At 71.1% G+C, this 57,671-nt stretch carries 48 protein-coding genes (2 of these 48 cut by a window edge); 27 read left to right on the top strand and 21 right to left on the bottom strand.

The window, feature by feature from the left end:
• Positions 1 to 418, bottom strand: the 5' portion of a protein-coding gene (locus ABZ855_RS30920; protein WP_360812422.1) for a DsbA family protein. 239 nt of this gene lie to the left of the window's left edge; the window shows 418 of its 657 coding nt (coding positions 1-418); the start codon lies at positions 416 to 418; its stop codon lies off the left edge, out of view.
• A gap of 138 nt (positions 419 to 556) precedes the next feature.
• Here ABZ855_RS30920 and pepN (ABZ855_RS30925) point away from each other — a divergent pair, with 138 nt between their 5' ends.
• Entirely contained in the window at positions 557 to 3,148 is a 2,592-nt protein-coding gene (gene pepN, locus ABZ855_RS30925; RefSeq protein ID WP_360812424.1) for an aminopeptidase N, read from the top strand.
• Between the two features lie 352 nt (positions 3,149 to 3,500).
• A complete protein-coding gene (locus ABZ855_RS30930) occupies positions 3,501 to 4,571 on the top strand; it encodes a hypothetical protein (RefSeq protein ID WP_360812426.1) in 1,071 nt (356 codons plus the stop codon).
• 70 nt (positions 4,572 to 4,641) lie between these two features.
• On the opposite strand, the gene ABZ855_RS30935 is transcribed toward ABZ855_RS30930, so the two are convergent.
• Both ABZ855_RS30935 and ABZ855_RS30940 read right to left on the bottom strand, forming a co-directional pair.
• Complete coding sequence (locus ABZ855_RS30935; protein ID WP_360812575.1) at positions 4,642 to 5,772, bottom strand: serine hydrolase domain-containing protein; 1,131 nt, start codon at positions 5,770 to 5,772, stop codon at positions 4,642 to 4,644.
• Positions 5,773 to 5,906: 134 nt separating this feature from the next.
• The gene (locus ABZ855_RS30940; RefSeq protein ID WP_360812428.1) at positions 5,907 to 6,317 is read right to left on the bottom strand and encodes an ATP-binding protein; all 411 of its coding nucleotides are present in this window, start codon (positions 6,315 to 6,317) and stop codon (positions 5,907 to 5,909) included.
• Between the two features lie 202 nt (positions 6,318 to 6,519).
• Here ABZ855_RS30940 and ABZ855_RS30945 point away from each other — a divergent pair, with 202 nt between their 5' ends.
• On the top strand, positions 6,520 to 7,401 hold the full coding sequence (locus ABZ855_RS30945; protein ID WP_360812430.1) for a helix-turn-helix transcriptional regulator: 882 nt from the start codon (positions 6,520 to 6,522) through the stop codon (positions 7,399 to 7,401).
• A 3-nt stretch (positions 7,402 to 7,404) separates the two neighbouring features.
• On the top strand, positions 7,405 to 7,626 hold the full coding sequence (locus tag ABZ855_RS30950) for a DUF397 domain-containing protein (protein WP_360812432.1): 222 nt from the start codon (positions 7,405 to 7,407) through the stop codon (positions 7,624 to 7,626).
• A gap of 3 nt (positions 7,627 to 7,629) precedes the next feature.
• Here the strand turns inward: ABZ855_RS30950 and ABZ855_RS30955 are convergent, their stop codons facing one another.
• Positions 7,630 to 9,399: a TIGR03767 family metallophosphoesterase gene (locus ABZ855_RS30955; RefSeq protein WP_360812434.1), complete on the bottom strand. Its 1,770-nt coding sequence runs from the start codon at positions 9,397 to 9,399 to the stop codon at positions 7,630 to 7,632.
• Positions 9,400 to 9,599: 200 nt separating this feature from the next.
• Positions 9,600 to 10,067, bottom strand: a complete 468-nt coding sequence (locus ABZ855_RS30960) for an NUDIX hydrolase (protein WP_360812436.1) — start codon at positions 10,065 to 10,067, stop codon at positions 9,600 to 9,602.
• Positions 10,068 to 10,367: 300 nt separating this feature from the next.
• Here ABZ855_RS30960 and ABZ855_RS30965 point away from each other — a divergent pair, with 300 nt between their 5' ends.
• A complete protein-coding gene (locus ABZ855_RS30965) occupies positions 10,368 to 13,688 on the top strand; it encodes a S8 family serine peptidase (RefSeq protein WP_360812438.1) in 3,321 nt (1,106 codons plus the stop codon).
• 63 nt (positions 13,689 to 13,751) lie between these two features.
• On the opposite strand, the gene ABZ855_RS30970 is transcribed toward ABZ855_RS30965, so the two are convergent.
• Positions 13,752 to 14,555: a hypothetical protein gene (locus ABZ855_RS30970; protein WP_360812440.1), complete on the bottom strand. Its 804-nt coding sequence runs from the start codon at positions 14,553 to 14,555 to the stop codon at positions 13,752 to 13,754.
• Between the two features lies 1 nt (position 14,556).
• On the bottom strand, positions 14,557 to 15,087 hold the full coding sequence (locus ABZ855_RS30975) for a sigma-70 family RNA polymerase sigma factor (protein WP_360812442.1): 531 nt from the start codon (positions 15,085 to 15,087) through the stop codon (positions 14,557 to 14,559).
• A gap of 367 nt (positions 15,088 to 15,454) precedes the next feature.
• Between ABZ855_RS30975 and ABZ855_RS30980 the strand changes: the two genes are divergently transcribed.
• Together ABZ855_RS30980 and pepN (ABZ855_RS30985) are read left to right on the top strand one after the other, a co-directional pair.
• Positions 15,455 to 16,474, top strand: a complete 1,020-nt coding sequence (locus tag ABZ855_RS30980) for an aspartate-semialdehyde dehydrogenase (RefSeq protein ID WP_360812444.1) — start codon at positions 15,455 to 15,457, stop codon at positions 16,472 to 16,474.
• Between the two features lie 353 nt (positions 16,475 to 16,827).
• The gene (gene pepN / locus ABZ855_RS30985) at positions 16,828 to 19,410 is read left to right on the top strand and encodes an aminopeptidase N (RefSeq protein ID WP_360812446.1); all 2,583 of its coding nucleotides are present in this window, start codon (positions 16,828 to 16,830) and stop codon (positions 19,408 to 19,410) included.
• A 105-nt stretch (positions 19,411 to 19,515) separates the two neighbouring features.
• On the opposite strand, the gene ABZ855_RS30990 is transcribed toward pepN (ABZ855_RS30985), so the two are convergent.
• Positions 19,516 to 19,941: a DUF6083 domain-containing protein gene (locus tag ABZ855_RS30990; RefSeq protein WP_360812448.1), complete on the bottom strand. Its 426-nt coding sequence runs from the start codon at positions 19,939 to 19,941 to the stop codon at positions 19,516 to 19,518.
• A gap of 89 nt (positions 19,942 to 20,030) precedes the next feature.
• Complete coding sequence (locus tag ABZ855_RS30995) at positions 20,031 to 20,996, bottom strand: EamA family transporter (RefSeq protein ID WP_360812450.1); 966 nt, start codon at positions 20,994 to 20,996, stop codon at positions 20,031 to 20,033.
• A gap of 127 nt (positions 20,997 to 21,123) precedes the next feature.
• Between ABZ855_RS30995 and ABZ855_RS31000 the strand changes: the two genes are divergently transcribed.
• On the top strand, positions 21,124 to 21,642 hold the full coding sequence (locus ABZ855_RS31000; RefSeq protein ID WP_360812452.1) for a MarR family transcriptional regulator: 519 nt from the start codon (positions 21,124 to 21,126) through the stop codon (positions 21,640 to 21,642).
• A gap of 184 nt (positions 21,643 to 21,826) precedes the next feature.
• Here ABZ855_RS31000 and ABZ855_RS31005 read toward each other — a convergent pair whose 3' ends face one another.
• The 3 genes from ABZ855_RS31005 to ABZ855_RS31015 all read right to left on the bottom strand — a co-directional run bounded on the left by ABZ855_RS31005 (position 21,827) and on the right by ABZ855_RS31015 (position 24,558).
• Positions 21,827 to 22,090, bottom strand: coding sequence for a hypothetical protein (locus ABZ855_RS31005; RefSeq protein WP_360812454.1), 264 nt, complete (start codon positions 22,088 to 22,090; stop codon positions 21,827 to 21,829).
• An 89-nt stretch (positions 22,091 to 22,179) separates the two neighbouring features.
• Entirely contained in the window at positions 22,180 to 24,342 is a 2,163-nt protein-coding gene (malQ, locus tag ABZ855_RS31010; RefSeq protein ID WP_360812456.1) for a 4-alpha-glucanotransferase, read from the bottom strand.
• Positions 24,343 to 24,558 (bottom strand): hypothetical protein, encoded by a 216-nt coding sequence (locus tag ABZ855_RS31015; RefSeq protein WP_360812458.1) that lies wholly within the window; start codon positions 24,556 to 24,558, stop codon positions 24,343 to 24,345. It abuts the gene before it with no gap.
• Positions 24,559 to 24,802: 244 nt separating this feature from the next.
• Between ABZ855_RS31015 and ABZ855_RS31020 the strand changes: the two genes are divergently transcribed.
• Genes ABZ855_RS31020 through ABZ855_RS31035 form a run of 4 tightly spaced genes read left to right on the top strand, consistent with a single transcriptional unit; the run spans position 24,803 to position 27,916 of the window.
• Complete coding sequence (locus ABZ855_RS31020; protein ID WP_360812460.1) at positions 24,803 to 25,336, top strand: PadR family transcriptional regulator; 534 nt, start codon at positions 24,803 to 24,805, stop codon at positions 25,334 to 25,336.
• On the top strand, positions 25,333 to 26,067 hold the full coding sequence (locus ABZ855_RS31025; protein WP_360812462.1) for an ABC transporter ATP-binding protein: 735 nt from the start codon (positions 25,333 to 25,335) through the stop codon (positions 26,065 to 26,067). Before ABZ855_RS31020 ends, ABZ855_RS31025 begins: the two co-directional genes overlap by 4 nt.
• Positions 26,064 to 26,522 (top strand): hypothetical protein, encoded by a 459-nt coding sequence (locus ABZ855_RS31030; protein ID WP_360812464.1) that lies wholly within the window; start codon positions 26,064 to 26,066, stop codon positions 26,520 to 26,522. Before ABZ855_RS31025 ends, ABZ855_RS31030 begins: the two co-directional genes overlap by 4 nt.
• On the top strand, positions 26,519 to 27,916 hold the full coding sequence (locus ABZ855_RS31035; RefSeq protein WP_360812466.1) for an FtsX-like permease family protein: 1,398 nt from the start codon (positions 26,519 to 26,521) through the stop codon (positions 27,914 to 27,916). Before ABZ855_RS31030 ends, ABZ855_RS31035 begins: the two co-directional genes overlap by 4 nt.
• Before the next feature lie 97 nt (positions 27,917 to 28,013).
• Here ABZ855_RS31035 and ABZ855_RS31040 read toward each other — a convergent pair whose 3' ends face one another.
• Positions 28,014 to 28,550 carry an HNH endonuclease gene (locus ABZ855_RS31040; protein ID WP_360812468.1) on the bottom strand — a complete coding sequence of 179 codons (537 nt, stop codon included), beginning with the start codon at positions 28,548 to 28,550 and terminating at the stop codon, positions 28,014 to 28,016.
• A 336-nt stretch (positions 28,551 to 28,886) separates the two neighbouring features.
• Between ABZ855_RS31040 and ABZ855_RS31045 the strand changes: the two genes are divergently transcribed.
• The 14 genes from ABZ855_RS31045 (at position 28,887) to ABZ855_RS31110 (ending at position 47,888) form a co-directional block, all read left to right on the top strand.
• A complete protein-coding gene (locus tag ABZ855_RS31045) occupies positions 28,887 to 29,993 on the top strand; it encodes a mechanosensitive ion channel family protein (protein ID WP_360812470.1) in 1,107 nt (368 codons plus the stop codon).
• Between the two features lie 198 nt (positions 29,994 to 30,191).
• A complete protein-coding gene (locus tag ABZ855_RS31050; protein ID WP_360812472.1) occupies positions 30,192 to 31,403 on the top strand; it encodes an ROK family transcriptional regulator in 1,212 nt (403 codons plus the stop codon).
• A 94-nt stretch (positions 31,404 to 31,497) separates the two neighbouring features.
• Positions 31,498 to 32,835 carry an ABC transporter substrate-binding protein gene (locus ABZ855_RS31055; protein ID WP_360812474.1) on the top strand — a complete coding sequence of 446 codons (1,338 nt, stop codon included), beginning with the start codon at positions 31,498 to 31,500 and terminating at the stop codon, positions 32,833 to 32,835.
• 2 nt (positions 32,836 to 32,837) lie between these two features.
• Positions 32,838 to 33,782, top strand: coding sequence for a sugar ABC transporter permease (locus tag ABZ855_RS31060; protein ID WP_360812476.1), 945 nt, complete (start codon positions 32,838 to 32,840; stop codon positions 33,780 to 33,782).
• A 1-nt stretch (position 33,783) separates the two neighbouring features.
• Positions 33,784 to 34,680: a carbohydrate ABC transporter permease gene (locus tag ABZ855_RS31065; protein ID WP_360812478.1), complete on the top strand. Its 897-nt coding sequence runs from the start codon at positions 33,784 to 33,786 to the stop codon at positions 34,678 to 34,680.
• Between the two features lie 7 nt (positions 34,681 to 34,687).
• Complete coding sequence (locus ABZ855_RS31070) at positions 34,688 to 35,953, top strand: 6-phospho-beta-glucosidase (RefSeq protein WP_360812479.1); 1,266 nt, start codon at positions 34,688 to 34,690, stop codon at positions 35,951 to 35,953.
• On the top strand, positions 35,944 to 36,915 hold the full coding sequence (locus ABZ855_RS31075; RefSeq protein ID WP_360812481.1) for a BadF/BadG/BcrA/BcrD ATPase family protein: 972 nt from the start codon (positions 35,944 to 35,946) through the stop codon (positions 36,913 to 36,915). The genes ABZ855_RS31070 and ABZ855_RS31075 overlap by 10 nt, the downstream gene beginning before the upstream one ends.
• 228 nt (positions 36,916 to 37,143) lie before the next feature.
• Positions 37,144 to 38,634: a hypothetical protein gene (locus tag ABZ855_RS31080; RefSeq protein ID WP_360812483.1), complete on the top strand. Its 1,491-nt coding sequence runs from the start codon at positions 37,144 to 37,146 to the stop codon at positions 38,632 to 38,634.
• 67 nt (positions 38,635 to 38,701) lie between these two features.
• Entirely contained in the window at positions 38,702 to 39,763 is a 1,062-nt protein-coding gene (locus ABZ855_RS31085) for a glutamate ABC transporter substrate-binding protein (RefSeq protein WP_360812577.1), read from the top strand.
• A gap of 62 nt (positions 39,764 to 39,825) precedes the next feature.
• A complete protein-coding gene (locus tag ABZ855_RS31090) occupies positions 39,826 to 41,154 on the top strand; it encodes a hypothetical protein (protein ID WP_360812485.1) in 1,329 nt (442 codons plus the stop codon).
• A complete protein-coding gene (locus ABZ855_RS31095) occupies positions 41,151 to 43,655 on the top strand; it encodes a tetratricopeptide repeat protein (protein WP_360812487.1) in 2,505 nt (834 codons plus the stop codon). Before ABZ855_RS31090 ends, ABZ855_RS31095 begins: the two co-directional genes overlap by 4 nt.
• Positions 43,656 to 45,044: a protein phosphatase 2C domain-containing protein gene (locus ABZ855_RS31100; protein WP_360812489.1), complete on the top strand. Its 1,389-nt coding sequence runs from the start codon at positions 43,656 to 43,658 to the stop codon at positions 45,042 to 45,044.
• Between the two features lie 103 nt (positions 45,045 to 45,147).
• Positions 45,148 to 46,494 (top strand): VWA domain-containing protein, encoded by a 1,347-nt coding sequence (locus ABZ855_RS31105; protein WP_360812491.1) that lies wholly within the window; start codon positions 45,148 to 45,150, stop codon positions 46,492 to 46,494.
• A gap of 41 nt (positions 46,495 to 46,535) precedes the next feature.
• Entirely contained in the window at positions 46,536 to 47,888 is a 1,353-nt protein-coding gene (locus tag ABZ855_RS31110) for an FHA domain-containing protein (protein WP_360812493.1), read from the top strand.
• A gap of 25 nt (positions 47,889 to 47,913) precedes the next feature.
• On the opposite strand, the gene ABZ855_RS31115 is transcribed toward ABZ855_RS31110, so the two are convergent.
• Complete coding sequence (locus tag ABZ855_RS31115; protein ID WP_360812495.1) at positions 47,914 to 48,927, bottom strand: methyltransferase domain-containing protein; 1,014 nt, start codon at positions 48,925 to 48,927, stop codon at positions 47,914 to 47,916.
• A 96-nt stretch (positions 48,928 to 49,023) separates the two neighbouring features.
• Between ABZ855_RS31115 and ABZ855_RS31120 the strand changes: the two genes are divergently transcribed.
• Complete coding sequence (locus ABZ855_RS31120) at positions 49,024 to 49,428, top strand: globin (protein WP_319204249.1); 405 nt, start codon at positions 49,024 to 49,026, stop codon at positions 49,426 to 49,428.
• A 55-nt stretch (positions 49,429 to 49,483) separates the two neighbouring features.
• Here the strand turns inward: ABZ855_RS31120 and ABZ855_RS31125 are convergent, their stop codons facing one another.
• The 7 genes from ABZ855_RS31125 to ABZ855_RS31155 form a co-directional block, all read right to left on the bottom strand.
• Entirely contained in the window at positions 49,484 to 50,209 is a 726-nt protein-coding gene (locus ABZ855_RS31125; RefSeq protein ID WP_360812497.1) for a hypothetical protein, read from the bottom strand.
• Positions 50,206 to 50,637 (bottom strand): thioesterase family protein, encoded by a 432-nt coding sequence (locus tag ABZ855_RS31130; RefSeq protein ID WP_360812499.1) that lies wholly within the window; start codon positions 50,635 to 50,637, stop codon positions 50,206 to 50,208. Before ABZ855_RS31130 ends, ABZ855_RS31125 begins: the two co-directional genes overlap by 4 nt.
• A gap of 2 nt (positions 50,638 to 50,639) precedes the next feature.
• Complete coding sequence (gene ettA, locus ABZ855_RS31135) at positions 50,640 to 52,304, bottom strand: energy-dependent translational throttle protein EttA (protein WP_360812501.1); 1,665 nt, start codon at positions 52,302 to 52,304, stop codon at positions 50,640 to 50,642.
• A gap of 192 nt (positions 52,305 to 52,496) precedes the next feature.
• A complete protein-coding gene (locus tag ABZ855_RS31140; RefSeq protein ID WP_360812503.1) occupies positions 52,497 to 53,918 on the bottom strand; it encodes a TQXA domain-containing protein in 1,422 nt (473 codons plus the stop codon).
• Between the two features lie 231 nt (positions 53,919 to 54,149).
• Complete coding sequence (locus ABZ855_RS31145) at positions 54,150 to 54,644, bottom strand: single-stranded DNA-binding protein (protein ID WP_360812505.1); 495 nt, start codon at positions 54,642 to 54,644, stop codon at positions 54,150 to 54,152.
• A gap of 345 nt (positions 54,645 to 54,989) precedes the next feature.
• Positions 54,990 to 57,080: a YfjP family GTPase gene (locus tag ABZ855_RS31150; RefSeq protein ID WP_360812507.1), complete on the bottom strand. Its 2,091-nt coding sequence runs from the start codon at positions 57,078 to 57,080 to the stop codon at positions 54,990 to 54,992.
• A 5-nt stretch (positions 57,081 to 57,085) separates the two neighbouring features.
• On the bottom strand, positions 57,086 to 57,671 hold the 3' end of the coding sequence (locus ABZ855_RS31155) for a dynamin family protein (RefSeq protein ID WP_360812509.1). 1,034 nt of this gene lie beyond the right edge of the window; only the last 586 of its 1,620 coding nucleotides appear in the window; its start codon lies beyond the right edge, outside the window; its stop codon occupies positions 57,086 to 57,088.

The raw sequence follows: 57,671 nt of genomic DNA on the forward strand, positions 1-57,671 counted from the left end.
GCTCGGCGTCGAACTCGAAGTCCTCCTGCTCGGCGTAGTCGATCAGGTCGGCGGGCAGGCCGACGTCCGCGAGGGCGCCGGCTATCGACTCGAGGGTCACTTCCTCGCCCTTGTTGTGCACGCGCGTGCCGAGGGCCGTGTAGAGCGGGCCGAGGACGTCGGCGCCGTGCTTCTGCGCGGCCGCCGTCACGACCTTCACGCCCAGCCAGGCTTTCACCTTGAGCATGTCCTGGTACTCCTCGGGCAGCTCGTCGAGCTTGTCCTCGTTGAGCACCGCCAGGCTCATGACGTGCCAGCGCACCTCGATGTCCCGGACCTTCTCCACCTCGAGGACCCACCGGGAGGTCATCCAGGCCCAGGGGCAGAGGGGGTCGAACCAGAAGTCGACGGGGGTCTTGGTCGAGGTCGTCTCGGACATGGGTCTCCTAAGGACAGAGCGCGCTTTCAACGGGGAACGTATCCGCGCCACCATCGCATTCCCGGGTGCCCGGTGTCAGTGGTGCGTGGCAGGATCGGTGCTGGTCGGCCGTACTGATGACAATCGAGGGAGTGCTCCGTGCCCGGTGAGAACCTGTCCCGCGACGAGGCCCGGGAGCGGGCCGCGCTGCTGTCCGTCGACGGGTACGAGGTGTTCCTCGACGTGCGGTCCGCCGTGGGCGAACCGGAGAGCGGGAGTGGTGGGGGCGAGCCTCGGACCTTTCGGTCCGTGACCACCGTCCGGTTCCGGTGTGCCGAGCCCGGTGCCGCCAGTTTCGCGGATCTGATCGCGCCCAGTGTGACCGCCGTCTCACTCAACGGGCGGGATCTCGACCCGGGGGCCGTCTTCGACGGCACGCGCATCCTGCTGGAGGATCTCGCCGCGGACAACGAGCTGGTCGTCGACGCCCAGTGCGCCTACTCCCGCACGGGCGAGGGCCTGCACCGCTTCGTCGACCCCGAGGACGGCGAGGTGTACCTGTACACGCAGTACGAGCCCGCCGACTCGCGCCGTGTCTTCGCCAACTTCGAGCAGCCCGATCTGAAGGCGCCCTTCCGCTTCGAGGTGCGGGCGCCCGAGGAATGGGTCGCGTGGAGCAACGGGATCGGGGAACTCTCGGACGGGGTGTGGCGGTTCGCCGAGACCAAGCCCATCTCGACCTACATCACCACCATCCTCGCGGGCCCCTACCACTACGTCACCGATTCGTACTCGCGTACGTTCGCCGACGGTACGACGCTCGAGATCCCCCTCGGCGCCATGTGCCGCAAGGGCCTCGCCCCCTACTTCGACTCCGACGACGTCTTCCTCGTCACCAAGCAGGGGCTGGACTTCTTCCACGACCACTTCGACTACCCGTACCCCTTCGGGAAGTACGACCAGGCCTTCGTGCCCGAGTACAACCTCGGTGCGATGGAGAACCCGGGGCTGGTCACGTTCCGCGAGGAGTTCATCTTCCGCGGGAAGGTGACGCAGGCGGCGTACGAGCGGCGGGCCAACGTCGTCCTGCACGAGATGGCCCACATGTGGTTCGGCGACCTCGTCACCATGGAGTGGTGGGACGACCTGTGGCTCAAGGAGTCCTTCGCCGACTTCATGGGCGCGTTCTCGCTCGTCGAGGCGACCCGTTTCACCAACGGCTGGGTCACCTTCGCCAACAACCGCAAGGCCTGGGCCTACCGCGCCGACCAGCTTCCCTCCACCCACCCCGTCACGGCCGACATCCGCGACCTGGAGGACGCCAAGCTCAACTTCGACGGCATCACGTACGCCAAGGGCGCCTCCGTGCTCAAGCAACTCGTCGCGTACGTGGGCCCGGAGGCGTTCCTCGAGGGCGCGCGGCGCTACTTCAAGCGGCACGCGTACGGCAACACGCGCCTGGGCGATCTGCTGTCGGTGCTGGAGGAGACCAGCGGGCGGGACATGGCGTCCTGGTCGCGGGCGTGGCTGCAGACCGCCGGGGTCAACTCCCTCACCCCGGCTGTGCTGTTGAGCGCGGACGGGCTGATCACCGAGCTCGCCGTGATCCAGGAAGCCGCCGAGTCGCACCCCGAGCTGCGGCCGCACCGGGTTGCCGTCGGTCTCTACCGGCGTTCGCCGGGCGGGGAGTTGGAGCGGTACGCGCGTGCCGAGGTCGATGTCGACGGGCCCCGCACGGTCGTCGGTGAGCTGGTCGGAAGCGAGGCCCCGGACCTCGTTCTCGTCAACGACGACGACCTGACGTACTGCAAGATCCGGTTCGACGAGGGCTCGTTGGCGACACTGCGGGCGCACCTCGGTGAGATCACCGACCCGCTCGCCCGCGCGCTGTGCTGGTCCGCGCTGTGGAACCTCACACGGGACGCGCTGATGCCCGCCCGGGATTTCGTAGACCTTGTACTCCGGTTCGCGGGGCGCGAGTCGGACATCGGTGTCCTCCAGATGCTGCACGCCTGGGCCGGTACCGCGCTCACCCATTACGCGGCCCCCGACTGGCGGGCGACCGGTGAACGCCTGCTCGCCGAGGGCGCGTTGAAGGAACTGCGGCTCGCCGAACCGGGCAGCCAGCACCAGCTGACGTGGGCCCGCTTCCTCGCGGCCGTGGCGTCCAGCGAGGCCGATCTCCAGCTGCTCCAGGGGCTGTTGGAGGGCACCGCGAAGATCGACGGGCTCGAGGTCGACCAGGAGCTGCGGTGGGCGTTCCTGGAACCGCTGACCTCGCACGGCGTCGCCGACGAGAAGGCCCTCGCCGCGGAACTCGCCCGCGACGACACGGCGTCCGGCAAGCGCCACCAGGTCCGCTGCCTCGCCGCCCGCCCCTCGGCCGCCGTCAAGGCACAGGCGTGGGCCCAGGTCGTCGAGTCGGACGCGCTGTCCAACGCCCTTGTGGAGGCGACCATCTCGGGCTTCGTCCAGGGCTCGCAGCGGGAGCTTCTCGCGCCGTACGCGGACAAGTACTTCGCGGTGATCGAACGGATCTGGGCCGACCGCTCGATCCAGATCGGCATGGACGTCGTACGGGGGCTGTTCCCGTCGCTCCAGGACTCACCGGAGACGCTGGCGGCGACCGACGCATGGCTGACGGCCCACGCGGACGCGGCGCCGGCTCTGCGGCGCCTGGTCCTGGAGTCCCGGGACGACCTGGCCCGGGCGCTGCGGGCGCAGGCCTGCGACGGGGCGGCGGCGCGGTAAGGGAGGGCGGGGGGCGCGTTGTCGGGTGCGGGCGCGGTGGGGGCTGGTCGCGCAGTTCCCCGCGCCCCTGAAAAGCAGGGGCTGCGCCCCATGCTTTTCGGGCCTTCGGGCCGCAGGCCCGTGCCCTTGTCTTTTAGGGGCGCGGGGAACTGCGCGACCAGCCCCCACCGGGCCGCACCCGACCATGAACCGCACACCGTTACCGAACCCTGGCACCCCACGCCGTAACCCCCGGAGGGACCAGCGGGTTTCGGCATTCGAACGCTTGCACTTTAGGGCGAGCTTGTCCTGAATTGTCGACGGGCTTGTAACGGCGGTTAGGGGGCGGATCGGACACGGGAAAGTCGGAGTCATGACCCACAACACCCCGCTCTCCCCGAGCACCCGCCCCCTCCGTCACCTGTCGCACGTACGACGCCGGGTACTGACCACCGCGCAACTGCGCGCGCACGGCATCGCGGCCGCCGAGGCCGGTGAGCAGTGCCGGCCCGGCGGGCCCTGGCAGCAGATCCTGCCGGGCGTGTTCCTGCTGCACCCGGGGCCGCCCACCAGCGAGGAGCGGCTGCACGCGGCCCTGCTCTACACGGCGAAGGAGCGGACGGCGACCGGAGTTCCGGCCCAGCCCGACTCCGAGGAGCCGTACCGGGAGCGAGGCCGGCCGGTCTACGCCGAGGCCATGATCACCGGCCTCGCCGCACTCGCCCTGCACGGGTTCGCGTCCGCGCCGCCGCTGCTGTCCCTCGGCACCCTCGACGTCCTGGTCCCCCGGCTGCGCCGACTGCGCTCCACGGGCTTCGTACGCATCGTCCGCTCCTCGGCGCTGCCGACGCCCGAGCTGGTCGACGGGCTCCCGGTCGCCCCGGTCCCCCGCGCCCTCGCCGACGCGGTCGCCGGACTCACGGACGGGGACGCCGTACGCCGGCTGCTGACGGACGCGGTGCGCGGCGGTCACTGTGAACCGGCGGCGGTGGTCCGGGAGTTGACCCAGGGCAGGCTGCTCGGCCGCCCGCATGTCGTGGACGCCGTCGACTCCCTGCTCGCCGAGGGCCGGGCGATCGCGGAACACCGTCTCTACCGGATGGTGCGCGAGTACGGCCTCCCGGACCCCGTCTGGAACGTCGACCTGCGTCTGCCGGGCGGCCCGCACCTCGGCGGTCTCGACGCCTACTGGCCCGACCACGCGGTGGCCGTGGAGCTGGACACGCGCGCCCCGCGCCCGGGACACCAGCAGGAGGACGACGCGCTGTGGTCGGAGTACGCCCGTAAGCGCGAGCACCTGGAGCGGCTGGGCATCACGGTCGTCCACATCACGCCGCGCAAACTGCGCGAGGCGCTCGACCAGCAGGCGACTGTCGTACGCACGGCTCTGATGGCGTCGGGGGACCGCGAGCCGGCGGCGTATGTCGTGGTGCTGCCGAGGTAGTGACGGACCTGGCAGAACCAGGAGGGGAGAGGAGGGGCCACCGGGAAACCGGGGGCCCCTCCTCGTGGGATCAGGTGCCGCAGTACTCCGCCTCGACGACCTTCATCGGGTCGCCGCTCCAGTCGCCGTTGAAGTTGAAGGCGAGCGAATGCCTGCCGTCTGCCGTGGTGACCGCCACGGAGCTGGAGCCGTGGATGCCGCCGCTGTGGCCCCAGACGGTGACCCCGCAGCTCAGCTCGTTCTCGATGAGGCCGAGTCCGTAACGCCCGCCCACGGCTCCGGCGGCGACAGTCGTCTTCATCTCGGCGAGCTGCTTGGCCGGAAGCACCTTGCCGCGCAGCAGTGCCGAGTAGAAGTGGTTCAGGTCGCCGGGGTTGGAGATGATCTCGCCGGCGGAGTTCGCCATCGAGGGGTTGAGCTCGGTGACGTCGTACACCTTGCCGCCGGCGTCCACGGCGAGCGTCGAATAGGCGCGGCTGCCGGGCCGAGGGACGGTGGGGTCCGTACCCGGCATGTACGTGCCGTGCAGCCCGAGCGGCTTGATGACGCGCCGCCGGACCTCGTCGCCGTACGAGTTGCCGGTCGCCTGCTTGATGACCATGCCGGCGATCGTGTAGTTGGTGTTCGAGTACCTCCAGTCCGCGCCCGGGGCGAACTCGGGCTTGTGGCCCATGGCGACCTTGACGATCTCGTTCGGCGTCCAGGTGCGGTACCGGTTCTTGAAGAAGCCCTCCGCGAGGAAGACCTCGCGCTGGAAATCGGGGTCCGATGTGTAGTTGAAGATGCCGCTGGTGTGGTTGAGGAGCTGGCGGAGCGTGATCCGGCGTCCGTCGTGGCCGTTGCCGCGTACGACTCCGGGGAGCCATTTGTCGACGGTGTCGTCCAGCGACAGCCGTCCCTCGGCCTCCAGTTGGAGCAGGACGGTCGCGACGAAGGTCTTCGTGATGCTGCCCGCCCTGAAGTTGTCCTGGGCGCTGCGCGGCTGCTTGGTCTTGAGGTTGCCGACCCCTGCGGCGGCTTTCCAGACACCGTGCCGGTCCTTGGCCTGGAGGGCAACGCCGGGTACGCCGTCGCCGACTGCGGCGTTCATGGCCGCGCGGGTGGCCTGGTGGCCGGCGCCCCGTTCGGCGGGTGCGGCCGCTGCCGCTGTCATCGCGGGTGCGGTGAACGCGCCTGCCGCTACGGCGATCGTCGCGGCCATTCCCATGAGCCTCTTGCTGCCCGGCCTCTTGTCGACTGCCATTCCGTTCCCCCTTGTTCAGGTTGCCGTCGGTCGGGGGGAGGGACCCGGCGGGCGGGCGTGAGGTTGCTCGGGGTGGGCCGGTTGAGCGACTTTCAGCCTTCGCGCAGGTGGAGACGGGCGCGCACGGTCTTTCCGACGCTCGCACGCAGGTACCAGTCCAGGGAGTCGGCGAGCTGCCGTACGACGATCAGTCCACGCCCTCGCTCACTGAGGTCCCGCGACCTGACCTCGGGGAACGCGAGTACCGGGTCGGACACCTCGATGCTGAGCGCGTTGTTGTCCAACTCCACGATGCGCAGGCGCAGTTCATGCCCGGGGATTCTGCCGTGCACGACGGCGTTGGCGACGAGCTCGGAGGTGACGAGAACGGCGTCTTCGATGTCGCCGGGCCAGTTCCACATGGTGAGGCGGCGACGAACGTGGAGCCGGGCGAGCCGGACGCTACGGAGGGTCATGGGGTAGCCCATGGTCCAGTCGTGCGTGAGGAGGGTGTGGTCGGGCATGGGGGCACCTTTCGGGCTGGGGTTGCCCATCTACGGTGACGAGGCTGTGCTGTCGACTGCAATCGAAACTCCACTGAAATTTCATGGAAGCTCAAAATGGACTATGCCGACATCTGCACATCGAGCTGCGCAAGCCGCGCACAGGGTGCAACACTCGACGCACGCACGTAGCCACACGCACAGCGATACGGGAGCAACGCACATGGCGGCCAAACGCGGACGCACAGGTCAGCGGCTCGAACTTGGGCTGCAGCTGCGCCAATTGAGGGAAGGCTGCGGTCTTGGTGACCGTGGGGGCGGGCTCACCCGGAAGCAGGCCGTACAAGGGCTTCGTATCTCCGAGGCATCCCTGCTGCGCATCGAGACGGGCGCACTGAACTTCCGCAACGTCGGTGATCTGCGCAAGCTCCTGGACAAGTACGGCGTCGACGACGAGGCCGTCATCGAAGCCCTGATCGCCCTCAACCGGGAGTCCGGCCACCAGGACTGGCTGACCCAGTTCCGGGGGCTCATGCCGGCCGGGATGCCCGGCTTTGTTGGCCTGGAGCCCGAGGCGCGGAGCATGCGGGCGTACCACCCGACGTTGATCTACGGGCTGCTCCAGACCAGACGCTACGCGGAGACCCTGCTCGAACTGCACAAGCCCGTCGAAGAAACCACTTCCGAATTCGTGCGAAGTAGCGTGGAGTTGCGGATGAAGCGGCAGGAGGTACTCACCCGGGACGACCCGGTGAGACTCCGCGTCATTCTCGGCGAGGCCGCCCTGCGATACCCGGTCGGAGGCGCTGATGTGATGCGCGAGCAGTTCAAGAAGCTGGTGGAGGTGAACTCGCGGGATCACATTACCGTCCAGGTGCTACCGTTCCGCGCCGGTTACCGCTCCGCGAACGACTTCGCGATCCTGGACCTCGGCGACGACCTCCCGCCGAGGGTGCAGATCGACAGCGCCTGGGGCGCGACCCACACGTCGGAAAAGCGCCGCGAAGTGGACAGGTTCATCCGGCGCTTCGACACGATGACCGCTTCGGCGCTCCCTCCCGAGGACACCCCTCACTTCCTGAACCAACTAGAACGAGAGCTGTAGGTCATGCCGACTCACCCCTCCGCACCCGAACTCGCCCCGGCCGAAGCCTGGTTCAAGTCGTCCTACAGCGACGGCACGGGCCAGAACTGCGTGGAAGCAGCCCACCTCACCGCATCCCCCGGCATAGGCATCCGAGACTCCAAGAACCCCACAGGTCCCGCCCTCCTGCTCCCCGCCACAGCCTGGGCCCCGTTCCTCGTGCACCTCCGTGGCGGGAAGCCGTAGGGGTCACCCCTTCTTCAACACCAGCTCCACGTTCCGATCCCCCGCCCCCCCCGACAGATCCACCCGCGCCCCCGGCGCGTTGAACGACAACTCCCGGTACAGGGCCGCAAGGCCCGTCTGGGACAGGTCGGTGTAGTCAGTGCGATGGGGGGCCGCCGATTCGACCAAGGTGGTGAACAGCGACAGCGTGCCGTCCTTGTTGTCCACCAGCTCTATCACCCGGGCCAGTTGGGGGAAGTCGATGTGTGACGCCGTCGAGATCTCCCAGAACGAGTGGTCGTCGGGGGCCGGGTGGGCCTTGATGACGTTGCGGTGGATGTGGCCGTTCACCCAGGCCAGGACGTTGCGGTGGCTCGCGAGGAGGGACACCAGGGCCGTGCCGTCGTAGCGGCGTTCGTTCGGGTGGGCCGGGTCGTGGTGGGTGTTCGTCATCGAGTCGCTGGTGTGGTGGCTGAAGACGATGGCGTACGAGCCGTCCTTCGCGGTCTCGCGCAGCGTCCGGTCCAGCCAGCGGACCTGGGCCGCGCCGATCGAGCCCTGGTAGTGGCCGCCCGGGTCGGTGGTGTCGATGCTGATGCCGATGACGTCGTCCGAGATGCGGAACGTGTAGTACTGGGTGCCGGAGTCGAGGTTGGCCGTCGAGTAGCCGTGGCCGACCGGGCCCACCCCCGCGTACGCCGGGTCCAGGTGCGCCTTCAGATAGTCGGCCCGGGTGTACGGGGCCCTCTTCTCGTCCGGGGTGACCGAGCGCAGGTCGCGGGTGTGGGCCTGGATCAGCTCGCGGAAGCGGAGGCCCCTGGGGTCGTCGGAGCTTCTGATCTGGTCCTGGAGTGCCTTGCTGCGTGCCGTCGGCAGATCCATCAGCTTCTTGCCGCCGACCGCGAAGTCGGTGAGGAAGGGGTCGCTGTGGGAGGCGTAGCAGCCGAGGGGCAGGGAGTCGTGGTTGCCGACGGTCGAGAACCAGGGCAGGTTCAGGCCGGGGCTGCGTACTTCTCGTATCGCCGCTTCGAGGAAGCCCTCGATGTGCGGGAAGCCCTGCTGCTTGTCGGAGTCGCGGGTGGCCGAGTCCGGCTGCCAGTAGAGCGGGAGGCCGCTGTTCTGGACGCCCTCGTAGTGGCGCGGGTCCCCGGTGTTCGGCGTCATCCGGCCGCCGCTCATCACCTTCATGAACCACTCCAGCTCGGAGTGCGCGTTGTTGTCCGTGTTGTCGCCGGTGGTCATCACGAAGTGGAGCGGCGAGCCGGTGACCGGCGCTCCGCGCAGCGCGTTGATCCGCTCGACGAGCGAGGTCGCGCCCTGGACCGTCAGTGCCTCGTGCGGGCGCCAGGCGTGCGGGTCGGCCGAACGCATGTACTCCAGGCGCAGCGGGTGCTGTACGTCGGTCAGGTGAAGGTCCGTGAACTGGACGAAGGCCGCCATCGTGGTCCGGCGGGCGGCGCGGCCCGACTTCGGCGACGCCAGCTCCGTACGCACCACCCGTTCCCACGCGCGGCCCTCGCCGAGCCGGCGGTAGCCGCCCGTGCCGAGGGGCGCGGAGACGGTGTTGAGGGTGGTGCCCCGGGTGAAGGGGGCGTGCGCGGCCGGTGCCGCCTGGTGGGGCACGGCCGGCCGGGCCTCGGCCGCGGTGGCCTGTGTTGCCGTGACGGCCGGGCTGTCACTGGGCCGCAGGGCGTAGCCGATGCCCGCGGAGGCGGACACCGCCCCGGCCGCGGCGAGTACCGTACGTCGATTGAGCCCTTGGGTGGAGCTTGCGACAGAGCGTGTGCGCGACATGGCGCGGTCTCCCCGAGTGCGAACGCGTCGGAAGTGGTCATCGGGCGATCGCAGTCGCGAACGTCCCGCTCACCCTGGATGCTTGGCACCGGGGGTGACCTGCGCGTGAACGAGGCAGCAACGGGCGACGCCGATCTCCGTACGTGGATCTTGGGGCCCCTCGCCCGTTCACGACCGCACGGCGAACGGCCCCAAGGCGGTCACTCCGCGTTCATCTGACGGGGTACGACCCGTCCCGTGACCGGCCGCTCCCGCCACAGCTCCAGCCCGACCCGCACCGTCCGTGCCCTCGGCAGCTCCGCCACCGCGTCCAGGTCGTGCCAGGCGGCGAGGTCCGTGGAGCCGTTCTCCTCCGGGCGGAGTTCGCCGCCGGTGACCAGACCCTCGTAGACCAAGGCCAGGCCCTGGTGGTCCGCCGGGCGCCACCGACGGTGGGTGAGGGTGCTGCGGCGGGAGTCGATGCCGAGCAGGCCCGTCACGTCGATCCGATAGCCCGTCTCCTCCATCAGCTCGCGGCGGACGGTGTCGTAGGGATCCTCGCCGTGTTCCATGCCGCCGCCCGGCAGCACCCATTCGTGGCCGCCGCGGCCGTCGGGGCTTCGGGCGAGCAGGATCTGTCCGTCACGGACGACGACGGCGTACGCGGCTACCCGCAACGACTTGCGCATATGGGGGACGTTAGCGTGCGGGGGCGGCGATGTTCATGTGGAATATCCCCGAACGAGGGTGTGTGCGGCGCCGGATGCGGGGGCAGACACCGAGTGCGAAACTTCGCGATTCGGACCCCATCCAGCCAAAGCGCATCGCGGGTTTTCCCCACTCGTTCATATAGTTTCGGTCAACCAACCCCAAACATCCGCCCCTTGGGTAAAGCTATGTGATCGTCCGGTGTCGATTCCGGACGCTTTTGGCCAAGGTCGATCAACTCGGCCGCTCAACGCATGCTCCTTTACCTACAAGGGATGCCGATGACCCTCACCCCTCAGCGCGCACCGATCTCGGGTGCGAGACGTGTGGCGCGTATAGCCGCGGCCGCCGGACTGGTGGCCGCGCTCTCCGCGGCGGGGCCCATACCCATGGCCTTCTCCGCGACCACGGCGGCGACCCCCGCCCCGGCCGACGCCTCCGTCAAGTCGGCCCACGACAAGCTCGGCTCCGACGACGCCGAACTCCTCTCCGAGGCCAAGGCCGACGGCGACAAGACCGTCACCATGATGATCGCCACCGCGCCGGGGCAGACCGAGCAGGTCGCCGCGCAGCTGGACGCGGTCCAGGGCGGCCTCGTCGGCCGCGCTTTCGACAAGGTCGGCTATGTGCGGGCGACCGTTCCGACCGCCAAGGCGGACTCGGCCATCGCCGCCGCGGCCAAGCTCTCCTCCGTGCACGGCATCGACCTGCGCCAGGACATCCCCCTGGACGACCCGACGCCGGCCGCCGACACCGCCTCCGCCCCCCAGGCGAGTGCCACCACCAAGACTTACGCGGCGCCGGACAAGAACACGCCCGCCAAGAACCCGTACAACCCGTCCTTCGAGACGGGCGCCGTCGACTTCGTGAAGAAGAACCCGAAGGCGGACGGCCGCGGCATCACCATCGGCATCCTCGACTCCGGTGTGGACCTGGCGCACCCCGCGCTGCAGAAGACCACCACCGGCGAGCGCAAGATCGTCGACTGGGTCACCTCCACCGACCCGGTCTCCGACGGCGACGGCAGCTGGCTGCGGCAGACGCGGGCGGTCGCCGGTCCGGCCTTCGCCATCACCACCGCCAGCCAGGGCACCGAGAACTTCACGGCGCCGGTCGGCGACTACAAGTTCAGCTACTTCGCCGAGTCCGCCACCGCCGGTGGCGACCAGCTCGGTGACGTCAACCGCGACGGCGACAAGACCGACGTCTGGGGCGTGCTGTACGACGCCGCCGCCGGCACGGTCACCGTCGACGTGAACGACAACCACGACTTCACCGACGACACGCCGATGAAGCCGTACAAGGACGGCTACCAGATCGGCTACTTCGGCACGGACAACCCGGCGACCGACGTCGCCGAGCGCATCCCGTTCGTCGTCGAGATCCGCAAGGACGTCGTCTACAACGCGGCCGGCGCCAAGGCCGACTACGCGAACATCGGCATGATCTCGTCCGAGCACGGCACCCACGTCGCCGGTATCACGGCGGCGAACAGCCTGTTCGGCGGCAAGATGAACGGCGCCGCGCCCGGCGCCAAGATCGTCTCGTCGCGCGCCTGCATCTTCGGCCCCGGCTGCACCAACGTCGCGCTGACCGAGGGCATGATCGACCTCGTCGTCAACCGTGGCGTCGACATCGTCAACATGTCGATCGGCGGCCTCCCGGCGCTGAACGACGGCAACAACGCGCGCTCCGAGCTGTACACGCGTCTGATCGACACGTACGGCGTCCAGCTCGTGATCTCGGCCGGCAACTCCGGCCCCGGCGCCAACACGATCGGTGACCCCGGTCTGGCCGACAAGGTCATCTCGGTCGGCGCGTCCATCTCCAAGGAGACCTGGGCGTCCAACTACGGCTCCATCGTCACCAAGAAGTACGCGATGATGCCGTTCTCCTCGCGCGGCCCGCGTGAGGACGGTGGCTTCACGCCGACGATCACCGCGCCCGGCGCCGCGATCAACACCACGCAGACCTGGCTGCCCGGCTCCCCGGTCGCCCAGGCGGGCTACACCCTCCCGGCCGGTTACTCGATGCTGCAGGGCACCTCGATGGCGTCCCCGCAGGCCGCGGGCGCCTCGGCGCTGCTGCTGTCGGCCGCCAAGCAGAGGCACATCGACCTCACCCCGACGATCCTCCGCACGGCCCTGACCACGCACGCCGATCACATCGAAGGTACGCAGGCGTACGAGGAAGGCGCCGGCCTCATCAACATCGTGGACGCGTGGCGGGCGATCAGCTCCGCCAAGGTCGAGGACGCCGCCCACGACTACACGGTCAAGGCCCCGGTCGACACCGCGATCGACTTCGCGCTGAAGACCCCGGGCTTCGGCACCGGCCTGTACGACCGCGAGGGCGGCCTCAAGGCCGGCGTCGAGAAGTCGTACGACATCACCGTGACGCGTACGTCCGGTCCCGCCAAGGCGGTCCGGCACGATCTGCACTTCAAGAACAACGCCGGTAGCACCTTCGAGATCGCCGGCTCCGAGCACGTCAAGCTGGAGCTGAACAAGCCGGTCACCATCAAGGTCACCGCGGAGTCGGACACGGCCGGCATCAAGAGCGCCATCCTTGAGCTCGACGACCCGAGGACGGATGGCGTCGACAAGCAGATCCTGACCACGGTCGTGATCTCGAAGCCGGTCAAGTACACGTTCGCCGCGTCGGGCTCGGTGCAGCGCAACAGCACCCAGTCCTACTTCCTGACCGTGCCCGAGGGCGCCAAGACCCTCGAGGTCGCGATCAGCGGACTGGCGGCCACCAGCCAGACCCGGTTCATCTCGATCCACCCGTACGGTGTCCCGGTCGAGGACACGGGCACCCCGTACTGCTACAGCAACTACCCGAACACCAACGGCTGCGCGCCCGACGTGCGTTCGTACCCGAACCCGCAGGCCGGTGTCTGGGAGGTCGAGGTCGAGTCGCGTCGTACGTCGCCGCTGCTCGACAACCCGTACAAGCTGAACGCCACCGTCCTGGGCGCGACCTTCGACCCGGACGTCGTGACCGTTCCCGAGGCCAAGGTCGGTACGCCGATCGCCGCCTCCTGGAAGGTGACGAACAACCTCGCGCCGGTCGACGGCAAGCTGGCCGGCGGTCCGCTGGGCTCGTCCCTGACCGCCCGTCCCACCATCGCCACCAACGAGACGCATACGACCACGGTCGAGGTGCCCGCGGGCGCCGCGTCCCTGGACGTCGCCATCGGCAACGTCTCCGACACGGCCGCCGACCTGGACCTCGTCGTGTACGACGCGGCCGGCAACCAGGTGGGCATCTCCGCCGACGGCGACTCGGAGGAGGCGGTCTCCATCGCCTCGCCCGCCGCCGGTACGTACACCGTCGAGGTCATCGGCTACGCGGTCCCGGCCGGCACCACGGCCTACGACTACCAGGACGTGTTCTACTCGTCCGCCCTGGGCTCCATCCAGGTCGCCGGCACCCCGGTGAAGCTCGGCACGGGCGCCTCGGCGACCGTCTCCGGCAACATCGTCGCCTCGGCCCCGGCGCCGGCCGGCCGTGAGTTCTTCGGCCAGGTGTCCCTGGTCAACGGGCACGGCACGGTCGCCGGTATCGGCAGCGTGAAGATCGAGAAGGTCACGCCGTAACACTGGGCACGACCACGGGGCGGGCGTCCGGTACCTGGTACCGGGCGCCCGTCCCCTTTGCGTTCACCGGCACTCGAGGGTGCGTGACGTGGGCAGCGCGGCCGTGATCCGGGCCCGTTCGGCGGCGATCTCCTTCTCGCCGACGGTCCAGGTGTCGGGGGATTCGGCGCCCGTCGGGATGCCGATCAGGGCGTGTTCGCCCACGGTCGGCCGAGGGTCGGTCTCGAGATCCATCACGAACGTCACCTCGGCCGGGCCCTTGTCCGGCTTGTAGTAGCGGGTCACGCGCAGGGTGACCCGCTCCTGGCCGGCGCCGGGTCCGAGGGCGACGGCGGTGACCGTGCCCTCGACGACCAGGCGGGCACAGGCGAGGTGTTGCGGGGTGGTCAGCGCGCCCGCGGCCGGGCCGCCGTCCTTGAGACCCGCGCCGCCGTCCTCGTCGCCGCCGCTCTGCGGGTCGAGCGAGTAGGACGGCGCGGAGTCGGCGGACGAGGTGGACGCCGAGTCCTCGACCCCCCTTCCGGCCTGTGCGAAGAGCCACACCGACCCTGCGGACAGGGCCCCCGCGGCGGTCACGGCGGCGACGCCGAGAGCGAGGGTGCGCAGCGGACGCCAGTACCGCCACTCCCGTACCGAGATCCGGGCCGGCTTCCGCACCCGCTCCGACACTGCCCCCTCCGCCGCCGTGTGTTCCCGCGACGTCAGGGCGTCCCCGATGAGCCCCAACTGCTCGCGCAGGAGCGCCACATCGGCCGCCGCCGACCAGTGCTCGGCCATGAAGTCGGCGTCCGTGAGGGCCTCTTCGGGCAGCGGATCGTCCGTCAGCGCGGCCATCAACGCGTCCACGCCGTCGTATTCGGCGGCCATGTCACACCACCTCGTCCTCGTGCAGGCGGGCGCGCAGTGCCCGTACCGCCGTGTGCAGCCTGCTCTTGACCGTGCCCTCGGGGATGCCGAGTTCCTTGGCGATCCCGCGTACCGGCAGGTCGGCGTAGAAGCGCAGGATCAGCACCTGGCGCTGGGGGTCGGGCAGGTCGTCGAGCCCCCGGCTGACGGCGAGGGAGAGCAGGCTCGTGTCCTCGCCGGAGGGGTGGGCCGCCGGCTGGCGCAGGGAGGCGAGCCGCTCCCCCAGGCGCTCCTGGCGGCGTTTGGCGCGGTGCCAGTCCATGGCGAGGTTGGAGGCGACGACCGCCGCCCACGCCGAGACGTCACGCGGTGCCTCGTATCCGTTCGCGGTGCGTTCCAGCAGCCGCAGGCGGACCTGCTGTACCCCGTCCAGCAGGTCCGCCTGCGGTACGCCGCCGAGGGCGAGCACCGCCCGGACCCTGCGCTCCTGCACCGCGTCCAGCGGGTCGCCATGGTCGCCCTCCTGGACGCGCCGGGCCTTTCTGCGCAGCACAGCACCCTCCCCCTCGCCGCGTTTCTCCTACGACGCCGAGGGCGGCCAAAACGTTCGGCCACCCCGGAGACGTACGTCACACCGTTACCGAAGCGAGACCCCGGCCCCGCCCGTCCCCGGCCGGCCGGTCCCGTACAGCTTCCGTCCGAGTGACCCCCTCGGGCGGGTTTCTCCAGCTCACAGCGGGTGTCACCGGAGGATCGTGTCCGCATGCCACGCCTGCCGCGTCCCAGTACTCGGGCATGCCGGGCAAAGGATTGGACATGTTCCCCAGGGTGGGACGCATGATGGAAATGCGCCGGTCGCGCATCGGTCAGGGTCACGCGATACGGCGCCGTACAAGCGCCGTACAACAGAAGGAGTCGCCGTGAGGGTCGGAATCGTCGGAGCCACCGGACAGGTCGGCACGGTCATGCGCAGGATCCTGGTCGAGCGCAAGTTCGTGATCGACGAGCTTCGGCTGTTCGCGTCGGCCCGGTCGGCGGGCTCGGTCCTCGACGGTGTGACGGTGGAGGACGCGGCGACGGCCGACTACACCGGCCTCGACATCGTGCTGTTCTCGGCGGGCGGCGCGACCTCCAAGGCGCTGGCGGAGAAGGTCGCCTCGCAGGGTGCCGTCGTGATCGACAACTCGTCGGCGTGGCGCCGGGACCCGGAGGTGCCCCTGGTCGTCTCCGAGGTGAACCCGCACGCGATCGTCGACCGTCCGAAGGGCATCATCGCCAACCCGAACTGCACGACGATGGCCGCGATGCCGGTCCTGCGGCCGCTGCACGCGGAGGCGGGCCTCGAGGCGCTGGTCGTCGCGACGTACCAGGCGGTGTCGGGTTCGGGGGTGGCCGGGGTGGCGGAGCTGCACGGGCAGGCGCAGAAGGTGGTCTCCGACGCCGACAAGCTGACGCACGACGGTTCGGCGGTCGACTTCCCCGAACCGCAGGTGTACAAGCGGCCGATCGCGTTCAATGTGCTGCCGCTGGCCGGGAGTGTCGTGGACGACGGTTCGTTCGAGACGGACGAGGAGCAGAAGCTCCGCAACGAGTCCCGCAAGATCCTGGAGATCCCGGAGCTGAAGGTGTCCGGTACGTGTGTCCGCGTCCCGGTGTTCTCGGGGCACTCCCTCCAGGTGAACGCGCGGTTCGCGCGTCCGCTGTCGGTGGAGCGGGCGACGGAGCTGCTGGCCGGGGCGCCCGGGGTCGTCCTCTCCGAGATCCCGACGCCGCTCGAGGCGGCCGGCAAGGACGCGTCCTTCGTGGGCCGCATCCGTGCCGACGAGACGTCGGAGAACGGGCTCGCGTTCTTCGTCTCCAACGACAACCTGCGCAAGGGCGCTGCGCTGAACGCGGTGCAGATCGCGGAGCTGGTGGCGGTGGAGCTGCGGGGTAAGTAGCCGCTCTTCTCGCCCCCGCCGCCCCTACCCGTTCCCATCCTCGGGGGCTCCGCCCCCGAACCCCCGCTCCTCAAACGCCGGAGGGGCTGGATGGTGCCGGCCGGGGCTTGATCTTTCAGCGCCGGCCGGCATTTCCAGCCCGTCCGGCGTTTGAGGACGAGCGCGTTCAGCGCGACAGCGGGGGTCTGGGGGCGGTAGCCCCCAGGGATGGGACGGGTAGGGGCGGCGGGGGCGAGGGAACCAACTTTCGCCTCCCGTCGTCAGCACAACGCGACCTCTTGTGGATCACCGGGTCGTCGGCCCGGGATCCCATGGAAGGATGGCGCAACCCACACATACGAGGAGATGACCGCGTGCCTGGCACAAACCTGACCCGCGAAGAGGCGCAAGCGCGGGCGAAGCTGCTCACCGTTGACTCGTACGAGATCGACCTCGATCTCTCCGGCGCACAGGAGGGCGGCACCTACAGGTCCGTGACCACGGTGCGCTTCGACTCCGCCGAGACCGGCGCGGAGTCCTTCATCGACCTGGTCGCCCCGGCCGTGCTCGAGGTCACGCTCAACGGGGACGCTCTCGACCCCGACGAGGTCTTCAAGGACTCCCGGATCGCGCTGCCGGGCCTGCTGGCGGGCCGCAACGTACTGCGCGTCGTCGCCGACTGCGCGTACACCAACACCGGTGAGGGCCTGCACCGCTTCGTCGACCCCGTCGACCAACAGGCTTATCTCTACACACAGTTCGAGGTCCCGGACGCCCGCCGCGTGTTCGCGTCGTTCGAGCAGCCGGATCTCAAGGCGACCTTCCAGTTCACGGTGACGGCACCCTCCGGCTGGACCGTCATCTCCAACTCGCCGACGCCCGAGCCCAAGGACGACATCTGGCGCTTCGAGCCGACGCCCCGGATCTCCTCGTACATCACCGCGCTCATCGTCGGCCCGTACCACTCGGTCCACAGCGTGTACGAGGCGGACGGCCAGACCGTTCCGCTCGGTATCTACTGCCGGCCCTCGCTCGCCGAGTTCCTGGACTCCGACGCCATCTTCGCCGTGACCCGGCAGGGCTTCGAGTGGTTCCAGGAGAAGTTCGACTACGCGTACCCCTTCAAGAAGTACGACCAGTTGTTCGTCCCCGAGTTCAACGCCGGGGCGATGGAGAACGCGGGCGCGGTCACCATCCGCGACCAGTACGTGTTCCGGTCCAAGGTGACCGACGCCGCGTACGAGACGCGCGCCGAGACCATCCTGCACGAGCTCGCGCACATGTGGTTCGGCGACCTCGTCACCATGGAGTGGTGGAACGACCTGTGGCTGAACGAGTCGTTCGCCACCTACACCTCCATCGCGTGCCAGGCGTACGCCCCCAGCTCGCGCTGGCCGCACTCCTGGACCACGTTCGCCAACTCCATGAAGACGTGGGCCTACCGCCAGGACCAGCTGCCGTCCACGCACCCGATCATGGCCGAGATCCGCGACCTCGACGACGTCCTCGTCAACTTCGACGGCATCACGTACGCCAAGGGCGCCTCCGTACTGAAGCAGCTCGTCGCGTACGTCGGCATGGACGCGTTCTTCGCGGGCGTGCAGGCCTACTTCAAGCAGCACGCGTACGGCAACACGCGCCTGAGCGACCTGCTGGGCGCCCTGGAGGAGACCTCCGGGCGAGACCTCAAGGCGTGGTCGAAGTCCTGGCTGGAGACGGCCGGTATCAACATCCTGCGTCCCGAGATCGAGACGGACGCGGACGGTGTCATCACCTCCTTCGCCATCCGCCAGGAGGCCCCGGCCCTGCCCGCCGGCGCCAAGGGCGAGCCGACGCTGCGGCCGCACCGTATCGCCGTCGGCCTGTACGACCTCGACGACGAGAGCGGCAAGCTGCTCCGCGACGACGAGAGCGGGCGCATCGAGCTGGACGTCGACGGCGAGCTGACGGCCGTACCGCAGCTGGTCGGCAGGCGTCGTCCGGCCGTGATCCTGCTCAACGACGACGACCTGTCGTACTCCAAGGTCCGCCTCGACGACGCGTCCCTCGCCTTCGTCACCGAACACCTGGGCGACTTCGAGGCGTCCCTGCCGCGCGCGCTGTGCTGGGCCTCCGCCTGGGACATGACCCGGGACGCGGAACTGGCCACCCACGACTACCTCTCCCTCGTCCTGTCGGGCATCGGCAAGGAGTCGGACATCGGTGTCGTGCAGTCGCTGCAGCGGCAGGTGAAGCTGGCGATCGACCTGTACGCCGACCCGGCCGCCCGCGAGGCGCTGCTGGCCCGCTGGACGGACGCCACGCTCGCCCACCTCCGCTCGGCCGAGGCCGGCTCCGACCACCAGCTGGCCTGGGCCCGCGCCTTCGCGGCCACGGCCCGTACGCCGGAGCAGCTGGACCTGCTCGACGCGCTGCTCGAGGGCACGCAGACCATCGAGGGGCTCGCCGTCGACACCGAGCTGCGCTGGTCGTTCGTCCAGCGGCTCGCGGCCGTCGGACGCTTCGACGAGGACGAGATCGCGGGCGAGTACGAGCGGGACAAGACGGCCGCCGGTGAGCGGCACGCCGCGACCGCCCGGGCCGCGCGTCCGACCCCGGAGGCCAAGGCGGAGGCCTGGGCGTCGGTCATCGAGTCCGACAAGCTGCCCAACGCCATCCAGGAGGCGGTGATCGGCGGCTTCGTCCAGACCGATCAGCGCGAGCTGCTCGAGCCGTACACCGACAAGTACTTCGCGGTGGTCAAGGAGGCCTGGGACTCGCGCTCGCACGAGATCGCCCAGCAGATCGCCATCGGCTTCTACCCGGCCGTCCAGGTGTCCCAGGAGACCCTGGCGAAGACGGACGCCTGGCTGGCCTCCGCCGAGCCGAACGCGGCCCTGCGCCGGCTCGTCTCGGAGTCCCGCTCCGGTGTGGAGCGCGCGCTCCGGGCCCAGGCGGCGGACGCGGCGGCCTCGTAACCCGGAGGGCGTCGACCCGCGCTCAGTGCTCAGTGCTCAGTGCTCACGCCGAACGGCGCGTCCCGGTCCGACCGGGGCGCGCCGTTCGGCGTATCTCATCCGGTCTCATCCGGCGCCACCACGTGCGCCGCGGGCGAGTCTCAGCCGCATGGCGCGCCACAGTTCGGCCGCGCCGCGGCTGGTGTCGGGCCGGGTGCGGTGGAGGGTCGGGCAACAGACGTCGTGGGCCACCCTGGCGGTGCCGTAGTCCCGGTGATGCGGTCCTGGCCAGGCGATCCCGCCGGCCAGGTGGTAGACCTCGTCGTCGGCGAAGAGCCGGGCCGGATACTCCCCGGGGATCAGTGCGATCGTCTCCGCCTCCGCGTCCGGCTCCCCGCCGCCGAAGAGCCGGAGGGGGTCGGGCCGGGCGTGCGGCCGGTAGCCGGTCTCTCCGTCGAAGCGCAGGATGCGGTGCCGATGCGTGGCCAGGCCGCACTCCAGGCACGGCACGGTCAGCTTCCGCCCCCATCCCGGCACGCGCGCGTCATTCACTTCCGATCGGCCTCCGGCTGGACAGAAAACTCGTCAACACCCGGGTAACGGAGCAAACTTGCGCGACGACACGCGGTGACGACCCGCGATCAGGAGCGGCGTGACGTCAGGACGGGGACGGGGGCCCTTCGCTTCCCCGCCCCGGCACCCACCCCCACAGACACCGGCACCGGCCCCCGTACGCCGGCCCTGCGCACCCCCGTCTGCCCCACCACGGTCGCCCCGAACGCCAGCCCCATGCCCGCCAGTTGGACCGGCGTCAGCGCCTGGCCGAGGGCCGCCCAGCCAACGATCGCGGCGGTCAGCGGGGACAGCGGGCCGAGGAAGGTGACCTGGGTCGCGGTGAGCCGGCCGATGCCGCGGAACCAGAGCCAGTACGCCACGGCCGTGTTGGCGAGCGCGAGGTAGAGGTACCCGGCGGCGGCCCGGCCGTCCAGCGCGGGCGGGGCGCCCTCGACGAGCAGGGCGAGGGGCGCGATGAGGAGGCCCCCGGCGGTCAGCTGCCAGCCGGTGAGGGCGAGCGGGCCCACGCCGTCCGGGCGGCCCCAGCGCTTGGTCAGTACGGTGCCCGTCGACATCGACGCGGTCGAGGCGAGGGCAGCCAGCACACCCACGGGATCCAGCGCCCCGGCCGCCTTCAGCACGACCAGACTGACGCCGAGCGCCGCCGCGACTCCGGTGAGCAGGGTCCGTACGGTCGGCCGCTCGCCGAGGAACAGCGCCGCGAGCCCGGCGACGAACAGCGGGCCGACCGAGCCGACGACGGCCGCCATACCGCCCGGCAGCCGGTACGCGGACAGGAACAGCAGCGGGAAGAAGGCGCCGATGTTGAGCGCGCCCAGGACCGACGCCTTCCACCACCAGGCTCCGCGCGGCAGCACCCGGGTCAGGGCGAGCAGCACGAGACCGGCGGGCAGGGCGCGCAGCAGGCCGGTGAAGAGGGGGCGGTCGGGCGGTAGGAACTCCGTGGTGACCGCGTAGGTGGTGCCCCAGGAGATGGGCGCGAGGGCGGTGAGGGCGATGGTGGGGACGAGGGCGGAGCGGCTGGCGGGCATGGGCGCACCCTTCGAAGTAGGTCAGCGATAAGTAGCTTAGCTCTAAGCAACTTTCCGTCAAGCTACTTTCCGTTCAGCTACTTTCTCGCAAGTGACCGATGGGCTCACCGTCGGCGATACTCGGCGCATGAGTGCGAGTGCACAGCCGCCGGAGCGGCGCAGGGACCCCGTCGACGCGATCGTCGCCCAGTGGGCGGTGGTGCGGCCCGATCTCGACACCGCCGCGATGGAGGTGTTCGGCCGCGTCTACCGGCTCGCGCGCGCCATGGGCGACCGCACGGAGAAGGCGTACGCGCGGTTCGGGATCGCGCGCGGCGAGTTCGACGTGCTCGCGACCCTGCGTCGGGCGGGCGAGCCGTACACGCTCTCGCCGCGTCAGCTGTCGTCGACGCTGATGCTCACCACGGGCGGGATGACGGGCCGTCTCGACAAGCTGGAGCGGGCCGGGCTGGTGCGCCGCTCCCCCGACCCGCACGACCGGCGCGGCCTCCAGGTCACGCTGACGGAGGAGGGGCTGAACCGCGTGGACGAGGCGGTCGGCGTCGGCGTCGCCGCCCAGACGGAGGCGCTGGCCGCCCTGGACGCCGAGAAGGCCGCCCAACTGGCCGACCTGCTGCGGGAGCTGCTGGCGGCGACGGACGGCTGAGAACGCGCCGACAGCACGCTGAGAACACGCCGAGGGCGCCCTTCTCACCCCGTCGGTGACGGGACGAGAACGGCGCCCTCGGAACGAATGATCAGGCCCTGGGCCCGGAAACTCAGTAACTGGCCCGAAGGCTCAGGCCCTGGCCCGAAGGCTCAGGAACCGGCCCTGGCCCTGGCCCTGCAGGTCAGGCCTTCGCCTTCGCGGGCTTGGTGACCTTGGGGGCGCGGTCCGTCGACTTGTCGAGGACCATCACCAGGCCCGCGATGACCGCGAACAGGGCGAGCGGGGCGACAACGTAGAGGCCCAGCGTCTCGATGACGCTCAGACCATGGCCGGGGTCGTCACCGTCGTCGCGGGCGAGCGCGAGCGCGGGAGACGTCATGAGCAGCATCATCAGCGTCGTGCCGGCCACCAGGGCGCCGGCGCGCAGGGCGTTCTTGTTGTCCACGGTGCAAAAGTAGCGAACGTCCGCCGGGGCCGCGCGCCCGGGGTGCCGTATGAGCGGACCGGGCGCCCCGGGAGGGCCGCGCCACGGGGTCACCCTCCTTCTCGCAGCACCTCCATCAGCGCCCACAGCCGCGCCGACCCCGCCAGCTCCTCCAGCGTCACCGGCCTGCCCTCCGCGTCGGCGATGGGCAGCCGCCAGTTCGGGTACTGGTCCCACGTACCCGGCAGGTTCTGCGGGCGCCGGTCGCCGACGCCGTCCGGGAGCCAGACGCCGATCATGCGGGCGGGGGTGCGGAGCAGATAGCGGTGGACGGCCTGGATCTCGGCCTCCTCCGCCGCCCCCGAGCGCCCGCCGCCGCACCCCTTCAGCAGGCCGAGACGGGAGAGCAGGGTCAGCCACTCGTTGGTGTCGGCAGCGGCGGCGGACCGCTCCTGTGCCAGCGGGTTGGTCAACAGGCCGAGCCGGTCGCGCAGTTCGACGTGGTCGCCGGTGAGCCGGGCGGCGGTGGGCGGCAGGTCGTGGGTGGTGACGGTGGCGAGGCAGTCGGCGCGCCAGTGATCGGGGGGCAGCGGGCGCCCGTCGCCGTCCCAGTCCCGTTCGAACCACAGCACCGACGTGCCGAGCACCCCGCGTTCGTGCAGGGTCTCCCGGACTCCCGGCTCCACGGTTCCCAGGTCCTCGCCGATCACGACCGCCCCGGCCCGCGAGGCCTCCAGCGCGAGAACGGCGAGCATGGCTTCGGCGTCGTGACGGACGTACGCGCCCTCCGTCGGCGCCAGCCCCTGGGGCACCCACCAGAGCCGGAAGAGGCCCATGACGTGGTCGATGCGCAGGGCGCCCGCGTAACCGAACAGGGACCGCAGGAGCTGGCGGTAGGGGGCGTAGCCGGACTCGGCGAGGCGGTCCGGGCGCCAGGGCGGCAGGCCCCAGTCCTGGCCGCGCGCGTTGAACGCGTCCGGGGGCGCGCCGACCGACATGCCGGCCGCGAAGTACTCCTGCTGCGCCCAGGCGTCGGCGCCCCCGGGATGCACTCCGACGGCGAGGTCGTGCACGATCCCGACCGGCATGCCCGCGTCGCGTGCCGCCCGCTGGGCGTCGGCGAGCTGGGTGTCGGTGAGCCAGGCGAGACGGGAGTGGAAGTCGACGCGGTCCATCAACTCGCCCCGGGCGCGGGCGGTTTCGGCGGACCGGGGGTCCTGGAGCCCGGCCGGCCAGCGTGACCAGTCCGAGCCGTGCGCCTCGGCGAGCGCACACCAGGTGGCGTGGTCCTCGAGCGCCTCACCGGCCCGCGCGAGGAAGTCGGCGTACGCGGCCTGCCGTCCGGGCCCGAGGGGTACGGCGCACACCAACTCCAGTGCCTCGCGCTTGAGTTCCCAGACGGCGTCCCGGTCGATCAACGCGCCCTGGTCGAGCACCGACTCCCGCAGTCGCCCGGCCCGCTCCAGCAGCCCGCGCACCCGGTCGCGGTCCTCGGCCGCCTCGATGTACGCGAACTCGGGGATCGCCTCGACCCGCAGATGCACGGGGTCGGGGAAGCGCCGGGAGGAGGGCCGGTACGGGGACGGGTCGGTCGGCGCTCCGGGTACGGCCGCGTGCAGGGGGTTGACCTGCACGAATCCGGCGCCGAGCGCTCGCCCGGCCCAGGCGCTCAGCTCGCCGAGGTCACCCAGGTCGCCCATGCCCCAGGAGCGCCGGGACAGGAGGGAGTAGAGCTGGACAAGGAGTCCGTACGAGCGTCCGGTGGGCGTGGGCAGCCGGGCCGGGGCGACGACGAGGTGGACGTGGGCGGTGCGGCCGTCGGGGGCGCGGGCGTCCAACTCGTGGACGCCGGGCGGGAGTCGGTCGAGCGAGTCGCAGATCTCGCCCTCCTCGGTGCGGATGCGCAGCCGGGTGCCCTCGGGCAGGTGGGCCAGCGCGGTCGCCGTACCGTCGGCGCCGCACACGACGGTCGGCGGCAGCAGTCGGGCCGCCAGTTCCCCTTCCCGGGCGGCGAGGGCGGTCTTTACGGCGTCCGGGGTGGTCGCGTCGACGCCGAGCGCGGCCAGCACGGCGACGAGCGCGGAGTCGGAGGCGGCGACCGTACGGTCCGGGGAGGGGCGGAAGGAGGGGGCGACGCCGTGCAGCTCGGCGAGCCGCTCGAGCGCGAGCCGCTCCGCTGAGTGACCCTCCTCGGCGGCCCTGTCCCCGTGCCTCTCGTCGCTCTCGTGACTGTCGTGGCTCTCGGCGGGCTCGGCCGGGGTGTGTACGGACATCTACAGCCCCGCGAGGTCCGAGAGGGCCCCGACCGGGCCCTCGTACAGTCCCGTGGGGTCCGCTTCGGCGTCGGCGTGCTCGCTCGTCATGGCCTCCGCGTCGGCGAGCGGGGGCTCACTGGTGAGGGGCTCGGCGGCGGGCAGCGGCGGCTCGCTGGTGAGCGGCCGCTCGGCGGCCGCACTCTCGGCGCTGAAGATGTAGGCCGGTACGGCCACGGAGGCCTCCTTGTCGCGTACGACGGCTGACGGCTGTTGGCGGGTTTCTTTCGCAGGCCTACCCAGTGGGCGCCGCCGCAGACGTGGATGAACGGACGAACCACGGTAGCGCCGCTCACATTCCGCGGTTCTTCCGTCGCCTTCCGGACGAGGTCCGCCACATTCCCGCCACTCCGGCTCCACGCACCTGCCCACCGGGGTCCACTATTCACTCAGTACATGTACTCAGTGCATACTGATCCGCATGAGCACCCGCCACATCCTGCTGGGGCTGCTCGCCGGAGGGCCGAGCCATGGCTACGACCTCAAGCGACGGCACGACGAACGCTTCCCCCAGGCCCGTCCGTTGGCCTACGGGCAGGTCTACACGACCCTCCAGCGCCTGGTGCGGGACGGGCTCGCGGAGGTCGACGGCACCGACGCGGACGGCGGTCCGGAGCGGACGAAGTACCGGGCGACCGGCGAGGGGGAACGTGAACTCGCCGAGTGGGTACGGCAGATCAGCGCGCCCGCGCCGCACGTCGCCAACGAGATCTTCGCCAAGGTCGTCGTCGCGATCCTGGCCGGCGGGGACCCGGCCGCGTATCTGCTGGACCAGCGTGCCGCGCACATGGCGCGGATGCGGGAACTGACCGCGGTCAAGACCGCGGCGGGCTCGGACCTCTCGACCGTGCTCTCGGCGGACTACGCCCTCAACCACCTCGACGCCGACCTCCGTTGGATGACCACCACGGCGGCCCGGCTCACCACACTGACCGCGGAGGTCGAAAAGGCATGACCACCACCAACGGGGACCCCTCCGACGGCGCCACCCCGCCACCGCTGCTGGCGGCCCGCCGACTGGCCAAGGCGCACGGCAAAACGCCCGCGCTGCGCGGGGCCTCGGTCGAGCTGGGGGCAGGCGAGATCCTGGCCGTGACGGGGGCGAGCGGCAGTGGCAAGTCGACGCTGCTGCACTGTCTGGCGGGGATCGTCCGGCCGGACACGGGCACCGTCGAGTACGCCGGGGAGCGGATCGACACGCTGCCCGAGCGGCGGCTGAGCGAGCTGCGGCGCACGGAGTTCGGGGTCGTCTTCCAGTTCGGGCAGCTGATACCGGAGCTGACCGTGCTGGACAACGTGGCGCTGCCGCTGCTGCTCGCCGGGACGTCGCGCGCGGTCGCGCACGAGCGGGCCGGCGAGTGGCTGGAGCGGTTCGGGGTGCTCGGGCAGCGGGTGCTGCGGCCGGGCGAGCTGAGCGGCGGCCAGGCGCAGCGCGTCTCGCTGGCCCGGGCCCTGGTCACCGGCCCGAAGGTGGTCTTCGCCGACGAACCGACCGGCGCGCTGGACTCCCTCGCGGGCGAACAGGTGATGACGGCACTGACCCACACGGCCCGCGAGTCAGGAACAGCGGTCCTCCTGATCACCCACGACGCCCAGGTGGCGGCCTACGCGGACCGAGAAGTACGCCTGACCGACGGCACCGTGGCCGCCACCGACGCCGCGACCTCGGCGGAGGTCCCCCGGTGACACTCCCGACGAGGATCCGCACGGCGGGGACACGCACCACCGGCCGCCCTGAGGCCCAGCGCCACAGTCGTCCGAACCACACGACCGAGGCCACCCACGACACCGTGCCCCGACCGGCAAACCCGCCGACACGAACCCTCGCCCCCGGCGCACACACGACCCGCCATCCCCACGCCACCCACGCCCCAGCCAACGACCGGCCGGCCCACACCACCGAGGCCGCCGACAACACCGCGCCCCGACCCGAGCACCCGCCGACAACACCCCCGACACGAACCCTCGCCCCCGGCACCCGCACCGCCCGGAGCCCTGAGGCCGCGCGCAGCGGCGGCCAGCCGGACGCGCACGCGGTGTCGGCCGTGGCCTGCGTTCGCCCGGCTCGGCGCGGCCGCCCGCTCCCGGCCTCGGCCTCGGCCTCGATCTCCGCCCCGGCCTCCCGAAAGGGGACCCTGTGACATCCCGCACCGTTTCTGAGAAGGGCCTCTCGCGAAGTGGGGTCCTGGCTGATCTGCGGCTTGCCTGGTTGCTCACCCGGGGGTCCGATCGGCGGGAGTGGTGGCGGGTCGCGCTCACCGCGGTGGGGGCCGGGCTCGCCACCGGGTTCGCGTTGGCCGCCGTCGCCATCGCCGCGATACGCGGATACCGCACCGTGCCCTTCGGCAACGGGCTGCTGGACCGGCCCGGCGAGCGTTCCGGCGTGGTCCTCACCCTCGTCCTGCTGCTTGTGCCCGTGCTCGGGTTTCTCGGGCAGTGTGCGCGGGTCGGGGCCGTGCACCGGGACCGGCGGCTGGCCGCGCTGCGGCTGGCGGGGGCCACCCCGGCGCAGGTGCGGCGGATCGCGGCGCTGGAGACGGGGCTCGCCTGTGCGCTCGGCGCGGCGCTCGCCACCGTGTACTCCGTGCTGTTCCTGCTGGAGGAGTGGCGACAGCCGCCCGCCCTCCTCTGGCTCGCCGTCGCCGTAGTCGCGGCGGCCGTGCCCGTGCTTGGCGCGCTGGTGAGCGTACTGGCGCTGCGCCGCGTGGTCGCCTCGCCGCTGGGACGGGTGCGGCGGGTGCCCCCGCGCGAGGGGCGTGGTCCGGGGATGCCTATCCCGATGGCGGCCCTGGGGCTGGTGTTCCTGGGGCTGCTGATGGCGCCCAACAGGTCCGCGTTCGGCGGGTACGAGACCGCACCCGTGCTGGTGTTCGCCGTGGTGATCGTCACCGGGGTGGGCGCCCTGTGGCTGACCGGCGTCACCGCCCGGTTCACGGGGCGGGTCCTCGCGGCGCGTACCGCCGATCCGGCGACGCTGATCGCGGCGGAGCGGCTGCGCGACGACCCGTGGGCCGCCGCCCGCACCCACGCGGCGGTGCTGCTGGTGACCACCGTGGGCACGGGGTTCGTCGGTGTGCGGGAGGTGATGCTGACGTCGCTGCGCGAGCGCGGCGAGAGGATGCTGGCCGCGCCGATGTCCTTCTACACCACCGGCGTCGACCTGACCGGTGCCGCCGTCCTGGTCGCCCTGGTGATCACGCTGTGCGGGCTCGGCGTCGGCACCGCCGAGTCGGTGGCGACCCGCCGCCGGGGCCTGGCCGCGCAGGCCGCCGCCGGAGTGCCGCGCGCGGTGCTCGGCCGGGCGCTGCTCCTGGAGACGGCCCTGCCGCTGGCGCCCGCGCTGCTGCTGGCGGGCGGCGGGGGCCTGCTGATCGGCGGCTGGTTCGCGGGCATCGCCCAGGACGGCAGCCGCTCGGTCCCGTACACGGCGCTGCTGGTCGCACCGGCGGTGTACGCGTGCTGTCTGCTCGCCGCGGCGACCTCACTGCCGTTGCTGCGCCGTTCGGTGCGTCCGGCGGAGCTGCGGTACGTGTGAGCGGGCGGGCATGAGTGATCCGGCCCTGGGGAACGGGGGTTCCCAGGGCCGGATCGCATCCGTGCTTCAGGTCTTCGGGTAGACGAAGGCCCGGAGGTCAGGCGGAGATGCCGTCGATCCGGGCCATCGCATCCTCCGCGCCGTACGGCTGCAGGTACGGCAGCCAGCGCGGGTCCCGGTGCCCGGTGCCGATGATGCGCCAGGCGAGACCGGTGGGCGGGGCGGGTTTGTGGCGCAGCCGCCAGCCGATCTCGAAGAGATGGCGGTCCGCCTTGGTGTGGTTGCAGCGACGGCACGACGCCACCACGTTGTCCCAGCGGTGCTGACCGCCACGAGAACGCGGGATGACGTGGTCGACGCTGGTCGCGGCGGCGCCGCAGTACATGCACCGGCCGCCGTCGCGAGCGAACAGTGCCCTTCTGGTCAGTGGAACGGGCCCCCGGTAGGGAACCCGGACGAACCTCTTCAGCCGGACCACGCTGGGTGCGGGGACAGTAATGGTCGCGCTGTGCATGAAGGCGCCGGATTCCTCGAGGGAGACTGCCTTGTTCTCCAGGACGAGGACGAGCGCGCGGTGGAGCGGTACGACACCGAGTGGCTCGTACGACGCGTTGAGTACCAGGACATGCGGCACGGATGCCTCCTTGGGCGTCGGCGGCGCGTGGCTCGCGCCGGGACGATCTGTAGTCAGTCTCCCCTCTCGCCTGGTGGCAGCGCCACCACGTCCCGGTAACGGGCTGGGAGTGTTTTCGACCACACCTTGTGTTCATGCCCCGGGACCACACCCTCTTCATCCCCAGGTGGGCACGGTCTCTCCCTCGAACATGGCTCCAATCCGCACACGGTCCCCCGTTAGTGTGGTGGTTCTGCCTTTCCGGTGACCTTTCCGTGACCTGAATGACAAGCTCACCGCCGAGCTGACCGTCGTAACCATCCGTACCGGGGGCAGGCCGCACTGGAGGTACCCGCCGTGTCCTTGCCCGTCGTCCAACTGGCCGCCGGTCCGTCGCCCTCGCCGAGTCCCACGGAGTCACCGACCGCACTGGTCCCGTCGCTCCAGGACGCCCAGGAGAGCTCGACGAACGCCGCCAGCTGGGTCGAGCAGAACTGGTCCACCTGGCTGGCCATCGGTCTCAAGGTCCTGCTGATCCTGGTGATCTCGGTCGTGCTGAGAGCGGTGGTACGACGGGCCATCACCAAGCTGATAGACCGCATGAACCGCACGGTCCAGGCGGCCGACGGCCCGGCCGGCGGCACCGCGCTGGGCAGCCTGCTGGTCAACGTGGAGCGCCGCCGCCAGCGCTCCCAGGCGATCGGCTCCGTGCTGCGCTCGGTGGCGAGCTTCATCATCCTGGGCACCGCGGCCCTGATGATCCTCTCCGCGTTCCAGATCAACCTCGCCCCGCTGCTGGCCTCCGCGGGTGTGGCGGGCGTGGCGATCGGTTTCGGCGCCCGCAACCTGGTGACGGACTTCCTCTCCGGCGTGTTCATGATCCTGGAGGACCAGTACGGCGTCGGGGACACGATCGACGCGGGGGTGGCCTCGGGCGAGGTGATCGAGGTGGGCCTGCGGGTGACGAAGCTGCGCGGCGACCAGGGCGAGATCTGGTACGTGCGAAACGGCGAGGTCAAGCGCATCGGCAACCTCTCCCAGGGCTGGGCCACGGCCGGTGTCGACGTGACCGTGCGCGCGGACGAGGACCTGGACCGGCTGAAGGAGACGCTCGCCGAGGTCGGCGAGAAGATGAGCCGCGAGGAGCCCTGGAACGAGCTGCTGTGGGGCCCGATCGAGAGCCTGGGCCTGGACAGCGTGCTCCTGGACTCGATGGTCGTGCGGATGACTGCGAAGACGATGCCGGGCAAGTCCCTGACGGTGGAGCGCGAGCTGCGCTGGCGCGTCAAGCGGGCCCTGGACGCTGCGGGCATCCGCATCGTGGGCGGCACCACGGTCATCCCCGAGGAGGAGGCGCCCGCGGACCCGACGGCGGCGGTCGCGGCCCCCTCCGTGTACTCGAACTCGGCCTCCCCCCAGGTGGAGGCGGCGTCCCCGATCACCCCGGCGCGGCCCGTCCGGTAGGCGGTAGGAGACACCCGGCAGCCTGTTCGAGATCTGTACGAGAGAGGCGGCATCCCCGATTCGGGGGTGCCGCCTCTCTCATTGCCCCTTGACGTCCCCCTTGGTCCGGTTCTATCTTCTCGCCATCCGATAGGAAACCTTCCTAACAGTCCTCGCGACTGTGAAAAGCTGGGCACGGAAAGGCAGGTGCAGACACCCATGGCAGGAACCGCAGGCACGCCCGGCACTCCCCGCGTCCTGCGCGCCATGAACGACCGGGCCGCTCTGGACCTCCTCCTGGAGCACGGCCCCCTCTCCCGCACCCGGATCGGCAAGCTCACCGGCCTGTCCAAGCCGACCGCCTCACAGCTCCTCGCCCGCCTGGAAGCGGCGGGGCTCGTCCTGGCGACCGGCACCAGCGAGGGCCGACCCGGCCCCAACGCCCAGCTGTACGAGGTCAACCCGACCTCCGCGTACGCCGCCGGGCTCGACGTCACCCCCGAACGCATCGTCGCCGCCGTCGCCGACATCACCGGCCGCACGGTGGGCGAGTTCGAACTGCTCACCCCCGGCAAACGCCCCGCCCGGCCCGTCGTCCAACAGGTCACCGACGCCCTGGACGGCGCCGTCAAGGCGGCGGGACTGGCCCGGGACGACCTCCGGCGGCTGGTCATCGGCACGCCGGGCGCCTTCGACCCGGGCACCGGCCGGCTGCGCTACGCCGCCCACCTGCCGGGCTGGCACTCCCCGACCCTCCTCGACGAACTCGCCGCCGCGCTGCCGATGCCGGTGGAGTACGAGAACGACGTGAACCTCGTCGCCATCGCCGAACAACGGCTCGGCGCGGCGAGAGGGCACGACGACTTCGTGCTCCTCTGGAACGAGGGCGGACTCGGCGCCGCGCTCGTCCTCGGCGGCCGACTGCACCGCGGCTGGACCGGCGGCGCCGGCGAGGTCGGCTTCCTGCCCGTGCCGGGCACACCCCTCGTCCGGCAGGTCAGCAGGGCCGGCAGCGGCGGCTACCAGGAACTCGCCGGTTCACAGGTCATCCCCCGGCTCGCCCGCGAGCTGGACATCAGCCCCGTCCCGAACGGCCCGTACGCCGAGGTCGCCGCCGACCTCGTCGCGCAGGCCGCCGACATCAACGCCGGCCCGCACCGGCGGCTCCTCGAAACGTACGCGACGGGCCTGGCCACCGGTCTGGCCTCCCTCGTCTCCGTGCTCGACCCCGAACTCGTCGTCCTCAGCGGCGCCTCCCTGACCGCGGGCGGCGAACCCCTGCGCGGTCTGGTCCAGGCCGAACTGGAGGAACTAGCCGCGGCCCGGCCCCGGCTGGTCGTGGGCGACGTACGCGAACACCCCGTGCTGCGGGGCGCGTTGGAGAGCGCCCTCGCGACCACCCGCGACGAGGTCTTCGACACCTCGCGCTGAGTCACCCCCGTACCCCGCACTCCGTACTCAGCACCTCCTTCTCACACCCCCCAAGTCCCCTGCCCTGCCACGCCCTTCCTTGGGAGATCTCGCCATGCCCGGAATATCCAGAAAAGTCGCCGCCGCTCTCGCCGTGACCGCCTCGACGGCCCTCCTCGCCACGGCCTGTACCGGCCAGTCCTCCTCAGGCACCCAGGACGACGCGTCCAAGGACACGACGATCACCTTCTGGCACGCCTGGAGCGCGCCGAACGAGGTGGCGGGCGTCAAGGCGCTCATCGCCGGCTTCGAGAAGGTCCACCCGAACATCCATGTGAACGTCGTCGGCAACATGACCGACGACAAGATCAACCAGGCGCTGCGCGCGGGCGGCAGCAAGGCCCCCGACGTGATCTCGTCGTTCACCACCAACGGCGTCGGCAAGTTCTGCTCCTCGGGCGCGCTGGTCGACCTCAACCCGCTGTTCAAGAAGTCGAACATCGATCCGGCGGCGACCTTCCCGAAGGCGATGAGCGAGTACACGCAGTACGACGGCAACCGCTGCGCCGTCCCGCTGCTCGGCGACGCGTACGGCCTGTACTACAACAAGACCGCCTTCCAGAAGGCCGGGATCAGCAGCCCGCCCAAGACCTGGTCCGAGTTCGAGGCCGACGCCAAGAAGCTGACGATCACCCAGGGCGGCACCTACAAGCAGCTCGGTTTCATGCCGAACTACCACGGCTGGGAGACGACCACCGAGCACTACATGGGCCAGTTCGGGCCGACGTACTTCGACTCCTCCGGCAAGTCGACGATCGCCACCGACCCGGCCGTCACCGCCGCCTTCACCCTGCAGAAGAAGCTCGTGGACGACCTCGGCGGCTTCAAGAAGCTGGAGAAGTACCGGGCCGGCCTCGGTGACGAGTGGGGCCCCAAGCACCCCTTCCAGACCGGCCAGGTGGCCATGCAGCTCGACGGCGAATGGCGCCTGGGCATGGCGCTGGACGCGAAGCCCGACTTCGAGATCGGCGTCGCCCCGCTGCCCGTCCCCGACGACCAGGCCGACCAGTACGGCAAGGGCTACATCACCGGCACCATCGCGGGCATCGCCGCCACCAGCCAGAAGCAGAACGCGGCCTGGGAGCTGGTCAAGTACATCACCACGGACACGGACGCGGTGGTCGGCTTCTCCAACGCGATCCACAACGTGCCCTCCACGCTCGCCGCCCTGAAGTCCCCGAAGCTGAAGTACGACCCGCGCTTCAAGACCTTCCTCGACATCGCCGCGAACCCCAACTCCTCGACCTCGCCGGCCTCGATCAACGGCGGCGTCTACCTCACCACCATCCAGGAACTCGGCTACGACTACGAGAGCGGCAAGGTCACCGACCTGAAGGCGGGCCTGAAGAAGGCGGCGGCGCAGATCGACACGGACATCGCGCAGGCGAAGTGACCATGGCCGCCACCCACACCCTGCGGGCGAAGCAACGGCGTTCGAGGCTGCGCACCCTCGCCTTCCTCTCGCCCTGGCTGATCGGCTTCACGGTCTTCTTCGCCTATCCGATGATCTCCACGGTCTACTTCTCGTTCATGCACTACGACGGTTTCAAGCCGCCGACCTGGAGCGGAACGAAGAACTGGACGTACGTCTTCGAGTCCTACCCGTTCTTCTGGCCCGCCCTGCGCAACACCCTGTGGCTGGTCGTGATCATGGTGACCCTCCGCGTCCTGTTCGGACTCGGGATCGGCATGCTCATCACGAAGATCAAGACGGGTACGGGCGTCTTCCGCACCCTCTTCTACCTCCCCTACCTCGCCCCCCCGGTCGCCGCGACCATGTCGTTCGCGTTCCTCCTCAATCCCGGTACCGGACCGGTCAACTCCATACTGGAGAAGATCGGCATCCCGGCGCCGGGCTGGTTCAACGACCCCAACTGGTCGAAGCCGGCGCTCACGATGCTGGCGCTGTGGGGCATCGGCGACCTGATGGTGATCTTCATGGCGGCGCTGCTCGACGTACCGAGGGAGCAGTACGAGGCGGCCGAACTGGACGGCGCGACGCCCTGGCAGCGGTTCCGGTTCGTCACGCTGCCGAACATCTCGCCGATCATCATGTTCGCGGTCGTGACCGGCGTCATCGGGGCGATGCAGTACTACACACAGCCCCTGGTGGCCGGAAAGGTGGCCTCGGGCGTGATCCAGGGCGCGGGCACCATGTTCCAGCCCGGCTACCCCGAGCACTCCACGCTCACCCTCCCCCAGCTCGTCTACAACCTCGGCTTCCAGCGCTTCGACTACGGCTCCGCCTGTGTCGTCGCCCTGGTCCTGTTCGCCCTGTCCATGGCGTTCACCGCGCTGTTGATGCGGCGCCGGGGCGGTCTCATCCAGGCAGGTGACTGACATGACCCAACTACTGGAACGGCCGCGGGTGGAGCTGAAGGCACCTGCCACGTCCGCCGAACGCACGGCCCGCCGCAAGGCAGCTCTGGAATGGATCGCGGTCCACTCCCTCGGCGTCGCAGCCGCCCTCTTCTTCACCCTGCCCTTCGTGTTCGTGTTCCTGACCTCGCTGATGAGCGACTCGCAGGCGCTCAGCCGGGACCTGATCCCGCACACCTGGGAATGGTCCAACTACCGCAAGGTCTTCGACACCCCGGGCTTTCTGACCTGGTGGAAGAACACCCTGATCTACGCCGGCCTCGGCACCGTCCTGGTCGTCGTCTCGTCCGTGCCCGTGGCGTACGCGCTCGCCAAGTTCCGCTTCCGGGGCCGGAATCTGACGCTCATGCTGGTCATCTCGATGATGATGCTGCCGCCCCAGGTGGTCGTCATCCCGATGTACCTGTTCTGGGCGAAGCAGCTCGACCTGTCCGGCACGCTGTGGCCGATGATCATCCCGCTGGCCTTCGGCGACGCGTTCTCGATCTTCCTGCTGCGCCAGTTCCTGCTGACCATCCCGAACGAGTACGTGGACGCGGCGAAGGTGGACGGCTGCGGCGAGCTGCGCACCCTGCTCAAGGTCATCCTGCCGATGGCGAAGCCGGGCATCGCGGCCATCGCCCTCTTCCAGTTCTTCAACGCCTGGAACGACTACTTCGGCCCCCAGATCTACGCCTCCGAGAACCCGGGCGCGTGGACGCTGAGTTACGGCCTGGAGTCCTTCAAGGGGGCCCACCACACCGACTGGAACCTGACCATGGCGGCCACGATGCTGGTCCTGGCCCCCGTGCTCCTCGTCTTCTTCTTCGCCCAGAAGGCGTTCGTCGAAGGCGTCACTCTCACCGGCGTAAAGGGTTGATCCACACATGAAACTCACCGTGGTCGGCGGCGGATCGACCTACACCCCCGAACTCATCGACGGGTTCGCCCGGTTGCGGGACACCCTGCCCATAGAGGAACTGGTGCTCGTCGACCCGGCCGCCGAACGGCTGGAGCTGGTCGGCGGGCTCGCCCGGCGGATCTTCGCCAGGCAGGGGCATCCCGGACGGATCGTCACCACCGACGACCTGGACAAGGGCGTCGAGGGCGCGGACGCCGTCCTGCTCCAACTGCGGGTCGGCGGCCAGGCCGCACGGCAGCAGGACGAGACCTGGCCGCTGGAGTGCGGCTGCGTCGGCCAGGAGACGACCGGCGCGGGCGGCCTCGCCAAGGCACTGCGCACGGTTCCGGTCGTCCTGGACATCGCCGAGCGTGTCCGCCGCACCAACCCCGACGCCTGGATCATCGACTTCACCAACCCGGTCGGCATCGTCACCCGCGCCCTCCTCCAGGCCGGCCACAAGGCGGTCGGCCTGTGCAACGTGGCGATCGGCTTCCAGCGGAAGTTCGCCGCGCTGCTCGGGGTGACCCCGGCCGACATCCACCTGGACCACGTCGGCCTCAACCACCTCACCTGGGAGACGGGCGTCCGCCTCGGCGGCCCCGAGGGCGAGGACGTCCTCCCCCGGCTCCTCACAGAACACGGCGACCGGATCGCCGACGACCTCCACCTTCCGCACCCCGTCCTCGACACCCTCGAGACGGTGCCGTCCTACTACCTGCGGTACTACTACGCCCACGACGACGTCGTACGGGAACTGCGCACCAAGCCCTCCCGGGCGGCCGAGGTCGCGGCGATGGAGGCGGAACTGCTGCGGCTGTACGGCGATCCCACCCTGGACGAGAAACCGGAGCTGCTCGCCAAGCGCGGCGGCGCCTTCTACTCGGAGGCGGCGGTCGATCTGGCCGCGTCGCTGCTGGGCGGGGGCGGCAGCCCCTACCAGGTGGTGAACACGTACAACAAGGGCACGCTGCCCTTCCTGCCCGACGACGCGGTGATCGAGACACAGGCCGCCGTGGGCCCGAACGGGGCGGCCCCTCTCGCGGTCGAGCCTGTCGACCCGCTGTACGCGGGGCTGATCGCCCATGTCACCGCCTATGAGGAACTGGCCCTGGAGGCCGCGCTGAACGGCGGGCGGGGCCGGGTCTTCCGGGCGCTGCTCGCCCATCCGCTGGTCGGACAGTACGACTACGCGGACACCCTGACCGACACCCTGATCGCGCACAACCGGGAGCATCTCGCGTGGGCATGACCGCACACGTCCTCGCCGTCGACGCCGGCAACAGCAAGACCGACGTCGCGGTGGTCGCGTCCGACGGGGAGGTGCTGGCCACGGCGCGCGGCGGGGGGTTCCGGCCGCCGACCGACGGGTTGGACGTGGCGGTCTCCGCGCTGTCCGACACCGTCGCCGAGGCCTTCGCCGCCGCCGGGGTCTCGTCCGTCGACCGGGTCTCGGCCTGTCTGGCGAACGCCGACTTCCCGGTGGAGGAACGGCAGTTCACCGCCGCGCTGCACGCACGCGCGTGGGGCGCGAGTGTCGACGTACGCAACGACACCTTCGCGATCCTGCGGGCGGGGATCACCGAGCCGCGCGGGGTCGCCGTCGTCTGCGGCGCCGGCATCAACTGCGTCGGCATGACGCCGGACGGCCGCACGGCCCGTTTCCCCGCGCTGGGGCGCATCTCCGGCGACTGGGGCGGGGGCTGGGGCCTGGCCGAGGAGGCCATGTGGCACGCGGCCCGGGCGGAGGACGGCCGGGGCGGTCCCACAGCCCTGGTGTCCGCCCTGCCCGCCCACTTCGGGCTCACCTCCATGCACGCGCTGATCGAGGCCCTGCACCTGGGGGACATCGACAACGCCCGGCGCCACGAGCTGACACCGGTGCTGTTCGCCACGGCGGCGGCCGGCGACCCGGTGGCGTGCGCGCTGGTGGACCGGCTGGCCGACGAGGTGGTGGCGATGGCCACGGTCGCACTGGACCGCCTCGGTCTTCTCGGGGAGGAGACGCCGGTGCTGCTGGGCGGCGGTGTACTGGCGGCCCAGCACGCCCGGTTGACGGACCGGATCACCGAACTGCTGGCCACCCGCGCCCCCAAGGCCGTGGCCCGGGTGGTGACGGCCCGGCCGGTACTGGGGGCGGCCCTGCTCGGCCTGGACCACACGAACGCCCCGCCGGAGGTGCACGCGCGCGTACGACGCTTCTACGAGGCCTGATACGAGATCTGGCCCCCTTCGTACGGGAACCGAACAGATTCCTCCGGCGTATTCATGGGCAGAGGGGTGGTGCGGAGCGCGCGCATGTGTCCGAATGCATGTCAGCGCGCTTCCGCACCACACCGCTCACTGCGACTCGACGCGGCCGCACTGCGATCCGATCAAGATCCAGTCAAGGTCGGTGCGGATTGTCAGTGCCGGGGGCGATACTGGCGGTGACGGATGACCATGGGGGAGGTCACAGTGACATCTACGAGCAGTGCGGCACCACCGGCGCCCGACTCGCCGGACGGCACCGGCCCCTCGGGCGCGTCCGGTCCGTCCGCCGGCCCGGGCCTGCCCGCGATCCCGTCGCAGCCGGGCAGGGGTCCCCTTCAGGGTGTCCCCCAGCCCCCGCGCCGTACCGCCTTCGCCGAGGGCCTCGACCAGCTGCGGGCCGCCGCGACCACCGAGCCGGGCCGGCTGCGCATCATCGGCGCCCTGCTCGCGGTGCTCGTCGTCGCGTTCGGTGCCGTCACCGCCTGGCAGATGACCGACCGCTCGTCGGCCGCGGACGACGTGCTGCACAACAGCCAGCCCCTCAGCTCCGCCGCCGCGGACATCTACAGCTCCCTCGCGGACGCCAACACCGCCGCCTCCAGCGGTTTCCTGGCCGGCGGTGACGAGACGGCGACCTCCCGCGACCGCTACCAGCAGGACATCCGCAACGCCGCCGACAAGCTCTCCGCCGCCGCGACCAACTCCGAGCCCGGCTCCGAGTCCGCGACGACCATCGCCAGCCTCAACAAGCTGCTGTCGGAGTACACCGGCTACATCGAGCGGGCCCGCGCCAACAACCGGCTGGGCTTCCCGGTCGGCGGCTCGTACCTGCGGCTGGCCAACGACACTATGCAGGACCAGATGCTCCCGCAGGCGGAGAAGCTCTACGCCAAGGAGAACCAGCGGCTGAGCTCGGACTACGCGGACGCGACCTCGTATCCGTGGGCGGCGATCGGTCTCGGCGTCGCCGTGCTCGGCGCCCTCGTCTGGGCCCAGCGGCGCAACTACCGGCGGACCAACCGGGTGCTGAACCATGGTCTGGTCGCGGCGACGGCCACCGCGACGGTCGTCCTGCTGTGGCTGGTCGCCGGGCAGAGCTTCGCCCGCTCGGGCCTCAACGACTCCTACGACCACGGCATCCGCTCGCTGAACGTGCTGCACGACGCCCGGATCGCCTCCCTCAAGGCCCGCGGCAACGAGAACCTGACGCTGGTGGCGCGCGGCGCGGAGACGACCAAACTGGCCGACGGCGAGGTCGTCGACACGTACGACAACACCTTCCGGACACAGATGGCCGACCTCGGCAAGCGGCTTACCCAGGCCGAGCGGCTCGCCGACGACCCGACGGGCAGGACGCCGGTCGCGACGGCCGTCGGGGGCATGGAGGAGTGGGAGGAGCGCCACAAGGAGGCACAGGCCGAGTACGAGTCGGGTGACTTCCAGCAGGCGCTCGCCCGTGTCATAGGCGACAAGAGCGACAAGCCGACCGGCGAGTGCTTCGACGCGGTCGACAGGGCGCTGAAGACGGCGATCGGACACGAGCAGACGGAGTTCACGCGGGCGGCCGAGGACGGCCGGGGCGCGATGACAGGTCTGCCGGTGGGCGCGGCGGTTCTCGCCGTGCTGGGGGCGGCGGGCGCGGTGCTCGGCATCGGCCGCAGGCTGTCGGAGTACCGCTGATGCGCTGCGAGGCGGTACAAGGGAGTTCGGCGGCGAGGGAGTTCGGGCGATGAGAGGGGGCGTGACGATGAACGCACAGCGGCTTTCGCGGAGTCCGCGCACCGGTCTCCGTATCCTGCGGGCCGGGCTGCGGGGGTGGGGCGGTGTGGGGGCGATGGCGGCCGTCTGCGCCCTCGCGGTGGTCTTCGCCCTGCTGCTCCCGCTGACCCAGTCGCACGGCGACGGCAGTTCGGGCACCGGCGGCCAGGGTGTCGCCGAGGGCATCCAGGCGAAGGCCTCGGCGGCGTGCAGGAACCCGCAGGACCAGAGCCCGGCGCCGTCCTCGCTCGACGGGAGGACGATCGAGGAGATCAAGGCCCGCAAGGACCGGCGGCTGGTGGTGGGCGTCGACCAGAACAGCTACCGCTGGGGCTACCGCGATCCGAACGGCGGCAAGTCGGCGGAGCTGGAGGGCTTCGACATCGACCTGGTCCACCGGATCGCCAAGGACATCCTGGGCGACGAGAACGCGGTCAAGTTCAAGGCCATCCCGACCAACCAGCGCATCCCGGCACTCAAGGACGGCCGTGTCGACATGATCGTCCGCACGATGACGATCACCTGTGACCGGCTGAAGGACGTGTCGTTCTCCGCCCCGTACTTCCTCACCGGCCAGCAGGTCCTCGCGCCCAAGAGCTCCACGATCAAGGGGTACGACAAGACGCTCGACGGCAAGCGGATCTGCTCGGCGGAGGGCTCCACGGCGCTCGAGAAGCTGAAGGCGGACAAGGCGGCGAAGAAGCCCGCGGTCGCCAACGCCGACATAGACACCACGGTCCCCAGCCAGCTCGACTGCCTCGTGCGCCTGCAACTCGGCCAGGTGGACGCCGTGGTGACCGACGGCGCGCTCGCCGCGAGCCAGGCGGCGCAGGACCCGACGGTGGAACTGAAGGGCAGCACGTTCACCACCGACTACTACGGCGTGGCGGTGAAGAAGGGCGCGAACGACCTGGCGGCCCAGGTCAATCGCATACTGGAGCAGTACCGCCAGGACGGCGACTGGCAGAAGTCGTACGACAAGTGGCTGTCGCCGACACTCGGCAGCGACTCGGAGTCGGCGAAGCCACCGGTGCCCCGCTACGACCAGTGACGTTCACCCACCAACCACGAGCCAACCGAACGAGTCCGACGAACGAACAGTCGAGGTGATCGATGGGCGTCACGGGAGCCCCCGGGCCGGTGATGGACCGGGACGAGGTGGACCGTGCGCTGGCGCGGCTCGGCGCGGAGCACGAGGCGATCGAGACCTCCCTCCTCGCCCTCCAGGACCACGCGGGCCGCAGACTCCTCGAAGGCGCCGAGCTCACCGGCACGACCAAGGAGCGCTGGACGTCCGCGGACGCGTCGATCACGCTGCTGTGGGCGTACTTCGACGCGTACTCGGACGCGTTCCGCTCCGCCCGTGACATCCGTTCGCGCCGCCGCTGGTCCAGCCGCGAGGACCTGGCGGAGCTGACGGAACTGCTGCGCGGCGAGTGCGTCACGGTCGCGGGCAGCGCGACGGCGACGGCCAACGCGCCCACCCTGCACGGCACCGGGAAGCTCAGCGAGCAGTACTCGCTGGCCGGCCTGGTGGAGCGGATGAACGAGCTGTACGCGACCTCGCTGGACATGGTCGTCACCTCCGACGCGGTCTGGTCGGCCCTGCCCGCGCGGATAGATTTACTGGCCGCGGAGCTGCAGCGCACCCGCCAGCTGGCGCACTCCGTGGGCGTACGCCCCGGCGAGCACCCGGCGGGCGACGACCTGGAACGCATCACCCGCACCCTGACCGCCCTGCGCGAGCAGGTGATCTCCGACCCACTGGCGTTCTGGCTGCCGGCGCAGGGCAGTTCGGCGCCAGGCGGCGGCCGTCCGGACACCACCGTGTACGACCGTGAGGCGCGCGCCCTGGAGGACGTACGCCGGGAGATCGACGCCGTGCTGACGGTCCGCCAGGACGCGGAGGCGCGGCTGGTGAAGCTGCGTGACGTGCTGTCCCGCGCGGACCGCACCCTCGCCGAGGCACGCAGCGCGCGCGGTGAGGTGCTGGCGAAGATCGCCGCGTCGGAGGTGCCCGCCGTCAGCGGCCCGCCCACGGCGTTGCAGGAGCAGTTGGCGACGGCCGCCGAGTACCGCAGAACCGCCCAGTGGCACCGTCTCTCGCCGCTCCTGGAGTCCCTGGAGGAGAAGGCGGAGGACGAACTGATGCGCGCCCGCGAGTCGTTGACGGCGGTGACCCAGCCGCTGGCGGTCCGCGCGGAGCTGCGCGGCCGGCTCGACGCGTACCGGGCGAAGGTCGCCCGGCACGGTCTCGCGGAGGATCCGCTGCTGATCGAGCGGTACGACGCGGCGCGCCGCATGCTGTGGAGCGCGCCCTGCGATCTGCGGGTCGCGGAGCAGGCCGTGCTGCGCTACCAGCAGGCCGCCGCCGAGTTCTTCGGCGGCCCGCGGGTGCCCGGCCAGGCCGGACCCGATGACCGGAGGGGGGAGTACCGATGACCGGGACCGAACAGCGCAAGTGCCAGCGGCCCGACTGCGAGGGCAGTTACGAGGACATGGGGGGCGGCGAGCTGTACTGCGACACGTGCGGGCTCGCGCCGGTGGTGTCGGTGAGCGGCGTGGCCGGTTCGTCGTCGGCATCGGCCTCGGCGGGTTCCCGCGGGTCCGCCCCGTCCACCCGTACCTCGCGCACATCCCGTTCCTCGCAGTCCCGCCGCTCGGTCTCCGGCCGGTTGTCGCGGTCCCTGTCGGGGAGGTCGACGGGCCGTTCGGTGTCGGTGCGCAGCTCGGGTTCGACGGCCGCGTCCACCGGGCGCGGCCGGCTCGGCGCGGGACTGGTCGAGGTGCCGGGGGTGCCGCGGCCCGACCCGCGCGCGATGGTGCTGGAGAACCCGGAGGTGCCCGAGCGCAAGCGGTTCTGCTCGCGCTCGGACTGCGGGGCGCCGGTGGGACGGGCACGCGGCGAGGGCAGGCCGGGGCGTACGGAGGGGTTCTGCACGAAGTGCGGGCACCCGTACTCCTTCGTGCCGAAGCTGCACACCGGTGACATCGTGCGCGGCCAGTACGAGGTGGTGGGCTGTCTGGCGCACGGCGGGCTCGGCTGGGTCTATCTCGCCGTGGACCGGGCCGTGTCCGACCGGTGGGTGGTCCTCAAGGGCCTGCTGGACACCGGGGACCAGGACGCGATGGCCGCCGCGATCTCGGAGCGGCGCTTCCTCGCGGAGATCGAGCACGCCAACATCGTCCGGATCTACAACTTCGTCGAACACCTCGACCAGCGCACGGGCTCCCTCGACGGCTACATCGTCATGGAGTACGTCGGCGGGAAGTCGCTGAAGGAGATCGCCAACGACCGCCGCACTCCGGAGGGCAAGCGGGACCCGCTGCCGGTGGAGCAGGCGTGCGCCTACGGCATCGAGGCGCTCGAGGCGCTCGGGCATCTGCACAGCCGCAACCTGCTGTACTGCGACTTCAAGGTCGACAACGCGATCCAGACCGAGGACCAGCTGAAGCTGATCGACATGGGCGCCGTCCGCAGGATGGACGACGACGAGTCGGCCATCTACGGCACGGTCGGCTACCAGGCGCCGGAGGTCGCGGAGGTCGGCCCGTCGGTGGCGTCCGACCTGTACACGGTCGCACGCACGCTGGCCGTCATGACGTTCGACTTCCAGGGCTACACGAACGTGTTCGTGGACTCCCTGCCCGACCCCGACCACATCGAGGTCTTCCGCCAGTACGAGTCGTTCTACCGGCTCCTGGTCCGCGCCACCGACCCCGACCCGGCCCGCCGGTTCGCGTCCGCGCAGGAGATGTCCGAGCAGCTGACGGGCGTACTGCGCGAGGTCGTCTCGCTGCAGACGGGACGGGCCAGGCCCGCGCTGTCGACGCTGTTCGGGCCGGAAGTGAAGGTCACGGACTCGGAGTTGTTCGCGGCGCTGGACGGGGACGTGTCCCGGCTGGGTGCTCGCGTGACCACGCCCCGCAGGAAGTCCCCGGCGCCGGCCCTTCCCGCCCCCGGTGGCGCCGCCAGGGCGCTCAACGGCAGCCCACGGCTCGTCAAGGCCATCGACGCCGGTGCCGCCGCGCTCGCGCTGCCCGTGCCCCGCGTCGACCCGACCGACCCCAACGCGGGCTTCCTGGCAGGCCTGTTGGCCTCGGCGGCCGGGGAGCTGATCGCCGCGCTCGCCGTGGTGCCGGCGCAGTCGACCGAGACACGGCTGCGCGAGATACGGGCCCGGCTGGAGAACGGGGACGCCGGGGCCGCCCTGGAGTCGCTGGCCAGACTGCAGGAGGCCCGGCCGGACGACTGGCGGGTGGTCTGGTACCAGGGCGTGGCCGCGCTGGTGACGGGTGATCACGAGAGCGCCGCGCTGTCCTTCGACGCGATCTACGACGCCTTCCCGGGCGAGAGCCCGCCCAAGCTGGCCCTCGGGCTGTGCGCGGAGGTGCTCGGGCAGCTCGACAACGCCGCCGAGTACTACCGGCTGGTGTGGACGACCGACCCGAGCTATGTCAGCGCCGCGTTCGGCCTGGCCCGCGTCCAGCTGGCGGCGGGCGACCGCCGTAGCGCCGTGAAGACCCTGGAGTCCGTCCCGGAGGCGTCGATCCACTACACGGCGGCCCGCGTGGCCGCCGTACGGGCCCGGCTGCGGCACCGGACGGCCCTCGCCGCCGACGCGCCGTTCCTGGACGATCTGATCGCTTCCGCCGGGCAGGTGGAGGCACTTGGCGGATACGGTCTGGACGCGGTCCGGCGGGAGCAGCTCTCGGCGGAAGTCCTCGGCTGCGCGCTGGACTGGATACTCTCCCAGAACCAGGGTTTTGCCCCTTCGGCCGTCGGGGGGCGGGTGCTGCTCGGCAGCGACCTGGACGAGCGTGGTCTGCGCTTCGGTCTCGAGCGCTCGTACCGCACGCTGGCCCGGCTCGCGCAGGGCGGCGAGGAGAGGATCGACCTGGTGGAACGCGCCAACCGTTACCGCCCCCGGACGTGGGTGTAGTTGATGTCCCAGATGCCCCAGCCACCCCGGCCGACCGCGCTGTCCAGGTGCCCGAGCTGCGAGGAGCCGCTCGAGTCGGGCGACCGGTTCTGCGGCGCGTGCGGGTACGACCTGTCGGCCGTGCCCCCACGCCCCGGTGACTCGCCCACGCTCACCCTCAGCGGCGCCCTCGCCGCCGCACCGTTCACGCCTCCGGAGGCCGCTTCCGTGGACTGGCCCCTCGCGCCCGAGACCAGCAGCTCCGGCACCCCGGCGCCGGTGCACCTGGCGACCGACCTCCCGGGCACCGACTCGGGCGAGACGCCGCTCCCGACCGCTCCCGGCCGGCCGCCGGCCCCCACCGGGTCGCCGGTCGCCCCGGCCACCGGGGGTGTGCGGTTCGACCGGTCGCCGGGCGGTGAGCCCGACGAGTACCCGCTGCAGGCGCCCGCGCCCGCCCCGCGCCCCGCCGAGGCCTCGACGCCCCCGGCCGGCACCAAGGTGTGCGTGGCCTGCCGGGCGGGCCGGGTCGACACCGACGGCTACTGCGAGAACTGCGGGCACGCCCAGCCGCGTGAGCGCGACCACATGGAGGACGAGGTCGGCCCGCTCGCCGCGGTCACCGACCGGGGCCTGCGCCACCACCGCAACGAGGACGCGTACGCGATCTCCCACACCACGCTGCCCAACCGCACACCGGCGCTGGTCGCGATCGTCTGCGACGGCGTCTCCTCGGCGACCCGCCCCGACGAGGCGTCCCTCGCCGCGTCCCGGGCCGCCGGCGACTCGCTGATGGCCGCCCTGCCCCAGGGCACCCACCCCCAGCAGGCGATGCACGACGCGATCCTCGCCGCCTCGCACGCCGTGAACGCCCTGGCGGACGAGCCGGCCGGAGCCCGCGAGCACACCCCGCACCAGAACTCCCCGGCCTGCACGCTGGTGGGTTCCGTCGTCACCTCGAGCCTGCTGGTCGTCGGCTGGGTCGGCGACAGCCGCGCCTACTGGGTCCCGCTCGACCGCTCCACCGCCCCCGCCCGTCTCACCGAGGACGACTCGTGGGCCGCGCAGATGGTCGCCGCGGGCCTGATGAACGAGGCGGAGGCGTACGCCGACGAGCGCGCCCACGCCATCACAGGCTGGCTCGGCGCGGACGCGTACGAACTGGAGCCGCACACCGCTTCCTTCAAGCCGGACCGGCCGGGTGTGGTGGTGGTGTGCACGGACGGGCTGTGGAACTACGCGGAGGCGGCGGAGGAGATGGCCGAGGTTCTCCCGCCGGACGCCGCCGCGCGCCCGCTGCACGCCGCCCGGGTCCTGGTGGGCCACGCCCTGGACGGCGGGGGCCACGACAACGTAACAGTGGCCGTCGTGCCGTTCCCCGCCCCGCCACAGGGGGCAGGATCGGCCTGAGGGCACTGACAACGGGGTTGTTCTCAGGAGGACCGGAGGGGACTGGTCCACATACAGTCACCGCTCCACGGATGTGGGGTTTTCGAGGGGGAGCGAAGCAGGCATGGCCAATTTCTCGAAGTCGAACGTGCCGCAGTTCTCGGTGGACGTCTACCAGAACGAGTACCTGCCCGACGGCGGGCGCGAGGTCAGCGCGATCGTGACGGTCACCGCGACCGGCGGCGGCACCGTCGGCTCCGCCGTCGCGGCACCCCACCTCTACTCACCGGGCCAGAGCCCGGACGCGGCCGTGGCGATCATGGTCGACTGCTCCGGCTCGATGGACTACCCGCCGACCAAGATGCGGGGCGCCCGGGAGGCGACGGCCGCCGCGATCGACGCCGTGCGCGACGGGGTGCACTTCACGGTGATCGGCGGCACGCACATCGCCAAGGAGGTCTACCCGGGCGGCGGGCGGCTCGCGGTCGCCGACGCGACCACCCGTGAGCAGGCCAAGCAGGCGCTGCGCCGGCTGAGCGCGGGCGGCGGCACGGCCATCGGCACCTGGCTGCGCCTCGCCGACCGGCTGCTGTCCTCGTCCGAGGTCACCATCCGGCACGGCATCCTGCTCACCGACGGCCGCAACGAACACGAGTCGCCGGAGGACCTGAAGGCCGCCCTGGACTCCTGCGCCGGCCGCTTCACCTGCGACGCCCGGGGCGTGGGCACCGACTGGGAGGTCAAGGAGGTCACCGCGATCGCCTCCGCGCTGCTGGGCACCGCCGACATCGTCGCCGACCCGGCCGGCCTCTCCGCCGACTTCACTCACATGATGGAGACGGCCATGGGCAAGGAGGTCGCGGACGTCGCCCTCAGGCTGTGGACCCCGGTCGGCACGGAGATCAAGTTCGTCAAGCAAGTGGCGCCGACCGTCGCCGAGTTGACCGACCGTCGCACGGAGGCCGGACCGCGCGCCGGTGACTACCCCACCGGTTCCTGGGGCGACGAGTCGCGCGACTACCACGTGTGCGTCCAGGTGCCCTCCGCCGGCCTGGGCCAGGAGATGCTGGCCGCCCGTGTCTCCCTGGTGATCCCGCAGCCCGACGGCAGCGCCCACAACCTCGGCGCGCAGGGCCTCGTACGGGCGGTGTGGACCGACGACATGGCGGCCTCGACGTCGATCAACCCACAGGTCGCGCACTACACAGGTCAGGCCGAACTGGCACAGGTCATCCAACAGGGTCTGGATGCCCGCAAAGCGGGTGATGTCGACGGGGCCACGGCCAAGCTGGGACGGGCCGTCCAGCTCGCCAGCGCCTCCGGAAACGCGGATACTGCGAAACTGCTTGCGAAGGTGGTGGACGTGGTCGACGCCGCGGCAGGTACTGTGCGACTGAAGGCGAAGGTCGAAGAGGCCGACGAGATGACGCTCGAAACACGGTCCACAAAGACTGTTCGTGTAAAGAAGTAACCGAACAAAACGTAGCGAAGAGGAGAGGGGGAAGCGCCGACATGCCGACCTGCCCGAACGGACACCAGTCGGGTTCCGACGACTGGTGCGAGGTCTGCGGTCACCGCATGGCCGGTGCCGTGCCTCCGCCCCCGCCGCCACCCCCGGCGCCCGGTTACGGCTATCCGCCGCCCGGATCCGCCACCGGTGCGCCCGGCAGCCGCTCACATCTGTCCGCGGTGCCGGACGCCGAACAGGAACTGTGCCCGCAGTGCCGTACCCCGCGTGAGGGGGGCGCTCCGTTCTGCGAGGAGTGCCGGTGGAACTTCCTGACGAACACGGCGACCTCGTACACCCCGGCCGCCCCGCGCCCACCGGCCCCGGGAGCGGGCCAGGGGTACGGGGCTCCCGGTGGCCCCGGCCCCGGCCAACGGTTCCAGCCTCCGCCGCCCGGCCCGTCCTACGGCGGCGGTGACGGCTACGACTACCAGAGCTCGCGCCCGTCGCAGATCAACCGCCCCGCCGAGCCCATCCCGCCCTTCGGCGGCGACCCCTCACGCCCCGTGCCCCCGCCACCGGGCCCCACCCCAGGCGTGCCCGGCGGCCCTGGCGGCACGTCCGCCGGTGGCCCGCAGGGATACCCGCCCAGCGGTCCCGGCGGATCGCAGGGCTACCCGCCGCCCGGTCCCCCCGTCACGCAGGGCGGGCCCCAGGGATACCCGCCGCCCGGAGGCGCTGGGGGCCCTGGAGGGCCAGGTGGCGCCCCGCAGGCGTTCCAGCCGTCCGGTCCGCCCTCCCCGCCCGCGTTCCCGCAGGAGACGGGCCGACGCGGCGGCCCGCAGCCCGGCGGCGGCTTCGGCGGCGGTGACGACGACTGGGTGATCTCCCCGCCGACCGGCGGCCCGGGCGGACCGCCCGCCCCGCAGCAGGGCGGTGGCTACGGCTACCCGCAGCCCGGCGCCACCCAGGCTCCGCCGGCCCACGGCGGTGGCTACGGCCGTCAGCAGCCGCTGACCTGGTCCGCGACGATCGGCCCGGACCGCGAGTACTTCATGGCGATGATGCAGCGCTCCGGCCCCGAGGCCGCAGGCCTGAACCTGCCCGCGTACTCGCCGGAGCAGCAGCGCGCGCTCACCGGCAACCAGATCACGATCGGGCGCCGCCGTCACTCCACGGGCGAGTCCCCGGACATCGACCTGGCGGTGCCGCCGGAGGACCCGGGCGTCTCGCACCAGCACGCGGTGCTGGTCCAGCAGCCGGACGGCAGCTGGGCGGTCGTCGACCAGAACTCGACGAACGGCACGACGGTCAACAACTCAGAGGAGCCGATCCAGCCCTTCGTCCCCGTGCCGCTGCAGGACGGCGACCGGGTGCACGTGGGCGCCTGGACGACGATCACGATCCGCCGAGGCTAGGGCCTGACGGCCGGATACGGGGCCGTCAGACCGGGAGGGGCCAGGCGTACGGACCCGTGGGTTCGTCCAGCCAGGCCCACTCCCGGTCGCCGCTGACGGTGATCCCGTACCGCTCCCTTTCCGGTCGTCCCTCACGCTCCCAGAGGGCGTACGCCTCCTGCGGGTCGAGGCTGCCCCGGGTGAGCCCGAGCAGGAACCGGAACAGCTCGTGCTCCCGCGTCCGGACGGGAAGCGCGCCGAGGTGCGGGATCTCCGGGTCCGATCTGCTCGTCCCCCGCAGCGGCACGAAGTAGGCGGACGTGTGCAGGAAGCGGCCCTCGGCGTGCTCGGCGTCGCGGACGGTGAGGGCGGCCAGGCCGGTGGCGAACGGCGTCAGGATGCGGGCTCCCGGGCGGCACTGGGCGAGCCACGCGCGCGGGATCGAGGCGAGCGTGCAGGTCGCGATGATCCGGTCGTACGGGCCGCGTTCGGGCACTCCGCGCGCGCCGTCGCCGGTGACGACGACCGGATGGTGGCCGGCGGCGGCCAGGTGCCGGCGCGCCGACTCGGTGATCTCCGGGTCCAGATCCACCGTCGTGACGAGGTCGTCGCCGAGACGATGGGCGAGCAACGCCGCGTTGTACCCCGTCCCGGCGCCGATCTCCAGGACGTTGTGCCCGTCCTCGACCTCCAGCTCGACGAGCATCGCGGCCATGAGCGAGGGCTGGCTGCTGGAGGAGACCAGCTCCCCGTCGCGCATCCGGGTCGCGAGCGGCGCGTCCGCGTAGGCACCGCGCACCCAGCGCTCACGCGTACGCCGTTCCGGACTCTCGCCCCACAGCCGCTGCCGGCCGCTCACGGCACCGGCGTAGTAGTAGGGGACGAACAGATGCCGTGGCACGGCCTCGAACGCCTCCCGCCAGACCGGGTCGCGGTCCCAGACCCCGCCGGCCTCGATCATCCGCACGAGTTCCGCCCGCGCCGAGGCGGCAAGATCGTCGAGGTCGTCGACACCGTCCAGATCGCTGTCCCGGCCCTCGTGGAGATCGTCCGCGCCCATACGTCCACTGTCCTGCGCCCGACGCCGGGACGCGAGCGGCAAGGGTGTGGTCCTAAGCCTTGAGTCCTCGGTCCACCCGTCTGAGACCATGGTGAGGTGAAAGAGATTCCGCGCGGCACGCTTCAGGAGCAGACCTTCTACGAGCAGGTCGGCGGCGAGGACACCTTCCGGCGCCTGGTGCACCGGTTCTACGAGGGTGTCGCCGAGGACCCGCTGCTGCGGCCCATGTATCCCGAGGAGGATCTGGGCCCGGCCGAGGAGCGGTTCACGCTGTTCCTGATCCAGTACTGGGGTGGCCCCACCACCTACAGCGAGAACCGCGGCCACCCCCGGCTGCGGATGCGCCATGCCCCCTTCGCCGTCGACCGGGCCGCGCACGACGCGTGGCTGAAGCACATGCGGGTCGCGGTCGAGGAGCTCGGCCTCTCCGAGGAGCACGAGCGGACGCTGTGGAACTACCTGACGTACGCGGCGGCCTCGATGGTGAACACCGAGGGCTGAGCGGGAGGGCTGAGCGGGCAGGGCTCCGGGCCGGCTGAGGGCTGAGAGCCGGCCTTCAGCGGACGCTGACGTCCAGCGTCCCGAGCCCCGCCCTGCGTACGGCGATCGATCCGTACGGCGTGCGCAGCCGCAGCCAGGGCCCCGACGAGACCAGCGCGAGCGGCGCCTCACCGGACGTCTGTCCGGACAGGCTTCCTGACGTATGTGCGGTCTGTGCGGTCTGTGCGGGTCGCAGGAAGCCCAGCGACTGCGCCGCGTGCACCGCCCGTACCGGCAGACCGGTGTCCCCGACCGTCCGGGTCCAGATCTCCCGCCCGATCCGGTCGAGTTCGGCGCGGGTACGCGACTCGGGCGGCAACTCCCGCGTACGGGACCGGAATTCGGCGACGGCCGCGGCGACCATCGTGCGCAGGGCGTCCGGTGCGGGCAGGCCGGGCTCCGGTCGCCAGCCGCCGCGCGGGGGCAGTACCCCGGCCCAGGGCGGCCCGGTCACGGCCCCGGGAACGGTGAGGGTGGCGGCGGACTCGTCCACCGTCTCGAGGAGTTCACCGGCGGACACGGTGATGTCGAGGCCGACGTCCAGCCCGTCCTCGTACGGCTTGGCGAGCCGGGCCGCGCGGATCGCGAGGACCTCGAAGGAGGGGGGCCGCCCGAACACGGCGAGCGCGGTGCCGGCCACCTGGAGGCGTACCGCCGCCCCGCGGTCGTAGTGGAGCAGCCGGGCGAGGAAGGCGGCGAGATCGGCCGCCTCCCCCTCGTCGGCGAGGTGCAGGACCGTCATGCGGCGACGGCCTCGCCCTCTTCGGCCTTCTCGTCCTTGCCGTCGTCCATGTACTCCTTGAGGAACTCGCGCTCCTCGGAGGTGATGCGGCGCGGACGCTGTGTCGCGAAGTCGAACGGCACGACGACCGTGGACGCCTGGACGTACACCTGGTCGGCGTCCTTGACCTCGTAGGTGAGCGTGAAGGACGCCGCTCTTATCCGCGTGACCCACAGCTCGATGTCCACGGGCGCGTGGCGGTGGACCAACTGCCGTTTGTAGTCGATCTCATGACGTGCCACCACGGACCCCTGCTGGAAATCCTTGTCCGGGCGGAACAGGAAGTCGATACGGGCTTCCTCCAGATAGCGGAGGAAGACCACGTTGTTGACGTGGCCGTACGCGTCCATGTCCGCCCAGCGCAGTGGGCAGCGGTAGATGTGCCGCAAGATCAGTCCCGGGTCAGCTTCTTGTAGGTGGCGCGGTGCGGGCGGGCCGCGTCGGCGCCGAGCCGCTCGATCTTGTTCTTCTCGTAGGACTCGAAGTTGCCCTCGAACCAGAACCACTTGGACTCGCCCTCGTAGGCGAGGATGTGCGTCGCCACCCGGTCGAGGAACCAGCGGTCGTGGGAGACGACCACTGCCGCGCCCGGGAACTCGAGCAGCGCGTTCTCGAGCGAGGACAGGGTCTCGACGTCGAGGTCGTTGGTCGGTTCGTCGAGGAGCAGCAGGTTGCCGCCCTGCTTGAGGGTGAGCGCGAGGTTGAGGCGGTTGCGCTCACCGCCGGACAGGACGCCGGCCGGCTTCTGCTGGTCCGGGCCCTTGAAGCCGAACGCGGAGACGTAGGCGCGGGACGGCATCTCGACCTGGCCGACGTTGATGTAGTCCAGCTCGTCCGAGACGACGGCCCACAGCGACTTCTTCGGGTCGATGTTCTCGCGGCTCTGGTCGACGTACGAGATCTTGACGGTCTCGCCGACCTTGATCGAACCGGAGTCCGGCGTCTCCAGACCCTGGATCATCTTGAACAGGGTCGTCTTGCCCGCGCCGTTGGGGCCGATGACACCCACGATGCCGTTGCGCGGCAGCGTGAAGGACAGGTCGTCGATGAGAACCTTCTCGCCGAAGGCCTTGGAGAGGTTGTTGACCTCGACGACGATCGAGCCCAGTCGCGGGCCCGGCGGGATCTGGATCTCCTCGAAGTCCAGCTTCCGCATCTTGTCCGCCTCGGCGGCCATCTCCTCGTAACGGGCGAGACGGGCCTTGGACTTGGCCTGGCGCCCCTTGGCGTTGGAGCGGACCCACTCCAGCTCTTCCTTGAGCCGCTTGGCGCGCTTGGCGTCCTTCTGGCCCTCGACCTTGAGACGGCTCTGCTTGGTCTCCAGGTAGGTGGAGTAGTTGCCCTCGTAGCCGATGGCCCGGCCGCGGTCGAGCTCCAGGATCCAGCCGGCGACGTTGTCCAGGAAGTACCGGTCGTGGGTCACGGCGACGACGGTGCCGGGGTACTTGGCGAGGTGCTGCTCCAGCCACTGCACGGACTCGGCGTCCAGGTGGTTGGTGGGCTCGTCGAGGAGCAGCAGGTCGGGGGCCTCCAGGAGCAGCTTGCACAGCGCCACGCGGCGGCGCTCACCACCGGAGAGGTTGGTGACGGGCCAGTCGCCGGGCGGGCAGCCCAGGGCGTCCATGGCCTGCTCCAACTGGGTGTCCAGGTCCCAGGCGTTGGCGTGGTCCAGGTCCTCCTGGAGCTTGCCCATCTCGTCCAGGAGCGCGTCCGAGTAGTCCGTCGCCATGAGTTCGGCGACCTCGTTGAAACGCTTGAGCTTGCCCATGATCTCGGCGGCGCCGTCCTGGACGTTCTCCAGTACGGTCTTGGACTCGTCGAGGGGCGGCTCCTGGAGGAGCATGCCGACGGTGTAACCGGGAGACAGGAAGGCGTCACCGTTGGACGGCTGCTCAAGGCCTGCCATGATCTTGAGAACGGTGGACTTACCGGCACCGTTCGGCCCGACCACACCGATCTTCGCGCCGGGCAGGAAGCTCAGCGTCACGTCGTCAAGGATGACCTTGTCGCCGTGCGCCTTGCGCGTCTTGCGCATGGTGTAAATGTACTCAGCCAAGAGAAACCGTCCGGCAGCTTGAAATCTGGCAGTGGTGGGATACACCCCATCTTGCCGTACCGCCGCCCCTACGGGGAAACGAGTACGTCAGCGGCCCCGGGCGTCCGGCGGGCGGAGCCCGGGCCGCGTCATCCAGCGGGTCACCGTGCGGTCACTCGCTGTTGAGTTGTCAAGGTGCGTTGTCGCTCGCACTCACCGGCGAGCGTGCGCCCCGTGCGGCTCCTTCTTGCCGACGAGGAGCACCACTCCGCCGCCGATCACCAGCAGGACGAGCGCGATGCCCGCGATCATCGGTGTCGCGCTGGAGCTGCCGGTCTCGGCCAGGTTGACGCCACCGGGTGGGGTGCCGGGCGCCAGGGCCGGGCTCGGCTCGCTGAGGGTCTGGACCGCGTCGCCCCCCAGGCTGTCCTGGGTCTCGCAGTCGAGGACGCCCGCGAAGCGCTGCTCGAAGCCGTTCGGCCCCAGGATCGTGAAGTCGTACGGCTGGTCCTCCTGCAAGGGGATCGTCACCGTCCGTACCCCGCCGGCCGCGATGGTGTGCTCGAAGCCCATCAGCTGGAAGGTGAACGCCTGGTCGCCCTTGTTGGCGGCCGTGATGTCCACCCCGTTCTCGGCGCAGTTCTTGCGTGCCGAGAGCGCGGGGACGGGACCCGTGGCCGCCCAGTTCGCGGTCGTCGTCGCGGACACCGTGGACTCGCTGGACCCGGCGAGGATCTGGGTCTGGCTTCTGCTGTCGGAGGTGAAGGCCCGACCGACCGGCACACTGGTCGAGGCCTGGACACTCAGCGCGGCCGAACCATCCAGCGCCTTTGCGGGCACCTCGAAGAACACCTGGCCGCCGTCGACCACCGACGCGACGGCCTTGCCGTCCCGGTCGACGACCCGCACCCCGCTCGTCGCGGCGTCGGCGGGCGGTATCACCGTGACGCTGTCGGCGTCGGTGTGCACCGTGACCGGGCCGAGCCGCTCTCCGGGGTGGCCGGAGACCGCCGGCGGATCAAGGGTGAGCGAGGCCTCCGGCTCCGCGAGGCTTCGCGCGCTCTTCTCCAGATAGTCCGCGAGCTTCTCGGCCCGTGGGTCCACGGCGTCCACATCGGCGCCGTCCGAGTAGCGCCAGATGGCCACCTGGGTGCCCGCCGCCGCGTCCTGCTCGGTGAGGCCGGCCGCACCCGCCCGGCCGGCCAGCGCCGCGAGGTCGTTCACCTGCGGGTAGGAGTTCTGCAGGATCCAGCGGATTCTGCCCGCGTCCTTGTTGCCGTTCAGCGAGGTGCCGCTCCAGGAGGTCTCCTGGTATCTGGCGTCCTTCTGTGTCGGGTTGCGCAGATCTACGCCGTACGTCTGCAGCGTGCCGCCGTTGTCGACGGACATCTCGAACAGGCCCGCGGACACCTGCTGGTCCCCGTCGGCCCCGTGCACGACGGCCGCGCCGTACGTCTTCAGCCCGCCTATGGTGGCCGTCGCCCCGCCCTGCTGCTGCGGAGTCCCGTCCGCGACGGCCGTGCCCGCAGTGACCAGCGCGCCGGTGACGGCAAGACCGGCCACCATCGTCGCGGCGGCGAGCCGGGCCGCCGCCGCTCGCCCGCGCCAGGACGGCGCGGAGAACGAAGAAAACACAGAATTCCCCTTCGAGCAGGACTCGTTGACGTGGGGGGTGCGGTCCCGCCAGCAGCATCAGAAGCCCCGTGAGCTATCCGGGCATCCTAGGGATGTGGCTGCACCGCGTTTCCCAGTCCTGTCATCGGATAACCGATCCGACTCGGAATTGTTATCGCCAAGATCATCCGTATGCCGGTCAGTTCACCTATATGCCTCAGCTCGGGCGACGTCCCATCGGCCGGGCTGATGTCATGTCACCGCGGCCGGCTCCCGCTGCTGTTGGGCCTGCCCCGCACTCTCTTCGGCCCCTTCGGCCGCTGGAGCTGGTGCGGGCGTCTCCCACGTGGGTTCGGGGCGGGCCGGGGCCCCCGGCTCAGCCTTGGGTGGGCTCGCGGAGCGCCGGAAGGCGGACGTGCCCCGTGCCAGGTCGTGGCCGATCGCCACGGCGTCGATATCCGCCGACGTCCAGCTCTGCCCGTCGCGCATCTCCGTGCGCACCTTCAACCGGCCCTGCACGATGACCGGTTCGCCCAGCGACAGCGACGCCCCGACGTTTGTCGCGAGGGCCCGATTCGCCCACACCGTGAAGAAGTTGGTGTGGCCGTCCGTCCAGGTGTTCTTCTCGCGGTCCCAGTAGCGCGAGGTCACCGCGAGCCGGAACCTCGCCGAGGACCCCGACGCCAGGTCGCGGTACACCGGATGCGTCGCCACATTGCCCACCGCGCACACCATCGTCTCGTTCACACGAACCACCCCTCCCGCCCCCGGCGCACTCGCGCCGGGCGGATACCCGAACGGGCCCGTCCCGTACGGCTGTTTCCGGCACGGCGACCGCGAACCTCTCCGGTCACCGCCTCGCGTCGATCACGTCCGCCGCTTCCGTCGCGTCCGTCGTGATCGCCGCGAAGCCAGAATGCATCCGCCGGGCCGAGCCCGCTGAGCCCTGTGGACTACCGGCCGGTTGTGGAAAACTCCGTCACCCGTCCGAGGGGCCCACGTCTCCCGCTCACCTCACCCCTGCGGGGTCGACCCCCTGTGACCTGCCGGTTTACCTGCACGAACCCGCCGACCCCGACCGTTCCCCCGCGCTCACCCCACCACCGCCCGAGCCCCCGTGACCCGCACGTACTGCTCCCGTACCTCGCGATACCGCAGCAGTTCCGCCGCGACCGGATCCAGTACCCGGGCCCGGCCGCAGCCGGCCGCCGCCTGCCGCAACCGCCGTTCCGCCTCCTGCCCGTAGCGGCGGGCCGGCCCCCGAGCCGCCAGCTTGCAGCTCCACTCCACACCCGGGCCGCCGACGATGCCCACCGACATCAGCAGCACCGGCACACCCAGGTTCGGCGCCATGACGCCGACGATCTGGGCCACCAGCCACAGCCCACCGACGATCTGCAGGAGCGTCATGGACGCCTGTGCGAGCACGGCGACCGGCCACCAGCCCGGCCGGGGCGGCCGACCCGAGGGCACCCCGGCCCGTGCCGCCAGTTCGTCGAGCGCCTCTGGCAGGCCCTGCGCCCCCCGTACGGCCGCCTCGCGCACGGCCAGCGCCCATGGCGCGGGCAGTCCGGCCGACGCCCGTTCCGCGACCGTACGCACCGCCTGTTCGACCCGCTGGCGCGCCGTGGCCTCCTCGTCCGGTTGCTCGCGTACGGGGAAGCGGCCGGTGGAGGTTTCGCGCAAGACCTGGCACCAGCGCAGCAGCCGCAGCCACGGGGTGCCGCAGGCGCGGTTCGCGTTGCGCAGCCAGACGCGTTCGGCGGCCTGGCCGGCGGCGGTGGCACCCACGGCGTCGGCGAGCCGGTCGGAGAACTCGTCGCGGGCCCGTTCGCTCAGCCCGACGCGCCGGCCGGTGGCGTAGACGGGCCGCAACTGCCAGGCGGCGGCGTCGAGGTCGGCCGAGATCCGGCGCGCCGCGGCCCCGCGTTCGCCGACGAACTGGCCGAGCGCGTCGCGCAGTTCGCCGACGCCGTCTCCGGTGAGCGCGGACAGCGCCAGTACGGTGGCGCCCGGTTCGCCGTACTCCCCCAGGGCGATGCCGTCCTCGTCGAGCAGTCGCCGCAGGTCGTCGAGGACCTGGTGGGCGGCCTCGCCGGGCAGGCGGTCCACCTGGTTGAGGACGACGAACATGACCTCGGCGTGCCCGGCCATGGGCCGTAGATAGCGCTCGTGGAGCACGGCGTCCGCGTACTTCTCCGGGTCGACGACCCAGATGACCGCGTCGACCAACGCCAGTACGCGGTCCACCTGTTCGCGGTGCTGGACGGCCGCCGAGTCGTGGTCGGGCAGGTCGACCAGGACCAGTCCGCGCAGCTGCGCCTCCGCCTCCGGGCTCTGCAGCGGGCGTCGGCGCAGCCGTCCGGGGATGCCCAGGCGGTCGATGAGGGTGGCTGCGCCGTCGCTCCAGCTGCACGCGATGGGCGCGGCGGTTGTGGGCCGGCGTACGCCGGTCTCCGAGATGGCGACTCCGGCGAGGGCGTTGAACAGCTGGGACTTGCCGCTGCCGGTGGCGCCCGCGATGGCGACGACGGTGTGCTGCCCGGAGAGCCTGCGCCGGGCCGCCGCCTCGTCGAGGACCCGGCCGGCCTCGGCGAGCGTTCTGCTGTCGAGCCGGGTACGGGACAGCCCCACGAGCTCGCGCAGCGCGTCGAGCCGGGAGCGCAGCGGTCCGTCGTACGCGAGGGGCATCACCGGCGGGGGCGCGCTGCTGGAGATCCGGGTCTCGATGACCGTCTCGCGCGCGGGAGGAGGGTCCGTCTCGGAGACGCGGCGGGCGATCAGCCCGTCGTCCCAGGCACCGGAGGGGTCGGGTTCGGGGTGGGGGGTTGGAGGGGGGGTTGAGTCAGGGGTCTCTTTGGGGGCTTTCTCAGGGGTGGACTTACCGGCGGAGGGGGTGGGGGTGGGGGGAGGGGTGGCGGTGTCGGAATCGGCCGTCACGCGCGCGTGGCGGCCTCCGTCACCGTCGGCATCGGCATCGGCATCGGCACCGGCATCTGGGGAAGGGGCCCATTTCGGAGCCTCGCCTGCGGGCTTTTCACCCTCGGGACCCTTCGCCTCGCCCTGCTTCTCGTCTGTCTTCTGCTCCTGCTGCTCCAGCTGCTCCCGCTGCTCCTTCTGCTCCTCCTGTGGGTCGTTTTCGGCCGAGGCGTCGGGGTGGTCGTGGTCAGTGACGGCGGTCACCGCGGTCACCTCTCCTTCTGCAGTACGGACAGCGCGGCGATGAGTTCGGCCTGGGGCTCCGGATGGACGTCGAGGGCGTCGAGCGGGGCGAGGCGGCGCTCGCGTTCGGTGTGCATGACACGGTCCAGGTGGTCGGTGAGCAGTCGCCCGCCACGGTCGCGTAGTCGCAGGGCGCCGTGGGCTCCGATGCGCTCGGCGAGCCCCTCGCCCGCCGACCTGGCCCGCCGGCCGCCCAGCAGCGCGGTGGCGACGAGCGCGGCGACCGCCTCGACGTCCGGGACGGCACTCCGGTCGAGGTCGCGCAGTTCGTCCTCGGCGTACTCCTCGAGCTCGCGCCGCCACCGCCGTACGGCCATCCCGATACGGTGCTCAACGCTCTCCTGGGACGGGTCGCGGGCTGTCAGTCCGGGGGCGTCCGCTGCGGGTTCGCGGCGCCAGGCGTCGTCGACCCGTTCGTCGGCGGCGGTCACGGAGCAGAGCAGGAGGGCGCTGAGGCTCTCCACAAGGGCGTCGAGGAGTTCACCCGCTGAACAGTCGAGCGGGAAGGCCCGCCAGCGCTTCAACGCGTCCCCGGCGAGGACGGCACCGGCC

Origin of the sequence: Streptomyces sp. NPDC047042 (assembly GCF_040644035.1) — a bacterium.
Classification (GTDB): Bacteria; Actinomycetota; Actinomycetes; order Streptomycetales; family Streptomycetaceae; genus Streptomyces.

Coding starts and splice junctions, on each gene's coding strand:
- ABZ855_RS30930 (WP_360812426.1), top strand. CDS start 3,501: ATGACCCACAACACCCCGCTCTCCCCGAGCACCCGCCCCCTCCGTCAC.
- ABZ855_RS30935 (WP_360812575.1), bottom strand. CDS start 5,772: ATGGCCGCGACGATCGCCGTAGCGGCAGGCGCGTTCACCGCACCCGCG.
- ABZ855_RS30940 (WP_360812428.1), bottom strand. CDS start 6,317: ATGCCCGACCACACCCTCCTCACGCACGACTGGACCATGGGCTACCCC.
- ABZ855_RS30945 (WP_360812430.1), top strand. CDS start 6,520: ATGGCGGCCAAACGCGGACGCACAGGTCAGCGGCTCGAACTTGGGCTG.
- ABZ855_RS30950 (WP_360812432.1), top strand. CDS start 7,405: ATGCCGACTCACCCCTCCGCACCCGAACTCGCCCCGGCCGAAGCCTGG.
- ABZ855_RS30955 (WP_360812434.1), bottom strand. CDS start 9,399: ATGTCGCGCACACGCTCTGTCGCAAGCTCCACCCAAGGGCTCAATCGA.
- ABZ855_RS30960 (WP_360812436.1), bottom strand. CDS start 10,067: ATGCGCAAGTCGTTGCGGGTAGCCGCGTACGCCGTCGTCGTCCGTGAC.
- ABZ855_RS30965 (WP_360812438.1), top strand. CDS start 10,368: ATGACCCTCACCCCTCAGCGCGCACCGATCTCGGGTGCGAGACGTGTG.
- ABZ855_RS30970 (WP_360812440.1), bottom strand. CDS start 14,555: ATGGCCGCCGAATACGACGGCGTGGACGCGTTGATGGCCGCGCTGACG.
- ABZ855_RS30995 (WP_360812450.1), bottom strand. CDS start 20,996: ATGCCCGCCAGCCGCTCCGCCCTCGTCCCCACCATCGCCCTCACCGCC.
- ABZ855_RS31000 (WP_360812452.1), top strand. CDS start 21,124: ATGAGTGCGAGTGCACAGCCGCCGGAGCGGCGCAGGGACCCCGTCGAC.
- malQ (WP_360812456.1), bottom strand. CDS start 24,342: ATGTCCGTACACACCCCGGCCGAGCCCGCCGAGAGCCACGACAGTCAC.
- ABZ855_RS31020 (WP_360812460.1), top strand. CDS start 24,803: ATGAGCACCCGCCACATCCTGCTGGGGCTGCTCGCCGGAGGGCCGAGC.
- ABZ855_RS31025 (WP_360812462.1), top strand. CDS start 25,333: ATGACCACCACCAACGGGGACCCCTCCGACGGCGCCACCCCGCCACCG.
- ABZ855_RS31050 (WP_360812472.1), top strand. CDS start 30,192: ATGGCAGGAACCGCAGGCACGCCCGGCACTCCCCGCGTCCTGCGCGCC.
- ABZ855_RS31055 (WP_360812474.1), top strand. CDS start 31,498: ATGCCCGGAATATCCAGAAAAGTCGCCGCCGCTCTCGCCGTGACCGCC.
- ABZ855_RS31060 (WP_360812476.1), top strand. CDS start 32,838: ATGGCCGCCACCCACACCCTGCGGGCGAAGCAACGGCGTTCGAGGCTG.
- ABZ855_RS31065 (WP_360812478.1), top strand. CDS start 33,784: ATGACCCAACTACTGGAACGGCCGCGGGTGGAGCTGAAGGCACCTGCC.
- ABZ855_RS31070 (WP_360812479.1), top strand. CDS start 34,688: ATGAAACTCACCGTGGTCGGCGGCGGATCGACCTACACCCCCGAACTC.
- ABZ855_RS31080 (WP_360812483.1), top strand. CDS start 37,144: ATGGGGGAGGTCACAGTGACATCTACGAGCAGTGCGGCACCACCGGCG.
- ABZ855_RS31085 (WP_360812577.1), top strand. CDS start 38,702: ATGAACGCACAGCGGCTTTCGCGGAGTCCGCGCACCGGTCTCCGTATC.
- ABZ855_RS31090 (WP_360812485.1), top strand. CDS start 39,826: ATGGGCGTCACGGGAGCCCCCGGGCCGGTGATGGACCGGGACGAGGTG.
- ABZ855_RS31095 (WP_360812487.1), top strand. CDS start 41,151: ATGACCGGGACCGAACAGCGCAAGTGCCAGCGGCCCGACTGCGAGGGC.
- ABZ855_RS31105 (WP_360812491.1), top strand. CDS start 45,148: ATGGCCAATTTCTCGAAGTCGAACGTGCCGCAGTTCTCGGTGGACGTC.
- ABZ855_RS31110 (WP_360812493.1), top strand. CDS start 46,536: ATGCCGACCTGCCCGAACGGACACCAGTCGGGTTCCGACGACTGGTGC.
- ABZ855_RS31115 (WP_360812495.1), bottom strand. CDS start 48,927: ATGGGCGCGGACGATCTCCACGAGGGCCGGGACAGCGATCTGGACGGT.
- ABZ855_RS31125 (WP_360812497.1), bottom strand. CDS start 50,209: ATGACGGTCCTGCACCTCGCCGACGAGGGGGAGGCGGCCGATCTCGCC.